General features: G+C 71.6%; 49 protein-coding genes and 1 rRNA gene (1 of these 50 running past the window's edge). 34 read left to right on the top strand and 16 right to left on the bottom strand.

Going from position 1 to position 57671, the window contains the following annotated elements; all coding sequences use genetic code 11:
• The 3 genes in view from E1295_RS03305 to E1295_RS03295 are tightly spaced (at most 55 nt apart) and all read right to left on the bottom strand, a layout consistent with a single transcriptional unit that may run on beyond the window.
• A protein-coding gene (locus E1295_RS03305; RefSeq protein ID WP_246079806.1) for a carbohydrate ABC transporter permease crosses the window boundary here: on the bottom strand, window positions 1-591 show its 5' portion. The gene continues 186 nt to the left of window position 1, outside the view; the window shows 591 of its 777 coding nt (coding positions 1-591); it begins with the start codon at window positions 589-591; its stop codon lies beyond the left edge, outside the window.
• A gap of 55 nt (window positions 592-646) precedes the next feature.
• The gene (locus E1295_RS03300) at window positions 647-1519 is read right to left on the bottom strand and encodes a carbohydrate ABC transporter permease (RefSeq protein WP_132628149.1); all 873 of its coding nucleotides are present in this window, start codon (window positions 1517-1519) and stop codon (window positions 647-649) included.
• Window positions 1519-2793: an ABC transporter substrate-binding protein gene (locus E1295_RS03295; RefSeq protein WP_132628148.1), complete on the bottom strand. Its 1275-nt coding sequence runs from the start codon at window positions 2791-2793 to the stop codon at window positions 1519-1521. Before E1295_RS03295 ends, E1295_RS03300 begins: the two co-directional genes overlap by 1 nt.
• 106 nt (window positions 2794-2899) lie before the next feature.
• Here E1295_RS03295 and E1295_RS03290 point away from each other — a divergent pair, with 106 nt between their 5' ends.
• The 4 genes from E1295_RS03290 to E1295_RS03275 all read left to right on the top strand — a co-directional run bounded on the left by E1295_RS03290 (window position 2900) and on the right by E1295_RS03275 (window position 11369).
• The gene (locus tag E1295_RS03290) at window positions 2900-3940 is read left to right on the top strand and encodes a LacI family DNA-binding transcriptional regulator (protein WP_132628147.1); all 1041 of its coding nucleotides are present in this window, start codon (window positions 2900-2902) and stop codon (window positions 3938-3940) included.
• A 90-nt stretch (window positions 3941-4030) separates the two neighbouring features.
• Complete coding sequence (locus E1295_RS03285; RefSeq protein WP_132628146.1) at window positions 4031-5260, top strand: glycoside hydrolase 5 family protein; 1230 nt, start codon at window positions 4031-4033, stop codon at window positions 5258-5260.
• A 169-nt stretch (window positions 5261-5429) separates the two neighbouring features.
• Window positions 5430-7400: an endo-beta-N-acetylglucosaminidase gene (locus tag E1295_RS03280; RefSeq protein WP_132628145.1), complete on the top strand. Its 1971-nt coding sequence runs from the start codon at window positions 5430-5432 to the stop codon at window positions 7398-7400.
• A gap of 189 nt (window positions 7401-7589) precedes the next feature.
• Entirely contained in the window at window positions 7590-11369 is a 3780-nt protein-coding gene (locus E1295_RS03275) for a S8 family peptidase (RefSeq protein WP_246079805.1), read from the top strand.
• A gap of 50 nt (window positions 11370-11419) precedes the next feature.
• Here E1295_RS03275 and E1295_RS03270 read toward each other — a convergent pair whose 3' ends face one another.
• Together E1295_RS03270 and E1295_RS03265 are read right to left on the bottom strand one after the other, a co-directional pair.
• Entirely contained in the window at window positions 11420-13069 is a 1650-nt protein-coding gene (locus tag E1295_RS03270; RefSeq protein ID WP_166427053.1) for an arylsulfatase, read from the bottom strand.
• Window positions 13070-13162: 93 nt separating this feature from the next.
• Window positions 13163-14050 (bottom strand): sulfotransferase family protein, encoded by an 888-nt coding sequence (locus E1295_RS03265; RefSeq protein WP_132628142.1) that lies wholly within the window; start codon window positions 14048-14050, stop codon window positions 13163-13165.
• Between the two features lie 158 nt (window positions 14051-14208).
• Between E1295_RS03265 and E1295_RS03260 the strand changes: the two genes are divergently transcribed.
• Window positions 14209-15063: a hypothetical protein gene (locus E1295_RS03260; protein ID WP_132628141.1), complete on the top strand. Its 855-nt coding sequence runs from the start codon at window positions 14209-14211 to the stop codon at window positions 15061-15063.
• Window positions 15064-15180: 117 nt separating this feature from the next.
• Here E1295_RS03260 and E1295_RS03255 read toward each other — a convergent pair whose 3' ends face one another.
• Genes E1295_RS03255 through E1295_RS03235 form a run of 5 tightly spaced genes read right to left on the bottom strand, consistent with a single transcriptional unit; the run spans window position 15181 to window position 20509 of the window.
• The gene (locus E1295_RS03255; protein WP_220448518.1) at window positions 15181-16140 is read right to left on the bottom strand and encodes an oligopeptide/dipeptide ABC transporter ATP-binding protein; all 960 of its coding nucleotides are present in this window, start codon (window positions 16138-16140) and stop codon (window positions 15181-15183) included.
• Window positions 16137-17147 (bottom strand): ABC transporter ATP-binding protein, encoded by a 1011-nt coding sequence (locus E1295_RS03250; protein ID WP_220448517.1) that lies wholly within the window; start codon window positions 17145-17147, stop codon window positions 16137-16139. Before E1295_RS03250 ends, E1295_RS03255 begins: the two co-directional genes overlap by 4 nt.
• Entirely contained in the window at window positions 17144-17983 is an 840-nt protein-coding gene (locus tag E1295_RS03245; RefSeq protein WP_132628140.1) for an ABC transporter permease, read from the bottom strand. The genes E1295_RS03250 and E1295_RS03245 overlap by 4 nt, the downstream gene beginning before the upstream one ends.
• Entirely contained in the window at window positions 17976-18968 is a 993-nt protein-coding gene (locus E1295_RS03240; protein ID WP_132628139.1) for an ABC transporter permease, read from the bottom strand. Before E1295_RS03240 ends, E1295_RS03245 begins: the two co-directional genes overlap by 8 nt.
• Complete coding sequence (locus tag E1295_RS03235) at window positions 18950-20509, bottom strand: ABC transporter substrate-binding protein (RefSeq protein ID WP_166427052.1); 1560 nt, start codon at window positions 20507-20509, stop codon at window positions 18950-18952. The genes E1295_RS03240 and E1295_RS03235 overlap by 19 nt, the downstream gene beginning before the upstream one ends.
• A gap of 139 nt (window positions 20510-20648) precedes the next feature.
• Here E1295_RS03235 and E1295_RS03230 point away from each other — a divergent pair, with 139 nt between their 5' ends.
• The 3 genes from E1295_RS03230 to E1295_RS03220 are packed head-to-tail and all read left to right on the top strand — an operon-like array spanning window position 20649 to window position 23165.
• Entirely contained in the window at window positions 20649-21347 is a 699-nt protein-coding gene (locus E1295_RS03230; protein WP_132628137.1) for a GntR family transcriptional regulator, read from the top strand.
• A 13-nt stretch (window positions 21348-21360) separates the two neighbouring features.
• The gene (locus tag E1295_RS03225; protein ID WP_166427051.1) at window positions 21361-22398 is read left to right on the top strand and encodes a dipeptidase; all 1038 of its coding nucleotides are present in this window, start codon (window positions 21361-21363) and stop codon (window positions 22396-22398) included.
• Window positions 22395-23165: a creatininase family protein gene (locus tag E1295_RS03220; RefSeq protein ID WP_220448516.1), complete on the top strand. Its 771-nt coding sequence runs from the start codon at window positions 22395-22397 to the stop codon at window positions 23163-23165. The genes E1295_RS03225 and E1295_RS03220 overlap by 4 nt, the downstream gene beginning before the upstream one ends.
• Here the strand turns inward: E1295_RS03220 and E1295_RS03215 are convergent.
• Window positions 23162-24046 carry a MurR/RpiR family transcriptional regulator gene (locus E1295_RS03215; protein ID WP_132628135.1) on the bottom strand — a complete coding sequence of 295 codons (885 nt, stop codon included), beginning with the start codon at window positions 24044-24046 and terminating at the stop codon, window positions 23162-23164. The genes E1295_RS03220 and E1295_RS03215 overlap by 4 nt on opposite strands.
• Window positions 24047-24128: 82 nt before the next feature.
• Between E1295_RS03215 and E1295_RS03210 the strand changes: the two genes are divergently transcribed.
• The 9 genes from E1295_RS03210 to E1295_RS03170 all read left to right on the top strand — a co-directional run bounded on the left by E1295_RS03210 (window position 24129) and on the right by E1295_RS03170 (window position 33668).
• Window positions 24129-25667 (top strand): ABC transporter substrate-binding protein, encoded by a 1539-nt coding sequence (locus tag E1295_RS03210; protein ID WP_132628134.1) that lies wholly within the window; start codon window positions 24129-24131, stop codon window positions 25665-25667.
• On the top strand, window positions 25667-26635 hold the full coding sequence (locus E1295_RS03205) for an ABC transporter permease (RefSeq protein ID WP_132628133.1): 969 nt from the start codon (window positions 25667-25669) through the stop codon (window positions 26633-26635). Before E1295_RS03210 ends, E1295_RS03205 begins: the two co-directional genes overlap by 1 nt.
• A complete protein-coding gene (locus tag E1295_RS03200; RefSeq protein ID WP_132628132.1) occupies window positions 26632-27462 on the top strand; it encodes an ABC transporter permease in 831 nt (276 codons plus the stop codon). Before E1295_RS03205 ends, E1295_RS03200 begins: the two co-directional genes overlap by 4 nt.
• On the top strand, window positions 27459-28358 hold the full coding sequence (gene murQ / locus E1295_RS03195; RefSeq protein ID WP_132628131.1) for an N-acetylmuramic acid 6-phosphate etherase: 900 nt from the start codon (window positions 27459-27461) through the stop codon (window positions 28356-28358). Before E1295_RS03200 ends, murQ begins: the two co-directional genes overlap by 4 nt.
• On the top strand, window positions 28355-29518 hold the full coding sequence (locus E1295_RS03190; RefSeq protein ID WP_132628130.1) for an anhydro-N-acetylmuramic acid kinase: 1164 nt from the start codon (window positions 28355-28357) through the stop codon (window positions 29516-29518). Before murQ ends, E1295_RS03190 begins: the two co-directional genes overlap by 4 nt.
• Window positions 29515-30549 carry a serine hydrolase domain-containing protein gene (locus tag E1295_RS03185; RefSeq protein ID WP_132628129.1) on the top strand — a complete coding sequence of 345 codons (1035 nt, stop codon included), beginning with the start codon at window positions 29515-29517 and terminating at the stop codon, window positions 30547-30549. The genes E1295_RS03190 and E1295_RS03185 overlap by 4 nt, the downstream gene beginning before the upstream one ends.
• On the top strand, window positions 30546-32174 hold the full coding sequence (locus E1295_RS03180; protein WP_132628128.1) for an ABC transporter ATP-binding protein: 1629 nt from the start codon (window positions 30546-30548) through the stop codon (window positions 32172-32174). The genes E1295_RS03185 and E1295_RS03180 overlap by 4 nt, the downstream gene beginning before the upstream one ends.
• Window positions 32175-32188: 14 nt before the next feature.
• Window positions 32189-32935: a carbon-nitrogen hydrolase family protein gene (locus E1295_RS03175; RefSeq protein WP_166427050.1), complete on the top strand. Its 747-nt coding sequence runs from the start codon at window positions 32189-32191 to the stop codon at window positions 32933-32935.
• 214 nt (window positions 32936-33149) lie between these two features.
• Window positions 33150-33668: a peptidoglycan recognition protein family protein gene (locus tag E1295_RS03170; RefSeq protein WP_132628126.1), complete on the top strand. Its 519-nt coding sequence runs from the start codon at window positions 33150-33152 to the stop codon at window positions 33666-33668.
• Between the two features lie 65 nt (window positions 33669-33733).
• On the opposite strand, the gene E1295_RS03165 is transcribed toward E1295_RS03170, so the two are convergent.
• From E1295_RS03165 to E1295_RS03155, 3 genes are all read right to left on the bottom strand, one after another.
• Window positions 33734-34270 (bottom strand): NUDIX hydrolase family protein, encoded by a 537-nt coding sequence (locus E1295_RS03165; protein ID WP_132628125.1) that lies wholly within the window; start codon window positions 34268-34270, stop codon window positions 33734-33736.
• Between the two features lie 297 nt (window positions 34271-34567).
• Window positions 34568-35980, bottom strand: a complete 1413-nt coding sequence (locus tag E1295_RS03160) for a rhamnulokinase (RefSeq protein WP_132628124.1) — start codon at window positions 35978-35980, stop codon at window positions 34568-34570.
• Window positions 35977-36978, bottom strand: coding sequence for a LacI family DNA-binding transcriptional regulator (locus tag E1295_RS03155; protein ID WP_132628123.1), 1002 nt, complete (start codon window positions 36976-36978; stop codon window positions 35977-35979). Before E1295_RS03155 ends, E1295_RS03160 begins: the two co-directional genes overlap by 4 nt.
• 293 nt (window positions 36979-37271) lie before the next feature.
• Between E1295_RS03155 and E1295_RS03150 the strand changes: the two genes are divergently transcribed.
• The 13 genes from E1295_RS03150 to E1295_RS03090 all read left to right on the top strand — a co-directional run bounded on the left by E1295_RS03150 (window position 37272) and on the right by E1295_RS03090 (window position 52599).
• Window positions 37272-39200 carry a beta-galactosidase gene (locus tag E1295_RS03150; protein WP_132628122.1) on the top strand — a complete coding sequence of 643 codons (1929 nt, stop codon included), beginning with the start codon at window positions 37272-37274 and terminating at the stop codon, window positions 39198-39200.
• A gap of 128 nt (window positions 39201-39328) precedes the next feature.
• Entirely contained in the window at window positions 39329-39646 is a 318-nt protein-coding gene (locus tag E1295_RS03145; RefSeq protein WP_132628121.1) for an L-rhamnose mutarotase, read from the top strand.
• 10 nt (window positions 39647-39656) lie between these two features.
• Window positions 39657-40814, top strand: coding sequence for an L-rhamnose isomerase (rhaI, locus tag E1295_RS03140; RefSeq protein WP_132628120.1), 1158 nt, complete (start codon window positions 39657-39659; stop codon window positions 40812-40814).
• Window positions 40815-40820: 6 nt separating this feature from the next.
• On the top strand, window positions 40821-42887 hold the full coding sequence (locus E1295_RS03135; RefSeq protein WP_246079804.1) for a bifunctional aldolase/short-chain dehydrogenase: 2067 nt from the start codon (window positions 40821-40823) through the stop codon (window positions 42885-42887).
• A gap of 447 nt (window positions 42888-43334) precedes the next feature.
• Window positions 43335-44357 (top strand): N-acetyl-gamma-glutamyl-phosphate reductase, encoded by a 1023-nt coding sequence (gene argC, locus E1295_RS03130; RefSeq protein ID WP_132628119.1) that lies wholly within the window; start codon window positions 43335-43337, stop codon window positions 44355-44357.
• A gap of 67 nt (window positions 44358-44424) precedes the next feature.
• Window positions 44425-45591, top strand: a complete 1167-nt coding sequence (argJ, locus tag E1295_RS03125; RefSeq protein WP_132628118.1) for a bifunctional glutamate N-acetyltransferase/amino-acid acetyltransferase ArgJ — start codon at window positions 44425-44427, stop codon at window positions 45589-45591.
• Window positions 45588-46460 (top strand): acetylglutamate kinase, encoded by an 873-nt coding sequence (gene argB / locus E1295_RS03120; protein WP_132628117.1) that lies wholly within the window; start codon window positions 45588-45590, stop codon window positions 46458-46460. Before argJ ends, argB begins: the two co-directional genes overlap by 4 nt.
• The gene (locus E1295_RS03115; protein WP_132628116.1) at window positions 46460-47626 is read left to right on the top strand and encodes an acetylornithine transaminase; all 1167 of its coding nucleotides are present in this window, start codon (window positions 46460-46462) and stop codon (window positions 47624-47626) included. The genes argB and E1295_RS03115 overlap by 1 nt, the downstream gene beginning before the upstream one ends.
• Complete coding sequence (argF, locus tag E1295_RS03110; RefSeq protein ID WP_132628115.1) at window positions 47623-48573, top strand: ornithine carbamoyltransferase; 951 nt, start codon at window positions 47623-47625, stop codon at window positions 48571-48573. The genes E1295_RS03115 and argF overlap by 4 nt, the downstream gene beginning before the upstream one ends.
• Before the next feature lie 8 nt (window positions 48574-48581).
• A complete protein-coding gene (locus tag E1295_RS03105; RefSeq protein ID WP_132628205.1) occupies window positions 48582-49091 on the top strand; it encodes an arginine repressor in 510 nt (169 codons plus the stop codon).
• Window positions 49092-49143: 52 nt separating this feature from the next.
• Window positions 49144-50343: an argininosuccinate synthase gene (locus E1295_RS03100; protein WP_132628114.1), complete on the top strand. Its 1200-nt coding sequence runs from the start codon at window positions 49144-49146 to the stop codon at window positions 50341-50343.
• 103 nt (window positions 50344-50446) lie between these two features.
• Complete coding sequence (gene argH / locus E1295_RS03095; protein ID WP_132628113.1) at window positions 50447-51868, top strand: argininosuccinate lyase; 1422 nt, start codon at window positions 50447-50449, stop codon at window positions 51866-51868.
• Window positions 51850-52599: a DNA-3-methyladenine glycosylase gene (locus tag E1295_RS03090; RefSeq protein WP_132628112.1), complete on the top strand. Its 750-nt coding sequence runs from the start codon at window positions 51850-51852 to the stop codon at window positions 52597-52599. The genes argH and E1295_RS03090 overlap by 19 nt, the downstream gene beginning before the upstream one ends.
• Here the strand turns inward: E1295_RS03090 and E1295_RS03085 are convergent.
• The gene (locus tag E1295_RS03085; protein ID WP_132628111.1) at window positions 52539-52940 is read right to left on the bottom strand and encodes a PH domain-containing protein; all 402 of its coding nucleotides are present in this window, start codon (window positions 52938-52940) and stop codon (window positions 52539-52541) included. The genes E1295_RS03090 and E1295_RS03085 overlap by 61 nt on opposite strands.
• A 94-nt stretch (window positions 52941-53034) precedes the next feature.
• Between E1295_RS03085 and tyrS the strand changes: the two genes are divergently transcribed.
• Window positions 53035-54300: a tyrosine--tRNA ligase gene (tyrS, locus tag E1295_RS03080; RefSeq protein ID WP_132628110.1), complete on the top strand. Its 1266-nt coding sequence runs from the start codon at window positions 53035-53037 to the stop codon at window positions 54298-54300.
• Between the two features lie 27 nt (window positions 54301-54327).
• Here tyrS and E1295_RS03075 read toward each other — a convergent pair whose 3' ends face one another.
• Window positions 54328-55824, bottom strand: a complete 1497-nt coding sequence (locus E1295_RS03075) for a glycosyltransferase family 39 protein (protein ID WP_246079803.1) — start codon at window positions 55822-55824, stop codon at window positions 54328-54330.
• Window positions 55825-55856: 32 nt separating this feature from the next.
• Here E1295_RS03075 and E1295_RS03070 point away from each other — a divergent pair, with 32 nt between their 5' ends.
• From E1295_RS03070 to E1295_RS03060, 3 genes are all read left to right on the top strand, one after another.
• Window positions 55857-56462 carry an HAD family hydrolase gene (locus E1295_RS03070; RefSeq protein WP_132628109.1) on the top strand — a complete coding sequence of 202 codons (606 nt, stop codon included), beginning with the start codon at window positions 55857-55859 and terminating at the stop codon, window positions 56460-56462.
• Window positions 56459-56695: a hypothetical protein gene (locus E1295_RS03065; RefSeq protein WP_132628108.1), complete on the top strand. Its 237-nt coding sequence runs from the start codon at window positions 56459-56461 to the stop codon at window positions 56693-56695. The genes E1295_RS03070 and E1295_RS03065 overlap by 4 nt, the downstream gene beginning before the upstream one ends.
• 899 nt (window positions 56696-57594) lie before the next feature.
• Window positions 57595-57671, top strand: a 16S ribosomal RNA gene (locus E1295_RS03060); the annotation flags it as partial.

Genomic DNA, 57671 nt, shown 5'->3' with positions numbered 1-57671 from the left:
GATGAGCGGCCACAGGAAGTCGTCCCAGGCCCCGATGAACGCGAAGATCGTGACCACGCTGAGCATGCCGCGCACGTTCGGCAGGCCGATGTGGCGCAGCCGCTGCCACGCCGTCGCCCCGTCGATGATCGCGGCTTCGTCCATCTCCCGGGGGATCGCCTGAAACGCAGTACGCATCAACAGCACGTTAAGCATCCCGATCGCGCCCGGCAACGCCACCCCCAGCAGGGTGTCGGCCAGGCCGAGCGAGCGGACGGTGACGTACTGCGAGACGATCGTCACCTCGCCGGGCAGCACCAGCGTCGCCAGGAACAGCCCGAGCAGCAGCTTCGCGCCCCTGAAACGGAGCTTGGCCAGGGCGAACCCGGCGATCGTCGCGCCCACGGCGTTGCCCGCGACCACGATGACGGCCACGACCAGGGAGTTGGCCGCGTACGACCACACGGGGACGGTCTCGGCCACCTCGGCGTAGTTGGCGAGCGTCGGGTGCTGGGGCAGGAAGCTCGGCGTCCGGGTGTAGATGTCCTCCTGGACGCTCTTCAGCGAGGTGGACAGCTGCCACAGGAACGGCGAGACGGTCAGGGCGAGCACGAGCAGGAGCAGCGCGTAACGCAGCGCCTTCTCGCGGGCGGAGACGGTGTTGATGTCAGGCCGCCTTCCTGTTGAGCCGCAGCAGCAGGAGCATCGGCCCGATGGTGACGACCAGCAGCACCAGGCTGAGCGCGGAGGCGTAGCCGAGGTGGCCGGTGAAGCCGCGGCTGTAGAGCTGGATGAGCATCACGAGCGACATGTCCCTGCCGCCGGGGCCGCCGGTGCCGTTCGACAGCACGTACAGCTCGGAGAAGACGCGCAGCGCCGAGACCGACACCAGCACGGAGATCAGCAGCATCGTGTTGCGCACGCCGGGCACCGTGACGTTCCAGAAGCGCCGCACCGGGCCCGCGCCGTCGACGGACGCGGCCTCGTGCAGCTCGCGCCGGACGTTGCCGAGCGCCGACAGATAAATGATCATGTAGTAGCCCAGCCCTTTCCAGACGGTCAGGCTGATCGCGCTGAGCAGCAGCAGCCACCGGTCGGTCAGGAACGGCACCGGCGCCGCGATCACGCCCAGCCACTGCGCGAAGCCGTTCACCAGGCCGCGGTCGTCCAGCAGCCAGCCCCAGATCAGCGCGACCACCACGGCCGAGGCGACCACGGGGGTGTAGAAGGCGGTGCGGAAGAACATGATGCCGGGCAGCTTCTTCTCCACCAGGATCGCGATCAGCAGCGGCAGCAGCGTGAGCAGCGGCAGGCACACCAGCATGTAGACGATGCTGTTGACCAGCGCGTCGGCGAGTTGGTCGTCGTTCAGCGCGCGGCCGAAGTTGGCCAGGCCGGTGAAGTGCCCGCCGCCCAGCGGCTTGGCGTTGGTGAACGCCAGGACCAGCGTGTTGATCGACGGCCAGACCGAGAAGACGAACAACCAGAGCGCGGCGGGCGCCACCAGCAGCCACGGCGTGAACCAGCGGTGGTGGGTCATCAGCTCTCGAGCAGTTCGTCGCACTTGGCCACGGCGGCGTCCAGCGCCTCCTTGGAGGTCACCTCACCGCTGATCGCCAGCGCGAACTGCTGCCGTACGAACTTCTTCATCGCGTCGTTGGCCTGCACCGGCTCCAGCACCTTGGCCTCGGCCAGCGACGTGAACGCGATCACCTTGGCGTCGCCCGAGGGAGTGCCGTCGCTCTTGCTGAAGAACGGGTCGTTCGCCGAGGCCTTGGTGCTGGGGAAGATGTTGACCAGGTGGGCGAAGGCGGCCTGGTTCTCGGCGTTGGTCACCCAGCGGGCCAGGGCGAGCGCGGCCGGCGCGTTCTTCGTGGCCTTGGAGACCGCCAGGCCCTGCACGTAGAGCGGCGGGGTGCCGATCGCGGGCGACGGCACGACCTTGGGCGCGAGCGTCGGGTTGTCGGTGGCCAGGCTCGTGATGAAGTTGCCGCCGGCGGTCGTCCAGGCGACCGTGCCCTCGGTGAAGAGCTTGGCGTTGCCGGCGTAGGTGTCGGTCAGCACGCCGCGCGGCAGCAGTCCCTCCTTGTACGCCTCGCGGTACTTGTCCAGCAGCGCGACCGCCTCCGGGGTGTTGAACGCGAACCGTGTCCCGTCGGGCGACATCATGGGGACGCCCGCGTTGACCAGGTCGCCCAGCTCGGGCTTGCGGCTCATCAGATAGACCTTGCCGTCCGACTTCTCCTTCAGCGTCCCGGCCTGGGAGATGAGCTCGTCCAGGCTCGCGGGCGGCTTGCCGGGGTCCAGGCCGTTCTCGGTGAGCAGCTCGGAGTTCCAGTAGTTGACGTCGGTGTTGAGGTACCACGGGTAGCCGTACGTGCCCTCGGTGCCGGGGTAGCGGTAGGCCTCCAGGCCGCCGGGGACGTAGACCTCGGCCAGTTGCCGGTCGGCCTGGCCGACGTCCAGCAGCATGCCCTGCTTGACCAGCGGGAAGGCGAAGTCGGGCGGCAGGTTGACGACGTCGGGCAGCGAGCCGCCGGCCGCCTGGGTGAGCACCTTCTCCGCGTAGCTCTCGGCGGGCTGGTCCAGCCACTCCACCTGGGTGCCCGGGTACTGCTTCTCGAAGCCGTCGATGACACCCTGCACGTAGTCGGTGAACTTCGGTTTGAGCGCCCATGTCTGCAGGCTGACCTTGCCCTTCACCTCGCCGGTGACGTTCGTGACCGGCGCGGCCGAGTCCGGTTCCGCGCCACCCAGGCCGCATCCCGCGATCGCGACGGCCAGCACGGCCAGTCCTGCCCAGTACCTTCGCATGGCGCTTCCCTTCCGGTACTAAACCGCTCTAGTTGCCGGACTATCCACCGGGCTAGACTCCGCTGTCAATAGGGTGTGGCCGGACTGTGAGGAAAGGAGCGGGTGCGTGGGCCGACCGACGATCGCCGACATCGCGCAGCGGGTCGGGGTGTCCAAGGGCGCGGTGTCGTTCGCGCTGAACGGGCGTCCCGGCGTCAGCGAGGCGACCAGGGCCCGCATCCTGGAGGTGGCCAAGGAGATGAACTGGCGCCCGCACAGCGCCGCCAGGGCGCTCGGCGGTGCCAGGGCCGAGGCGGTGGGGCTGGTGATCGCGAGGCCCGCGAGCACGCTGGGCGTCGAGCCGTTCTTCGCCCAGCTCCTGTCCGGCCTGCAGGCGAGGTTGTCACGCCAGCAGGTGGCGATGCACCTGCTGGTGGTCGAGGACTCCGAGGCCGAGATCGAGGTCTACAGGGAGTGGACCTCCGCGCACCGCGTGGACGGGTTCATCCTCGTCGACCCCAAGGTCCGCGACCCCCGCTTCGCCGCGCTGGAGGAGCTCGGCGTGCCCGCCGTGGTGCTCGGCGGGCCCGGCAGGCACGGGACGCTGGCCAGCGTGTGGGCCGACGACCGCGAGGCGATGGTGTCGGTGGTCGACTACCTGGCGGCGCTCGGGCACCGCCGCGTCGCCCACGTCGCCGGGCTGCCGGGGCTGCGCCACACCCAGCGGCGCATGCGCGCCCTGCGCGACTCGGTCAAGCGGCTCGGCCTGGTGGACGCGGTCTCGCTGCCGACCGACTTCAGCGACGCCGAGGGGGCGGCGGCGACCAGGACACTGCTGTCGCGCGGCAACCGCCCGACCGCCGTGGTCTACGACAGCGACGTGATGGCGCTGGCCGGCCTGGGCGTGGCGGGGGAGATGGGCGTCGCCGTGCCGGGCGAGCTGTCCATCGTGGCCTTCGACGACTCGGTGCTCACCAGGGTCACCCACCCGAGCATCACCTCGCTGTCGCGCGACACCGTCGCGCTCGGCGGCCAGGTGGCCGACGTGCTGCTCGAGGTCATCGCCGACCCGGGCGCCAGGCCCGTGGTCAAGACCGGCACCCCGCGGCTGGTCGTCCGGCAGAGCACCGCGCCCCCCGCTCTTGGCAAGGACACTAAAGCGGTTTAGGGTCTCGGTGATCGGCTCGACCCCGGGACGGGGATGCCCCTCCGCCGGGGGAGCACCCTCGCGGGGACGGTTCACCCATGGAGGACCCGCGTGCCCCTGCCGCACCACAACCCCGGCCCGCTGCGCTTCGGCGCGAACTACGTGCCCTCGTCCGGCTGGTTCTACGGCTGGCTCGACCAGCCGGCCGACGCCGCCCGCCGCGACTTCGAGGACCTCGCGGGCATCGGGCTCGACCACGTCCGGGTGTTCCCGGTCTGGCCGTGGATCCAGCCCAACCGCACGCTCATCAGGCGGCGCGGGATCGACGACCTGCTCGCCGTGATCGACGCCGCCGCGGAGTTCGGGCTGTCCGTGGCCGTGGACCTGCTGCAGGGTCATCTGTCCAGCTTCGACTTCCTGCCGTCGTGGGTGCTCACCTGGCACCGGCGCGGGCTGTTCACCGACCCCGACGTACGCGCCGGGCTGGTGACCTACGTCGACACGCTCACCAGGGAGATCGCCACCCGTGACAACGTCTTCGCGGTGACCCTCGGCAACGAGGTCAACAACCTCTACCCGGCCAACCCCACCACGATCGGCGACTCCAGGAGCTGGGCCGAAGAGCTGCTCGGCGCGGCCCGCGCCGCCGCCCCCGGCCTGCTGACCCTGCACTCCCTGTACGACGCCACCTGGTACGACCCGGACCACCCCTTCCACCCGGCCGACAACGTCGACCTCGGCGACCTGACGACCGTGCACTCGTGGGTGTTCAACGGCGTGTCCGCCATCGACGGCCCGCTCGGCCCGGCCACCGTCACCCACGCCGACTACCTGGTGGAGCTGGCCGCGGCCACCTCGCCCGATCCGTCCAGGCCGGTCTGGCTGCAGGAGGTCGGCGTGCCCAGGCCCGACGTGCCCGAGCCCGACGCGGCCGCGTTCGTGAGCCGGATGCTGGAGGCCGTCACCCCCAACCCCGCCCTGTGGGGCGTCACCTGGTGGTGCTCCCACGACCTCGACCGCTCGCTCGCCGACTTCCCCGAGCGCGAGTACGACCTCGGCCTGTTCACCGTGGACCACCGGCCCAAACCGGCGGCCAGGGAGCTGGCCGCCGCCGTCAAGGAACGGCGTGACAGGGCCACGCGCCGGCGGGCGCTCGTCTGCGACGTGGACCTCAGGGCCGAGCCGGAGCGCCGCGCGGAGATCGCGCCGGGCAGCCCCTTCCACGCGGCGTGGGTGCGGCTGCGCCAGGACGGGCCCCTGGCGATCGTCACCGCCGCCCGCGCCGCCGACCCCGCCCACCTGGCGGCCAGGGGCATCGACACCGTGCTCGACCGGCACTGATCCCGGCACTGCATCGGCACAGGACCCGGCACCGATCCCGGCACCGATCCCGGCACCGATCCCGGCACCGATCCCGGCACTGAGACCGGCACTGAGACCGGCACTGAGACCGGCACTTGAGGCCGGCACTTGAGGCCGGCACTTGAGGCCGGCAACGAGAGGAGATCTGATGCGACGCAGGCTGTTACCGGCGCTCTGCGCGGTCACGGTCGCGGCGGCCCTGCTCACCGCCCCCGCCCACCCCGCACTGGCGGCGACGGGTGACCAGCCCTACGCCTCCTACTGGTTCCCGAAGACGATCCTCGACTGGGACCCGGCCACCGACCCCGACGCGAGGTTCAACCGTTCCCGCGTGCCGCTGCGGCCGCGCGCCCAGAACCCGGCGCTGAAGGCCGGCCCTCACGCCCGCGCGGGCGAGGGCGGCATCGTCTCGCTCGTGTCGTTCGCCCCCACCTCGGACAATCCGTCGCAGGGCTCGCTGGACGCCGACTACTACGCCTTCGGCCACTGGCAGTACGTCGACACGCTCGTCTTCTGGGGCGGCTCGGCCGCCGAGGGACTGATCCTCGCGCCGAACCCCACCGTCATCGACGCGGCACACCGCAACGGCGTCAAGGTGTACGGCACCGTGTTCTTCCCGCCCGAGGTCTTCGGCGGGCAGCTCCAGTGGGTACGCGACTTCGTCGACAAGCGCGGCCGGACCTACCCGGTCGCCGACAAGCTGGTCCAGGTGGCCGAGCACTACGGGTTCGACGGCTGGTTCATCAACCAGGAGACGGAGGGCGGCGACGCCGCGCTGGCCGCCGAGCTGCGCTCGCTCATGAAGTACGCCCGCGCCAAGGGCCCGGTCGAGTTCATGTGGTACGACGCCATGACCGAGAGCGGCGCGGTCGACTGGCAGGAGGCGCTCACCACGGCCAACGACGCCTTCCTCAACGACCCCGGGCGGGTCGCGGACTCGATGTTCCTCGACTTCGGATGGGACGCCGCCAAGCTCCGTTCGTCACGCGCGCTGGCCAGAAGGCTCGGCAGGGACGAGCACGAGCTGTACGCCGGCATCGACACCGAGGCGAACGGCTACGACACGGACGTGCCGTGGGACGCGCTGTTCCCCGCGGGACGGCCGCACGCCGCTTCGCTCGGCATCTACCGCCCGGAGTGGACGTGGCGGTCGTCGTCGGGCCCCGCCGACTTCCGGGCCAGGGACTCCCGCTTCTGGGTCGGCGCCAACGGCGACCCGTCGGACACCTCCACTCCGTCGGCGTGGAAGGGCCTGGCCCGCTACGTCGCCGAGTCGACGCCGGTCACCGGCAAACCGTTCGTGACCGGGTTCAACCTCGGGCACGGCGAGTTCTATAACGTCGGCGGCGTCCGCGTGCGCGACGGCGGCTGGAACAACCTGTCGGTGCAGGACGTGCCGCCCACCTACCAGTGGCTCGTCAGCTCGCGCGGCACCGAGCTGACCCCGTCGATCGACTTCGGCGACGCCTACGAGGGCGGCTCGTCGCTGCGGCTCACCGGCCGCCTCGACGCCGTCAACACCGTACGGCTCTACCAGACGCGCCTGCCCGTGGCGGCGGACACGAAGCTGTCGGTCGTGGTCAAGACGCCCGCGGCGGGCCCCACCCATCTGCGGGCCGCGGTCTCCTTCACCGACGCGCCCACCAGGTTCGCCACCTTCGACCTGGGCTCGACCCGTGGAACCGGCTGGGAGCGCAGGACGATCGACCTGTCCGCCCACGCCGGCAGGACCATCGCCCAGATCGGGTTCCGGACGACGGGCGTCAAGAAGGACTACGACGTCCGCGTCGGGCAACTGGCCGTGTACGACGGGGCCGTGGACCGGCCGTCCGCGCCTTCCGGGCTCACCATGCTCGGCGTCACGGACGTGTCGGACTACCGCAAGTCGCTCCGGCTGGCCTGGAACGGCTCGCGCGGCGAGGTGCACCACTACGACGTCTACCGGCGCGATCCGGGCGGCGGGCGTACGTATCTGGGGGCCACGCCCAACGACGCCTACTTCGTGCCCCGGCTCGACCGGGCCGGCACGGAGACGAGCACGACGATCGAGGTGGAGGCGGTCTCCGCGGAGTACGGCCGCTCGCGCGCCGCCACGGTCACCGTCTCCTGGGCCGGGTGACCGGGGCCGTCCGGTGAGCCGTCCCACGAGTGGCGGATCCACGACAAGTCGGGATCTGGCCACACCAACCTCGTAGACAGCGCCAGCTCAGGGCGGTTAGGAAGTCGGGTATTCGTGCTTACCGACTTCTGGAGGTCGTTCATGCCGTATGGGTCAGGGCGCTGGAGACATCGGCGGCGGGGGACGGTCATGGCCGCCACGCTGGCCATGACCGCCTCGCTGTTGTCGGCCCCCGGCGCGTACGCGACCGCCGCGCCGCCCGTGGAGTTCACGAGTGACGCGGCGAGCGACGAGATCACGCTGGTCACGGGTGATCAGGTGCGGGTGCGTGCCGTGGACGGTGAGCACAGGACTGTGGCGGTCACCCCCGCGCCGCGGGCGGACGGCTCGGTGCCGACGTTCCAGGTGCTGGAGACCGGCGGGCAGCTGAGCGTCATCCCCGACGACGTCGCCGCCCTCGTGCCGGAGCGGCTCGACAGCGCGCTGTTCAACGTGACGGCGCTGGCCGAGCAGGGCTACGACGACGCCATTCCGCTGATCTTCACCTACGCGGGCAACGCCCCCAAGGCGGCGCCGCCGTCGGTGAAGCAGGTCCGCACGCTGGAGAGCATCGGCGGGACCGGGGTGTCGGTGGCCGAGCGGGACGCGGCGGCGTTCGGCGCCGAGCTGGCCAAGCTGGCCGGCCCGGATGCCCGCGCCGCCGGCCCGCTGGCGGGCGTGTCGAAGATCTGGCTCGATCGCAAGGTGAAGCCGGTCCTTGAGCGCAGCGTGCCGCAGATCGGCGCGCCCGAGGCGTGGGCCGCCGGGTACGACGGCTCCGGCACCACCGTCGCCGTGCTCGACACCGGCGTGGACGCCGCGCACCCCGACCTCGCGGGCAAGGTAGCCGCTCAGCGCGACTTCACCGGCGAGAACGTCACGGGCGACCCGCACGGCCACGGCACCCACGTCGCGAGCACCATCGCGGGCGCCGGCACGGATGGCGGCACGGACGGCGGCACGGACGGCGGCACGGACGGCGGCACAGATGGCGGCACAGATGGCGGCACGGACGGCGGCGCCAAGGGCGTGGCGCCCGGCGCCACCTTGCTCAACGGCCGGGTCCTGGGCGGCGACGGCTTCGGGCAGCTGTCGTGGATCATCGACGGCATGGAGTGGGCGGCCGGGGAGCAGCGTGCCGCGATCGTCAACATGAGCCTCGGCAGCTCCGAGGCGGGCGGCCCGCTGACCGCCGCGCTCTCCCGGCTGAGCGAGCAGTACGGGACGTTGTTCGTGGTGGCCGCGGGCAACGACGGTTGCGACTCGTGCGTGGGCGCCCCCGGCGACGCGCCCGAGGCGCTGACCGTCGGGGCCGTCGACCGCGAGGACCGGCTGGCGAGCTTCTCCAGCAAGGGCCCGATCGTCGCCGGCCAGGCCGTGAAGCCCGACGTGACCGCGCCGGGCGTGGACATCTCCGCCGCCAGGCCCGGCGGCGGCCACGTCGCGATGTCCGGCACCTCCATGGCCACCCCGCACGTCGCGGGCGCGGCGGCGCTGCTGCGCCAGGCCCGCCCCGGCGTCACCGGCGGCGAGCTGAAGTCGCTGCTCATGGCCACCGCCGAACCCGGGCGGGACATCCCGGTCGACGCGCAGGGCGCGGGCAGGATCGACGTGGCCGCGGCGCTGAAGAACCCGGTCGCCGCCTCGGCGGGCTCGCTCAACTTCGGCACGCTCACCCCCGGTGAGGAGAAGAGCCTCACCGTCACGTACCACAACCTGGGGCAGGAGCCCGCGGAGCTGGACCTGTCGAGCGGCGGCGCGTTCACCGTCGAGCCGGCCCGGCTCACCGTGCCCGCGTCAGGGACGGCCGCGGCCGAGGTCACGCTCAAGGCGGACGAGCCGGGCCTGGTCCGCCAGGAGCTGACGGCCGCGGTCGGGGGCGGCTCGCCGGTGCGCACGCTGCTGACCGCCGGCGTCGAGAAGAAGCGCGTCGAGCTGCGCGTACGCGGCATCGCCAGGGACGGACGGCCGGGCCGCGGCGGTTTCACCGTGCTCAACCTGGACGAGGGCACCCTGGTCGGCCGCGTGCTGCCCGGCGAGCCGGCCCAGCCGTGCACCGACCAGAAGTACGGCAAGGGCACCTGCCTGCTCGTCGAACCCGGCACGTACTCGGTGCTCGGCCACATCTTCACCATGCCGGCCGGCCAGGACAGCACCGCCAAGGGCACGCCGCTCAACGAGAGCCTGCTCGGCGACCCCGAGATGACGATCACCGAGGACACCGAGGTCGTACTGGACGCCCGCAAGGCCGTCGAGGTCAAGGTCGAGACGCCGGACCACAGGACGAAACTGAACACCGGCTCGGCCGCCGCCCTCATGTGGTATCGAGCGGGGGAGCAGGGCACCGCGCTGCGCGGCGGCACCACCATCTCACCCGGAGGCCAGATCGAGGAACGGCTGTTCGTCCAGCCCACGAAGAAGGTCACCAAGGGCACGTTCGTCGTCTCCACCCGGTGGCGGCTGACCGCCCCCGAGATCACCCTCACCACCCCCGGGCTCGAACTCGACCCCCAGTACGTGCACCCGGCCCAGTTCAGCGACTTCGCCACCGAGTACCCGCGCCTGGACGGCACCAGGCTGCTCATGGCGGTGGACGCGGGACGTGGCTCACCCGGCGAGATCAAGGCCCGTGACCTGCGCGGCAAGCTCGCCGTGATCCGCCGCACCTCCGGGGTGCCGGTCTCCACGCAGTCCAACGCGGCGGCGGCCGCCGGGGCGAAGATGGTGGCCGTCTACAGCGACCGGCCGGGCCACGACGTCACCACCGGCGGCAACGGCGTCAAACTCGCCGTCCCGACCGTGCGGCTGACGCACGAGCAGGGCCTGAAGCTGGTCGAGCGGCTGCGCAGGCTGCCCGTGCCGGTCGTGGCCAAGGGCGTCGTGGCCAGCCCGTACGCCTACCACCTCGTCCTCCAGGAGAAGGGCCGGGTGCGGGACAAGCTGCGGTACGTGGTCAGGTCGAGGTCGCTGGCCAGGATCGAGACGGACTTCCACACCCAGCTCGCCGACGACGTGATGGTCAACGAGGCCCGTTTCGTCTTCCAGCCCTGGGACACCTCGTCGATCAGCACGAACCACCCCATGGCCAAGGCGCCGCGCACCCGGACCGAGTACGTGACCCCCGGCCTCGACCTGCGCTGGGCCACGTCGGCCGGGGTTCCCGAGCGGCACTACAACACCATGTGGCCGCACCCGGACACGCCGCGCATCAGCCTGTCGTCGCCGGAGCTGCGGCCGTACGAGGCGGGCGAGCGGGTCGGCCGCTCGGTGTTCAAGCAGCCGCTGCTGCCGGGCGTCAACCCGCGCAACCCGGTGCGCAGGGACGGCGACAAGCTGCGCGTGTCCATGCAGGGCTTCGTGGACGCCGCCGGCAACTACGGCGACACCTATACCAGCAAGTTCGAGCACGGCATGAAGACCGACTTCCGGCTCTACGAGGGCGACACGCTCCTGTGGCAGACGAACCACCTGCCGTCGGGGTCGGGCACGCTCTCCCCCGAGAAGTCGGAGTACCGCATCGAGTACGACCTCGCCAACGAGGCCCGCTGGGCGAAGTTGTCCACCCGTACCAAGGGGGTGTGGACCTTCGGCTCCGAGCGGGCCGCGGAGACGACGGTGATCCCGCTGCTGCTGGCCACGTTCGACGCGCCGGTCGACCTGAAGAACCGGGCCAGGTCGCGGAAGCTGGAGCTGTCCCTCCACCACCAGGAGGGCGCGGAGCAGAGCGCGATCAAGGACGTGTCGCTGGAGGTGTCGTACGACGACGGCGGCACCTGGAAGCCCGTCCGGCTGCGGGGCAAGGGCGAGCGCAGGTACGAGACGACCGTCGGGCGGTCGCCGTCCGGGTTCGTCTCGCTGCGCCTGAACGCCTCCGACGTCAACGGCAACACCCTGGGGCAGGAGGTGATCCGCGCCTACGCCACGCGCTGACCGTCCCGCGCGGCCGGGAGAGGACCTCGCACGGCCCTCTCCCGGCCGCTTCAGTGCAGCGCCGCCGCGTCCGTGCGCTTGACGTGCCTGGCGCGGAAGACGTGCCTCCGGCCGCGGTGGGTGAAGGTGGCGCGCGCCACGATACGGCCGCGCTTGGCGGGCAGCGGGAAGCCGACCGTGATCGCCGCGCCCGGCTCCAGCCGCGGCACCCGGTGCGCCCGCCGCTTGCGCGGCCCGTCCAAGCCCAGCTCGACCCCGCGCCAGGCGCGGGACGAGCCGTTGTGCAGGGTCACGATGACCTGGTCGTCCGTGAGCTCCGTACGCAGTCCGTACGGGGTGCGCGGGTCCGGTCCGATCGACGCGTCGAGCGTGGCCAGCAGCTCGGCGGTCAGCTCGGGACGGTCCGCCGCCAGGTCGAGCTTCTCGCCGGGGTCGGCGGACAGGTCGTAGAGCTCGACCCGGCCCTCGGGCCCGGCCCCCGCGATGTTCGGGGCGAACCGGACCGCCTTCCACCGGCCGCGCCGGATGGCCTGGGCCTTGCGCGGCCGGTTCCACACCAGGTGGTGGTGCCTGGGCGCGCTCCCGCCGGTGAGCAGGCCGCGGAAGGAACGCCCGTCGAGGTGGGCGGGCACCGGCACCTCGGCCAGGTCCGCGAAGGTCGGCAGCACGTCCCAGAAGGCGACCGGCTGCCGCTCGACGCGGTGGCGTAACCCGGGCGCCCAGGCGATCAGCGGCACCCGGATGCCGCCCTCGTACACGTCGCGCTTGTCGGCGCGGTACGGGCCGTTGGAGTTGAACAGCCTGGGCGTCACGCCCTTCTCCCGGTGGGGGCCGTTGTCGCTGGTGAACAGCACGAGCGTGCGTTCGGCGACGCCCGCGTCCCGCAGCGCCCGCAGCAGGGCGGCGACGTCGGTGTCGAGCCGGGTCACCTGGGCGGCGTGGCGGCGGTTCGGATCGCTCCAAGGCTCCTTTTCGTAGACGCCCGCGTCGCCGGGGATTGCGCTGGGCGCGTGCGGCAGGTTGCTGGCGTAGTAGAGCAGGAACGGGTCGTCGCCGCCCTCGGCGATGAACTCGGTGGCCCTCTCCCGGAACAGGTGTGGCGCGTACGACCTGCCGGGGATGGACACCTTCTTGTCGTTGTGCCACAGGTACGACGGAAAGTAGTGGTGGGCGTGCCGGTGGGTGATGTAGCCGAAGAACTCGTCGAAACCGCGCATGTTCGGATGGGAGGCCTGGTGGGGCACCTCCGGGCCGAACCCCCACTTGCCGATGCAGGCCGTCCGGTAGCCGGACAGGCGCAGCAGTTCGGCGAAGGTCAGGTCGGCGTCGGTCAGCGAATGTTGCGGCCCGCCCTCGGGGTTGTCGCGTACGGTTCCGTGGCCCGCGTGCAACCCGGTCAGCAATGCGCAGCGTGACGGCGCGCACAGCGGCGCCCCCGAGTACGCGGTCGCGAAGCGCACGCCCTCGGCGGCCATCTGGTCGAGGTTCGGAGTGTGGATCTTGCGCTGCCCCTGGCTGCCGATCTCACCCCATCCGAGGTCGTCGGCCAGGATGAGCACGATGTTCGGCCGCGAGGGAAGGCGGCCGCGGACGGCGGTGGCGCCGGCCGCTGAGGGGGCCGCTAGGGAGGCCGCTGAAGGAGCGGCGAGGCCGCCGAGAGTTCCGGCGAACAAGGTGCGGCGGGAAAGCCCGTTGATCACGAAGGGCAACATATCGGAGGTTGCGGGGAACGGCGGGCAAATCCACGGCGAACTCTGTCACAGCATGGCAACCGCGACGGTGACAATAGTCACTCACCGGAGATAGTCCCACTGGCGGCAGATCTCGTGCAGGGCCTCCGGGATCTCCCCGGCCTCGGGCAGGGGCCGGGCGGCGACGACGGTGCCGGCCCGGATCTTGTCGCGCCAGTCGCCGATGCCCTTGACGAAGGTGCCGTGGTCCTGGTCGCCGTAGGAGAGCATGGCGGGCTCGTACGCGACGTCCAGGAACGCGCAGAGCCGGCGCAGCTCCGCCTCGGGGTCGGCGACCAGGTTCTCGTAGCGCAGCGTCAGCCCCTCCAGATGGGTACGGGCCTCCTGCAGGTAGGTCATGTAACTCAGCGTGCGCGGCACGGCCTCCTCCATGGGCCGCTTGGGCGGGTCCGCCTCGTGCCAGGACTGCACGATCGACATCGGGTGACGCAGCAGGAACACGAAACGCGCGTCCGGCCAGCAGGTCGAGATCCGCCGCCAGGCGAACACGTTGCTCGGCGTCTTCTCCGCCAGGACCTGCTTGCCGCTGCGGCTGAGCTCCCTGTGCAGCAGCCGGTCCCAGACGATGTGCTCGATGTCGCTGTGGGTGTGGCCGAGCAGTTCCATGGCCTGCCGTACGGGATCGGTGCCGAGGCCGACGGTCACCCGCCTGAAGTGCGTCTCGATCGGTGAGTGGATGCGCGAGTGGCTGTTCAGCATGACGCGGAGCAGCGTGGAGCCCGACCGTACGGACGACAGCAGGAAGACCGGCGCGCGCAGCAACCGGTCGTGGGGGCCGTCGACGGGCGGGCGTACGGCGTCGCCCGGCAGCCGCTGCGACTCCAGCGGCGGCTTGGGCGGCGGTTTCTGCGCCTCCTTGCGCATGCGGCGCGTCAACGTGTATCCCGTCAGGCCCTCGAGCGTGGCGTTGGCGCGGTACCTCCAGTTCATGGGGCCACAAGCTAGGGGCACGCAGTGAACCCCAGGTGAATGACGCCTGTGAACCTGTACCGAGGAGCACAGGCCATCCATGGACTTCTGCGCGGAGCAGAACAAGGTTCCGGCCGACGATGGGACCCGTCAAGCACACGACTCCCAAGGAGGGAACCATGCGTACGCTCAAGCACCGGGCGATGCACCTGTCACTACTGGCCGGCGTGGTCGCCGCAACGGTCGCCGCGCTCCCCGGCACGGGTCACGCGGCGGCGGGCACGTCCAGCGCCTCGGTGCAGGTGACCGGCGGCCGGTTACAACTGCAGTACACCGGCTCGGCCGACGCCAACAACATGTTCGTCACACTCGAGTCGCAGACCGGGGCGCTGCGGGTGAGCGACTCGGTCTCCATCACCCCGGGGGCGGGTTGCGTGCACGCCCCCGGCGACACCAGGACCGTGCGCTGCTCGGTCGGCATCACCAGGATCGCCGCCCGGCTGGGCGCGGGCGCCGACACCTTCACCACGCTCGTCCCGCTGGCAGGAACCGTGGAGGGCGACGCCGGCGCCGACACCTTCCGCCCCAGCCGCACCCAGGGGAACGTGGGCGCCGTCACCAGCGAGATCACGTACGTCGGCGGGTCCGGCGAGGACACCGCCGACTACAGTTCGGTGTCGCCCGGCGGCCCGACCGGCAACTCGGGCGTCCAGGTGAGCCTGGACCGCGCCGCCAACGACGGCAGGGACGCCGGCGGCGGCCGGCCCGCCGACAGGGACAACGTCCAGACCGAGAACATCGTCGGCAGCTCCTTCGGCGACCGGCTGTTCGGCGACGGCGGCAGGAACGAGATCACCGCCGGGCGCGGCCGGGACACCGTGTCGGCCGGGGACGGCGACGACGTGGTCGACGTGCGGGACAACGAGGCCGAGAACCGCGTCAACTGCGACGCGGGACCGGCGGATGTCGCGATCGCCGACCGCTTCGCGCTCGACCCGGTCAGCGTCGACTGCGAAACGATCCAGCGCACCTAACAGCCGCCGCGGTCCCGGTGCGCGTCGGGAGACGCGCACCGGTGTCCGGACCGGTGTCCGGACCGGTGTCCAGGCCGGTGTCCAGGCCGGTGTCCAGGCCGGCATCCAGGCCGGGGGTCAGGCCCGCAGATGGCAGCGGGCGAGGCCGGTCGCGATCGGCAGGAGCTCGGGTGCCGTCTCGTCGCAGATCGGGCCGATCCGGCGGTGACAGCGCGTGTGGAAGGCGCAGCCCGGCGGCGGCTGTTCGGGTCGCGGCGGTTCCCCGTTCAGGACGATGCGCCGCGGCCGGTCCGCCCCCGACACGTCCGAGACGTCCGGGACCGCCGAGGCCAGCGCCTCGGTGTACGGGTGCCGCGGGTCGGCGAAGACGCTCTCCGCGTCGCCGCGCTCGACGATCTGGCCCAGGTACAGCACGTTGACCTCGTCGCAGAAGAAGCGCACGACGCCGAGGTCATGGCTGATGAAGAGGAAGGACGTGCCGGACTCTTCCTGGATGTCCTTGAGCAGGTTGAGCACCTGGGCCTGCACGGAGACGTCGAGCGCCGAGACCGGTTCGTCGGCGACGATGAGCGCGGGCCGCGCCGCGACGGCCCGTGCGATGGCCACCCGCTGGCACTGCCCGCCGGACAACTCGTGCGCGTGCAGGTCCGCGACCCGGGCCGGCAGGCCCACCCGGTCGAGCAGACCGAGGACCTCCTGCCTGCCAGGGCGCCGGCCCTGGGCCAGGAGCGGTTCGGCGACGCATCGGTGCACGGGCAGCCGCGGGTTGAGGGAGGCCCGCGGATTCTGGAAGATCATCTGGATCGGGACGGCGAGCCTGCGCCTGCGCCGTTCCGGCAGGCCTGCGACGCCCGTGCCCATCAGCTCCAGCTCGCCGGAGCTCGGCTGCAGCAGGCCGGCGACGATCCTGGCGAACGTCGACTTGCCGCTGCCGCTCTCGCCGACCAGCCCGACGGCCGACCCCGCAGGAACCGTCAGGTCCACCCCGCGCAGGGCCCGCACCTCCTGTCCGGTGCCCCGCACCCGGAACGACCGGGACAGGTTCGCGGCACGCAGGACCGGTGACGTGGCGGTCACGACTCCTCCTTCCCGGCCCGCAGGCACGCGGCGCTGACGTTCCCGCCGACGGCGCGCAACTCCGGATCGGTGGTACGGCACTGATCGACGGCGATCGGGCACCGCGGCGCGAACCGGCACCCCGACGGCATGGACCCGATCGGCGGCACGGTGCCGGGGATGCTGGGCAGCCGCGCGAGCCGCCGGTCCGCGGTGGGACGGCAGCCGACGAGCGCCTTGGTGTAGGGATGCCGGGGCCGCCGCAGCACGTCCGCCACCGGGCCGCTCTCCACGACGCGGCCGGCGTACATCACGTACATGCGCCGGCAGGACCCGGCGACGAGGCCGAGGTCGTGGGAGATGAACAACATGGCCATCCCCCTGTCGCGCACGAGGGTCATCAGCAGGTCCATGATCTGCGCCTGGACGGTCGTGTCCAGGGCGGTGGTGGGCTCGTCGGCGATGAGCAGCCGGGGCTCGCACGACAGGGCCATGGCGATGAGCACCCGCTGGCGCATGCCGCCGGACAGCTCGAAGGGGTAGGCTCGTGCCACCCGGTCGGGCGCGGCGACACCGACCTCGGCCAGCAGGTCCACCACGCGGCGCCACCGCTCGCGGCGCGGCGGGCCGCCGTGCGGCCGCAGGACGTCCTCCAGTTGCCGTCCGACGGTCATGACCGGGTTCAACGAGGTGCCGGGGTCCTGGAAGATCATGCTGATCTCACCGCCGCGCAGCGGCCTGAGCGCTCCCGGGTCGCCGAGGTCGTAGGAGCCCGCGCCGAGCCGCAGCGTGCCGGACGCGCGCAGCGCGGGCCCCAGCAGGCCCAGGGCGGCGTAGGCGGTGACGGACTTGCCCGAGCCGCTCTCCCCGACCAGGGCGACGGCCTCGCCAGGAGCGACGTGCAGGTCGAGCCCGTCGACGGCGCGGACCTGCGGATCGGCGGCCAGGCCGATCTCGACGCGGTCGAGGGCCAGCAACGGCACGGCCGGCGTCGTCCCGGCCATCGGGATCATCGGGGTTTCGGTCATCGGCGTCTCCGGGGGTCGAGCGCGTCGCGGACGCCGTCGCCGGCGAAGAGCAGGGTGATGACCAGGACGGCGATCACCAGGCCGGGCGCCACGGTCAGGATCGGCAGGTCGAGGCTGTGGGCGGAGCCGTCGGCCAGCAGGTTGCCCAGTGACGCCGTGGGCGGTTGCACGCCCAGCCCGACGAAGCTCAGGCCCGCCTCCCCGATGACGGCGAAGGCGAAGATCAGCGTCAGCTGGACGGAGGTCACGCCGAGCGTGTTCGGGACGACGTGCCTGACGGCGATCCGCCACGGCGGCACGTTGCTGACGCGGGCGCTCTCGACGTACTCCTCCTGCCGGACCCGCAGCACGACGCCGCGTACGACCCGCGCGAGGTAGGGGGTGTAACCGACCGCGAGAGCGATGATGGTGCTGCGCATCCCGGCGCCGAGCGCGGCGATGAGGCCGAGGGCGAGCACCAGCGAGGGCAGCGCCAGCCCCACGTCGATGGCGCGGGCGATCACCACGTTGGCGAACCCCCTGGCGTACCCGGCGAGCAGCCCGAGCGGGATGCCCGCCGCCGCCACCGCCGTGGTCGTCGCCAGGCTGATGAGCAGCGACGAGCGCACCGCGTGGAACAGCCGGCTGAGCTGGTCGCGGCCGAACTCGTCGGTGCCCAGCAGGTGCCCGGGCCCTGGCGGCATCAGCGTGTTGCGCAGATCCTGGGCGGCCGGGTCGTACGGAGCGAGCAGGGGAGCGGCGGCGGCCACGAGCACGAACACCGCCAGCACGGACCAGGTGATCTTCTGGGTCAGCGGCCGCAGCAGGGCGGCCACCGGGGTCGTACGCTCAGCCACGCGATCGCCTCACTCTCGGATCGACCACGGCGTAGAGGAGATCCATCAGCAGGTTGACGGCGACGAAGACGACCACGATCACGAGGATGCACGCCTGCACCACGGGATAGTCCCGCGACAGCACCCCCTGCACGATGAGCCGGCCCATGCCGGGGAGCGCGAACGCGTTCTCCACCAGGAGCGCGCCGGCCATCAGGGCGCCGGCCTCCAGGCCGAAGATCGTGAGCGTGGGCAGGAAGGCGTTGCGCAGGGCGTACCGGCCGTAGATGCGGCGCTCCGGGATCTGGAACGCGCGGGCGGTGCGTACGTAGTCGGAGGACAGCGTGTCGATCAGTCCCGCTCTGGTCGTCTCGAAAACCAGGGTCGCGAACCCGGCCCCGAGGGCCAGCGCGGGCAGCAGCATGTGGCCGAGGTGCGTGCCGAGCCCTTCCGACAGCGGCGCGTAGCCGAATGTCGGCAGCACCCCCTGGGCGAGGATGATCAGCAGCAGCGCGAGCCAGAAGTTCGGCACCGCGATGCCGGTCGCGCCGGCCAGCCGGGAGAGCTTGTCGGCGATGGCGCCCTGCCGGCGGGCGGCGACCAGGCTCAGCGGGATCGCGAGCACGACCGCCAGCGTGAACGCGTACACCGACAGTTGCAGCGTGATGACCAGCCGGTCGGCGAGCAGTTCGGCGACGGTGTTGTTGAGGACCAGTGAGTTGCCGAAGTCGCCGCGCACGGCGTCCGTGATCCAGTTCCAGTACTGGAGCGCGATCGGGTCGTCGAGCCCGAGCTCCTGGCGGGTGCGTTCGACCTGTTCCGGGGTGACCGAGCCGCCCGGTCCCGCGAGGATCCTGGCCGGGTCGCCGGGGATCAGCCGCATCAGCAGGAACACCACGAAGGTGGCGGCGGCGGCCACCACCGCGGCCTGCAGGACGCTGCCCGCCAGCGGCAGCACCACGCGGGGACCGAGCCGGCGTGCGCGGCTCAAGCGGACAGCCAGCATTGCGCCGCTCCGTGGGTTCCGCCGGGCGAGAAGGTGTAGCCGCCCACCTTGGGGCTCATGGCGGTCAGCGTCGAGGGCCACACGGTGAAGGCGGCGTAGGCGTTGTCGGCGACCAGGCGGGCGACGTCGTGGTACATCTCCGCCCGCAGGCCGGGGTCGTCCTCGGCCCGTGCCTTCTCCAGCAGGGCGTCGAGCCCGGGATCGTCGACACCGGAGACGTTGAGGTCGCCCTTGCTGTGCACCAGCGGGTAGATCACCTCATCGGGGTCGACGGTGCGGGTCGTCTGGCCGCTGTTGGTCAACGCGAAGTCGCGGCTGGTGTAGATGCGATCGGCCCACGAGCCGAAGTCCTCCTTGTTGAGCCGCACCTGGACGCCGGCCTGCTCCAGCTGCGCCGCCATCGCGTCGGCCTCCTGCGCCCACGGCGACTGCGTGAAGGCGTTGAAGGCGACCTCCGCGCCGAAGTCGTACCCGGCCTTGGCGAGGAATCTTCTGGCCTCGTCGACCGAGTACGTCTGGGCGGCGCCGCCCGACAGGTCCTCGAAGGCGGCGCCGATGGCGGGGGAGAAAGGCCCGTGGGCGGCCTTGGCGTGCCCGCCGTAGATGCCCGCGGCGATCCCCTCCCTGTCGAGGGCGGCCGAGAAGCCGCGGCGCACGTCGGCGTTGTCGAACGGCTTCACCGCCTGGTTGAAGGTGAGGTAGTTGAAGGTGTTGCCGGTGTTCTCGCGCCACACGGCGTCCCTGCGCCGCTTGACCTGGCTCGCCTTGCCCGGCAGCACGTCGATCATGTCGAACTCGTCGTTGAGGAACGCCATGATCTGGGTGTTGGTGTCCGGGATGATGGTGAACGTGATGGCGTCCAGGTGGTTGTCGTCGCCCCAGTAGTCGTCGTTGCGTTCCAGGCGGACCACGTTGCCCGCCCGATATTCCTTGAACACGTACGGCCCGGTGCCGACGGAGGCGCGGAACGGATCGGACTTCGCGAACTTCGCCACGGCGGCCGGCGACATCATCATCACCCGTCCCCTCCGCAGTGAGGGCAGGAACGACGCGGCCGGACGGGACAGCCGCATCTCCACCTGGTGCCTGCCGAGGACCTTCACCGACTCCAGGAACGGCGGCAGATTGACCCCGTCTCCCTCGGGGTCGAGCAGCCGGTCGAAATTGGCCTTGACGGCCGCGGCGTCGAAGGGCGTGCCGTCGTGGAAGACGACGTCCCGCCGGAGGTCGAAGACGTAGCGCGTGGGGGAGGCCCGGTCCCACGACTCGGCGAGCTGCGGGACGACCTTGCCGTCGCTCACCTCGACCAGTCCGTTGTAGGCGAGGGTGGCGATGGCCGCGGTGCCGACCGAGCCCGCCGCGCTGGTGCCCATGTCGAACGCCGGCGCGATCGGCTCGGCCGTCAGCGGCAGCCGCAGGGTGCCGCCTCTGCGCGGTGGCCCGGTGGGCCCGGCGGTGTTCATGGGCGCCGGGGAGCGGCCGCCGCCGCACGCGCTCACCGCGAGCGTCGCTGCCCCGGCGAACAGCCCGCGTCTCGTCAAGGGGACTCGCGTTTCGGGGGGTGCTTTATCGCCCATTCACGTACTCCTTAACCCCCAGTTGCCTGTAAGGCTTAATGGGTAATACCTTACATACGACATGTCAATGGAAATCGAGGGCCGACTGCAGAAGGAGCGCCCTATGACGAGGCCGGAGCCCCGGTTCGAGTCGCTGCCCCGCCGCAACCTGCGCGACGAGGCCGCGGCGCAGCTGAGGGGCCAGATCATCGCCGGCTCCCTCACCCCCGGCGTGATCTACTCGATGTCCGCCATCGCGGCGCAGCTGGGCGTCTCCGCGACGCCCGTCCGGGAGGCCGTGCTCGAACTGGCCAAGGAAGAGCTCGTCGAGATGGTCCAGAACCGCGGGTTCCGGGTCCGCGTGGCCACCGGCAAGGAGCTCGACGACATCGTCGAGATCCGGCTGACCCTGGAGGTGCCCGCGATGGGCCGGCTGGCCGACCTGCGGCCGGTGCCCGAGCTGGGGAAGCTGCGGCCGCTGGCCGAGGAGCTCGTCGAGCACGCGGCGAACGGCGACATGGTGGCGTTCGTCGTGCGTGACAGCGAGTTCCACCTGTCGCTGACCGCGCTGCTGGGCAACCCGCGCTACGTCGAGCTCGTCCGGCTGCTGCGCAACCAGACCCGGCTGTCGGCGCTGCCGAAGCTGCGGGGCGCCGCCTCGCTCGTGGAGTCCGCGCGCGAGCACGTACGCCTGCTCGACCTGCTCGCCGCGGGCGACAGGCCGGGCGCGGAAGAACTGATGACCACGCACGTCAACCACGCCCGCGGCCTCTGGGCGGGGCGGCCGGAGGACGACGGGCGGACCACGCCCGGCGTCCGGTAAGGAGGAGATGCCCGTGTCGACGCAGAAGCCCGGGCCGGCCACGACCCTCACCCGACCCGCACGCGACCTCCACGACTCGGCGATCATCGTGGACGGCACCTGTCCGGGCTTCCACTGGAGGGAGCGGCTGCAGACCTGGATCGACGGCGGCGCCACCTGCTGCGTGGTCAGCTTCGTGGCGTTCGAGGACTGCCGCAGGGCGGTCTCCCTCCTCGCCGAGGCCTTCCGCTACCTGCGCGAACGCCCTGACCAGCTGGTGCTCGCGACCTCGGCCGAGCAGATCCGCCAGGCGAAGAGGGACGGGCGGCTCGCGGTGGTCCTGCACTTCCAGGGCACCCACGCGCTGGAGTACGAAGCCGACCTCGTCGAGCTGTTCTGGCGGCTCGGCGTACGGGTCGTGCAGCTCGCCTACAACCAGCGCAGCCCCGTCGGCGACGGCTGCGAGGAGCCGTCGGACGCGGGTCTCAGCTCGCTCGGCCGTACGGTCGTCGCCGAGCTCAACCGGCTGGGCATCGTCATCGACGTCTCGCACACCGGCGCCCGCACCAGCCACGAGGCCGTCGCGCTGTCCACGGCGCCGGTCGTCGCCTCCCACTCCAACCCCGCCGGGCTGCATCCCAGCTCGCGCAACATCTCGGACGCCCTGATCAGGGACCTCGCCGCGACCGGCGGGCTGGTCGGGATCAACGGCTTCCCCGGCTTCCTGTCCGCGCAGTCGCCGCCGACGCTCGACCGCTTCGTCGACGCCATCACCTACGTCGCCGACCTGGTGGGGGTCGCCCACGTCGGCATCGGGCTCGACTACACGATCCGCAACCCGCCGATGGAGCTCTACGAGCAGTACGTACGCGACGGCATCTGGTCGGCGGCCACCTACCCGCCACCTCCGTGGCACTTCCCGGACGGGCTGGACGACGCCTCGGGCCTGCCCACCCTGACGCAGCGGCTGCTGGAGCGCGGCTACACCGAGGACGAGAGCCGGGCCGTCCTCGGCGGCAACTGGCTGCGCGTCTTCGACCAGGTCTGGCACGGCACAGGGAGCACGACATGACCGGTCCACGTACTCCGGCCCCGCGCCTGGCCGAGATGACCTGGCGGCAGGTCGAGGAACGGATGGCCGCGGGCGCGCGGACCGTGCTGTTCGCGGCGGGCTCCACCGAGCAGCACGGCCCTCATCTGCCGCTGGTGACCGACACCATGCTCGGGGACGCCCTCGCGGCCCGGGTGGCGGATCTGCTGCCCGGAGTGATCCTCGCCCCGACCGTCCCGCTCGGGGTGTCCACCCACCACATGGCCTTCCCCGGCACCGTCACCCTCGACGAGGACACGTTCAAGGCCGTGATCCTGCGCTGCTGCGAGAGCCTGGCCGCCCACGGGTTCGAGACCGTGCTGGTCCTGCCCAGCCACGGCGGCAACTTCGCGCCGCTGGCCGCGCTGCGGGCGGAGACGGAGGGCCGGGTGGGCGGCGCGCGGTTCGTCCCCTACACCGACCTGCAGAAGTTCGTGGGGGCGCTGGCGGAGGCCGCGCAGGAGCGCGGGTTCCCGCCCGAGGTCAGCGGCTCGCACGCGGGGGAGGCCGAGACGTCGATCGTGCTCGCGCTCCGGCCCGACCTGGTCGACATGGACCGGGCCGAGGCCGGCTTCGGCGGCCGTTTCGACGAGCCGACCGCGCGCAGGTTGTTCGAGCACGGCACCAGGGCGCTGTCGGAGACCGGCGTGCTGGGCGACCCCCGGCCGGCGACCGCACAGGCGGGCGAGGAGTATCTCGACCGCCTGACCGGCCTGCTGACCCGCTTCTTCGAGCCGTACGTGTCCTAGCCGCGTTTGTGGGCGGCCCGGTCGTGCACCACCGCGTACGTGTTGCGCAGCGCCTCCATCGAGGTGTCGTAGGAGGCCTGCGCGACGCCCGTGAACAGGCAGTCGACCACCATGAGCTGGGCGATGCGGCTGCCCAGCGCGCCCGAGCGGAACCTGGTCTCCCGCGCGGCCGTCGTCAGCGTCACGTCGGCGGTGCCGGCCAGCGGCGACTCGCGGAAGTTCGTGATGGCCAGGGTGGAGGCGCCCGACGCGCGGGCGATCGCGAGGAACTCGACCGTGTCGGTGGTGGCGCCGGTGTGCGAGACGGCGACCGCCACGCAGGAGCCGTCGAGCGTCGCCGCCGAGGTCCAGGCCGAGTGGGCGTCGTGCCAGTTGATCGCCGTACGCCCGATGCGCGACAACTTCTGCTGCAGGTCGAGCCCCACGAGGGCGCTCGCGCCGACGCCGAAGGTGTCGATCCTGCGGGCTCCGAGCAGCAGCGCGACCGCGTCGCCGAGCGCCTCCATGTCCAGCGCGCGGGCCGTGTCGGCGATGGACAGCGTCTCGTTCATCGCCACCTTGGAGACGATGCCCTCCAGGCTGTCGTGCCGGTCGATGTCGCCGGACACCTCGGGCAGGCTGGACGTGGTCAGCTCCTCCCTGGCCACCGCCCTGGTCAGGTCGAACCTGAAATCCTTGTAGTGCGCGTACCCCATGCGCTGGTAGAAGCGCACCACCGAGGTCGTGGAGGTCTCGCAGCGGGCGGCCAGTTCGGCGATGGACAGGTTGGCGGCGGCGGCCGGGTCGCCGGTGAACTCCTCCGCGATGCGCCGCTCAGACGGCCGCAGCGTGGGCATGGCCGCACGGATGCGGATCAGTACGGTCTCGGCGTCCTCGCCCATCGTCGTCCCCCCGCAAAGGAAAATTAATACCCTGATGGTAGGGTCTGCGTAATTTTATGACCTACTCCTCCGAGGAGACCACATGCCCCGTGGCGCGCTCTCCGCGGTCGGCATCGCCGCGGCGCTGTCCATCGCCCTCACCAGCTGTTCGTCCTCCTCCGCCCCCACGGCGGGCGGCGACACGCCCGCCAAGGGCCTCGTGGTCGGCGTGACCTCCGACCCGGACACGCTCTTCCCCTGGAAGGCCACCCAGTTCCAGGCCGTCAACGTGCTGCAGAACCTGTACGGCACCCTCACGGAGTTCGACAAGGACCTCAACGTGGTGCCTGGCCTGGCCGAGTCCTGGAAGGCCTCGGAGAACGGCGAGAAGCTCACGCTCGAACTGCGCCAGGGCGTGACCTTCGCCGACGGCAGCACGTTCGACTCCGAGGATGTCAAGGCGTCCCTGGAGAAGATCATGGACGAGAAGACGGCGGCCGTGGCCAGGGCGTCGTTGTCGTCCGTGAAGTCCGTCGAGGCACCCGACGCCCACACGGTGGTGCTGGAGCTGAGCGGCCCCGACGCGGCGCTGCCCGCCAACCTCGCCACCGTCAACATGGCCATGCTCTCCTCCGAGGACACCGAGCAGGAGCTCACCACCACCCCCAACGGCACCGGACCGTTCACGCTGGGCAAGCGGGTGGCCAGCCAGTCGATCACGCTGGCCAGGAACGAGAAGTACTGGGGGCCCGAGAAGCCGAAGGTCCCGACGGTCGAGTTCCGGGTGATCCCCGACGAGTCGTCCATCGTGGCCGCGATGCAGTCGGGCAACGTGCAGCTCGCCGTCTTCGACGACCCGCTCGTCGCCCAGACCGCCGAGGGCGGCGGCACCATCGCGGTCGCCAAGACACCGCAGCTCAACTACCACGTCCTGCAGCTCAACGCCCGCCACGGCGACCTCAAGGACGTCAACGTGCGGCTGGCGATCCAGTGCGCGATCGACCGCAAGCAGGTGCTCGACACGGCCGCGCTCGGCGAGGGCGAGGTGACCGGCCCGATCACCGCGCCGGCCTACAGGTCGGACCCGGCCAAGCGCCCCTGCCCCACGCGCGACCTGGCCAAGGCGGCCGGTTACCTGGCCAAGGCGGGCAAGGCCGGCGGCGTGACCGTCAAGACCATCGTCTCCCAGGGCGAGTACGCCACCTCCGTCAACGAGGCCCAGAACCTCAAGGCGCAGCTCGCCGAGGCCAAGATCAACCTGGAGCTGGAGGTGCTGGAGTCGGGCGCGTTCGTGGACCGCTGGGTAGCGGCCGACTTCGACGCCGCCGTCGCGCTCAACGGCGGCCGCCCCGACCCCGACGGCTCCTACGGCCGCTACTTCACCAGCGACGGCAACCTCAACAAGGTCGCCGGCTACAGCTCGCCCGAACTGGACAAGCTGTTCGCCGAGGGCAAGGCCACCACCGACCAGGCCGCCCGCAAGCCGATCTACGACCGGATCGCCGCCCACCTGGAGGACAACGCCGCCTGGGTCTGGTTGTTCGCCGGCTACACCTACACCGCGACCACATCGAACGTGCAGGGCTTCGTCCCGATGGCCAGCGGCTCGCTGCAGTACCTGCGCACCACGTCCGTCAGCTGATGCGCAGGATCGCAGGCAACCGGGTCGTCCGGCGCGTGGCGAGCACCCTGGGCACCCTGTTCGGGGTGGCCGTGTTCGTGTTCGTCATGCTCCGGGCGATTCCCGGCAACCAGATCACGGCGGGGCTCGGCACCGAGGCCGCGGCCCTCACGCCGGCGCAGAAGCAGGCGCTCGAACAGTACTACGGCCTGGACCAGCCGCTGGTCACGCAGTTCTTCGCCTGGCTCGGCAACATGGTCACCGGGAACTTCGGCTACTCGGCCCGCTCCCAGCAGAGCGTGCTCGACCTGACCCTGCACGCGCTGCCGGTGACGTTCGAGCTGGCGGTGTTCTCGATCGTGCTGGCCCTGCTCATCGGGGTGCCGCTCGGCATGGTCTCGGCGTCGAAGGCCAACGCCCCCAGGGACGCCGCCGGCCAGCTCGTCAGCCTGGCCGGGCTGTCGATCCCGGCCTTCCTGCTGGGCACCACGCTGCTGTCGGTGTTCGCGGCGTCGTTCGGGTTCAACCCCAACGGGCAGGGCTTCGCCACGCTCGCCGACGACCCGCTGCTCAACCTGCAGCAGATGTTCCTGCCCTCGCTCGTCCTCGGCTTCGGCATCGCGGCGCCCATCCTGCGCACCACCCGCACGGCGGTGCTGGAGGTGCGCTCGCACGACTTCGTGCGCACCGCCCGCGCCAAGGGCGTGCCGGAACGGCGGCTGCAGGTCAGGCACGTGCTCGGCAACGCGCTGGTGCCCATCGTCACCATGACGGGCCTGCAGTTCGGCTACCTGCTCGGCGGCGCGGTGGTGGTCGAGCAGATCTTCTCCGTGCCGGGCATCGGCAGGCAAGTGCTGCTGGGCATCCAGCAGAAGGAGTACGCGGTCGTGCAGAGCACCGTGCTCGTGATCGCGCTGGCCTTCGTCGTCGTCAACCTGCTGACCGACGGCCTCTACCGGATCATCGACCCCCGGGTGAGGGCGTCATGACCGCGCTGCTGCGGCGCAGCCCCGCCGGGCTCGCGGGCGTCGTCATCCTCGTGCTGCTGGCCGCCGTGGCGGTGCTGTCGTACGCCGGGCTGCTGCCGTACGACCCGATCGCCCAGCATCCGCCCTCGCGTTTCCGCGCGCCGTCGGGCGAGCATCTGTTCGGCACCGACCAGTTCGGCAGGGACGTCTTCTCCCGCGTGGCGGCCGGCGTGGGCAACTCCGCGTTCGTCGCGGTCGTGGCGGTGGCGTTCGCGACCGTGGTGGGCACGCTGGGCGGGCTCGTGTCCGGCTTCTACCGGGGCGTCGCCGACGGCGCGATCGGCGGCGTCACCAACGTGTTGTTCGCGTTCCCGCCGCTGCTGCTGGCGCTGTCGCTCGCCTCGGTGCTGGACCGCAACCGTTTCACCATCGCCGTGGCCATCGCCATCGTGTACGTGCCCATCTTCATCCGCGTCACCCGCGGCCCCGTCTTGTCGCTGAGGGAGGTCGAGTACGTCAAGGCGGCCGTCTCGACCGGCCTGAGCCGCTGGCAGATCATGCTGCGCCACGTGCTGCCCAACATCACCTCGATCATCGTCGTGCAGGTGGCGCTCTCCCTGTCGTGGGCCGTGCTCACCGAGGCGTCGCTGAGCTTCCTCGGCCTGGGCACGCCGCCGCCGGCGCCGTCGCTCGGGTCCATGATCTACGAAGCGCGCAGCCTCGTGTTCATCGCCCCCTGGACCCTGATCGCGCCGGGCGCGGTCGTCGTCCTGCTCGTGGTGGGACTGAACCTGCTCGGCGACGGCCTGCGCGACACTCTCGACCCGCGAAACCGAGGCAAGCGGTGAACCTCTCAGACCTGACGACGGAAACGGCCGACCCCCGGTTCGCCGGCATCGACACGATGAGCGTGGGCGAGCTGGCCGCGACCATGAACGCGGCAGACGCCGCCGTCCCCGCGGCGGTCGCCGAGGCGCTGCCGCGGATCACGGAGGCGATCGAGGCCACCTCCAAACGGGTGCGGGCGGGCGGCCGGCTCATCTACGTCGGCGCGGGGACCCCCGGGCGGCTCGGTGTGCTGGACGCCTCCGAGTGCCCGCCCACGTTCGGCACGCCGCCCGAGCAGGTCTTCGCGATCATCGCCGGCGGTGAGAGCGCGATCGTGTCGCCCTGCGAAGGGGCCGAGGACGACGAGGAGGCCGGGGCGGCGGCCGTGGACGCGGCCGGCGTCGGGCCGCTCGACACCGTGGTGGGCATCGCGTCCAGCGGGCGTACCCCGTACGTGCTGGCCGCCGTGCGGCGGGCGCGCGAACTCGGCGCGCTGACCGTGGGACTGTCGTGCAACGCGGGCACGCCGCTGAGCGAGGCCGCCGACCACGCTGTCGAGGTGCTCGTCGGGCCCGAGGTGGTCAGCGGCTCGACCAGGCTCAAGGCGGGCACGGCGCAGAAGCTCGTGCTCAACATGTTCTCGACGATCGTCATGGTGCGGCTCGGCAAGACGTACGGCAACCTGATGGTCGACGTGAAGGCGACCAACGGCAAGCTCCGTGAGCGGGCCGTGCGCATCGTGTGCGCGATCACCGGCGCCGGGCGCGAGGAGGCGCTGGCCGTGCTGGACGCCAACGGCTTCAACGTGAAACAGGCGGTCGTCGCCGCCCGCTTCGGCCTGGCACCGCGCGACGCGGCGGCCCGGCTGGCCGGAGCCGGCGGCAGGCTGCGCGAGGCGCTGGAGGAGCGGGCATGAAGGTTCTCGGGATGATCTCCGGCACGTCGCACGACGGGATCGACGTGGCCGTGGTCGACTTCGCCCTGGCGGACGGCGTGCTCCGCGGCCGGGTCGGGCACACGGCGAGCACGCCGTACCCGGAGGAACTGCGCGCCCGGCTGATCGCGGCGCTGCCGCCCGCCCCCACCACCCTGGCCGAGGTGTGCGAGCTCGACACCCTCATCGGGCAGTGCTTCGCCGAGGCCGCCGCGGCGGCGATCGCCGAGGGCGGGCCCGCCGACCTGATCGTGTCGCACGGGCAGACCGTCTTCCACTGGGTCGAGGGGGCGCACGCGCGCGGCACGCTGCAGATCGGCCAGCCGGCCTGGATCGCCGAGCGTACGGGGACACCCGTGCTGTCCGACGTGCGCGTCAGGGACATCACCGCCGGCGGGCACGGCGCCCCGCTCGTGTCGGTGCTGGACGGGCTGCTGCTCGGCGCGTACGAGGGCGGCGCGGGTGCGCTCAACCTCGGCGGCATCGCCAACATGACCGTGGTACGCGGGAACGAGCTGTACGCCTACGACATCGGCCCCGCCAACGCGCTCATCGACGCCGTGGTGACGGGCCGGGCGCTGAACGCCCGCGGCTTCGACGAGGACGGCCGGATCGCGGCTTCCGGCCGGGTGTCGCCGCGGCTGTTGGAGGCGCTGCTCGACGAGCCCTACTACCACCTGGCCCCGCCCAAGAGCACCGGCAAGGAGCTGTTCCACCCCGGCTACGTCGACGAGGCGCTGGCCAGAGCGGGCGGCGAGGTGGGTGACGCCGACCTGGTGGCCACGCTCACCGAGCTGACCGTGCGCACGGTCGCCGACGACGTGCGGGCCGCCGGGGTGGGCACGCTGGTCGTCTCCGGCGGTGGCTGCCGCAACCCCGTCATCATGGACGGGCTGCGTTCGGCGCTGCCCGCCGTGGACGTACGCCTCTCCGACGACCTCGGCGCGCCCGCCGACGACAAGGAGGCCATCGCGTTCGCCCTCATCGGCTGGCTGAGCGCGCACGGCCTGCCCGGCACCGTGCCCGGAGGGACGGGCGCGCGGGCCGCCCGCGTGCTCGGCACGCTGACCCCCGGCGCCGGCCCGCTCGTGCTGCCCGCGCCTCTCGCCGCCCCGCCCACGTCACTGGTGCTGGCGCGATGAAGGCGCCACCCGGCAGGGTCATGGCCGCGCGCACGCCCTGGTTCGACCTCACCGAGTGCACCGGCCACCGCACTGTGCGCTGGATCGACGGCGAGCGCGAGGGCGTCGCGGCGATGACCCTGGACACCTACCACGACCTCGCCTCCGTGACCAAGGTCGTGGCGACGACGACGGCGCTCATCCGCCTGGTGTCCGACCGGCTCGTGGACCTCGACGCGCCGCTCAGCGCGTACCTGCCGCGGTCGTACGAGGCGATCACCGTACGCGACCTGCTGCTGCACCGGGGCGGCCTGTGGGAGTGGTGGCCGCTCTACATCCAGCCGCAGCTACCGCCCCCGCGCTACCGGCCCGGCCGCGCGCGGCACTACTCCGACCTCGGCTTCGTCCTGCTCGGCCGGATCATCTCCGCCGTCACGGGGCTGCGCCTGGAACGGGCCGTGGCCGAGCTGGTCACCAGGCCGCTCGGGCTCACCAAGACCACGTACGCCCGCCCGGCCGGCGTCGAGGCCGCCATGAGCGCCCTGGACGACCGGGTCGAGATGCGCATGCTGGACACGGGGGAGCCGTACCCCGTGCCGTACCGCAGCGGCGACTTCGCCCGCTGGCGCCGCGAGCCCGTGCTCGGGCAGGTCGCCGACGGCAACGCCTACCACGCCTTCGACGGGGTCTCCGGGCACGCCGGGCTCTTCTCGACCGTGCCCGACCTGCTGAGGTACGCCACTGCCATGTCCCGCTACGAGGAGCACGACCGGCTGTGGCGGCCCGAGGTCGCGCGGGAGTTCTTCGCCGCAGGGCCCGACCCCGCCCAGGCCCTCGGCTTCCGCAGGTACGACCTGCCGCTCGCCGGCGAGACGGTCACCGTGCTCGGCCATCCCGGCTACGTGGGCTGCGCCGTCGGCTTCGTACCGGGCCGCGACGTCGCCCTCGTGCTGGCGAGCAACCGCCTGCTGGTCGAGGGCACGCCGGTGCCGACCGAGGCGCTCTGGGCCGACCTGCTGCAGGCCACCACCGAACGATCGAGGACCGTATGAGCCCGCTCCTGGAGATCCGCGACCTCTCGGTCGCCTTCCGTACCCGGCGGCAGGACGTCACCGTCGTCAAGAACGTCTCGATGGACATCCTGCCCGGCCAGACCGTGGCGGTCGTCGGCGAGTCGGGCTCGGGCAAGTCCACGACGGCGGCCGCGGTCAACCGGCTGCTGCCCGGCAACGGCCGTATCACCGGCGGCCAGGTGGTCTTCGAGGGTCGCGACCTGGCCACGGCGAGCGAGCGCGAGATGACGGCGATCCGCGGCGCGGGCATCGGCCTGGTCCCGCAGGACCCGATGTCGAACCTCAACCCGCTCATGCGCATCGGCGACCAGATCGCCGAGGCCCTGGAGGTGCACGGCGTCGCCACGGGGAAGGCGGCCCGCGCCCGCGTGGTCGAGCTGCTGGACATGGCCGGCATCCCCGACCCGGAGCGGCGGATCGGGCAGTATCCGCACGAGTTCTCCGGCGGCATGCGGCAACGCGCCCTGATCGCCATGGGACTGGCCTGCCGGCCCAGGCTGCTCATCGCCGACGAGCCGACCTCCGCGCTCGACGTCACCGTACAGCGGCGCATCCTCGACCAGCTCGCGCGGCTGACCGACGACATGGGTACGGCGGTCTTCCTCATCACCCACGACCTGGCGCTGGCCGCCGAGCGGGCCGACGTGGTGGCCGTCATGTACCAGGGCGAGATCGTCGAGACCGGGCCCGCCGCTGCCATCCTCGCCGAGCCCGGCCACGAGTACACCAGGCGCCTGCTGAAGGCCGTGCCGAGCCTGTCGTCGGTGCGCCTGCTCGAACCGCCGCGCGCCTCAGACAACCCGGCCGGCGACCCGGCCGGCGACCTGGTCGGCGACCTGGTCGTCGTCGAGGACCTGAGCAAGGTCTACCCGCTCAGGGGCACCGGCGAGGAGATCACCGCGGTCGACGCGGTCTCCTTCACCATCCCGCGCGGCAGTACCGTCTCCATCGTGGGCGAGTCGGGCTCGGGCAAGTCGACCACCGCCAACCTGCTGCTCGGCCTCGACGACCTCACCTCGGGCCGCATCCGCTTCGACGGCACGGACGTGACCGCGCTGGGCAGGCGGGAGCTGTTCGCCTTCCGCAGGCGCGTCCAGCCGGTCTTCCAGAACCCGTACGCCTCGCTCGACCCCCGCTACACCGTCGGCAAGTCGATCGCCGAACCGCTGCGCGTGCACCGCGTCGGCACGGCCGCCGAACGCGTGAGAACGGCGGCCGAGCTGCTGGAGAAGGTGTCGCTGCCGGCGTCGACGGCCGAGCGGCTGCCCCACGAGCTGTCCGGGGGCCAGCGCCAGCGGGTGGCCATCGCCAGGGCCCTCGCCCTCTCGCCGGAGCTGGTCGTGCTCGACGAGGCCGTCTCCGCGCTCGACGTGCTGGTCCAGGCGCAGATCCTGGAACTGCTCGCCGACCTGCAGCGGGAGCTGGGGCTGAGCTACCTGTTCATCAGCCACGACCTGGCCGTCGTACGGATGATCTCGCACTCCGTGCACGTCATGCGCACGGGGCGGATCGTGGAGAGCGGCACCGCCGAGGAGATCTTCGACCATCCGTCGGACGACTACACCCGCGAACTGCTGGCCGCGATCCCGGGCACCCTCGCCTGAGCCACAGTGGAGAAGTGAAGATCCTCCTGGTTCAACCTCCCCGCTGGTCCCCTGACGGCCACGCCAACTTCGACGCGATCGAGGAACTCGCCGGCTCCCGGAGCGGCGACGTGATGGTGCTGCCCGAACTGGCCGGATCGAGCCTGCCCCGTGACGACTACCTCGACCGCGTCCGCTCGCTGGCCCTGCGGTCCGGCACGGCCGTGGTCGGCGGCTCCCACTACGACACCGCCGCCGACGGGAGCGCCGTCAACAGGGGAGCCGTGGCCGGCCCTGACGGCACGCTCCTCGCCGAGTACGACAAGGTGCACCCCTACGGGATCGAACGCCGCTCGGGAGTGCTGCCCGGCCGGCCCGGCACCGGCTTCGACCTGCACGGCCGGCGCCTGCGCGTGCTGCTCTGCGCCGACCTGTGGTATTCGGCGAGCCTGGCCGGTCACGACGGGCTCGACGCGGTCCTGGTGCCCGCCTTCTCCCTCACCCGCTGGGACGGGCCCGCCCCGGCGCGCGAGCTGTGGCGCCACATGAGCGTGGCGCGGGCGTACGAGTTCGTCACGTACGTGGCCGTCAGCGACTGGGACCACGAGGCCACCTACCTCGGGCAACCCTGCGCCGGGGTCACCGGCCTGGCCAACCCCTGCCCGCCGGCGCACACGGGCTTCTTCTCCGCCCCTCCCACCGCGCCCGTGTCGGTCCACACCCTCGACTTCGACCGCCTCGACGCCTTCCGCCACGACCGCACGGCCCGCGGCTTCCGCTAGGGAGGCGCCACGCCGGGAAGAAGCACGAAAATCCGGCGGCGACCGGGAGCCCATGGCCCGAGTCCGGCGATCGGTGTGTTTCTCTCGCGTTACCTGGGAAACGGCAGGCAACCGTCACCCTCGCGGGAGGCCACCACAGTCACCTTATGTGATGTGCTCATTACACATGGTTGGCGGGGTGATGGCTAGAGTATGCCGTTCAGGAGAGGAACCCATGAATTTGATCACCCGTGCCGAGTGGCACGCCAAGAAGCCGACGAGCGAGTACACCCGCCTGGAGTCCACCAAGGGGGTGAAGATCCACTACACCGGCGGCAAGGTGCCGGCCGACCTGGTCGAGTCCGCCAACCATGACAAGTGCGGAGACCTGGTGAGAGACATCCAGAAGATGCACATGTCGGGCGGCCGTGGCGAGACCTACATCGACGTCGGCTACAGCATGGTGTGCTGCCCCCACCGCTACACGTTCATGGGCCGCGGTCCCCACGCGCTGCCCGCCGCCAACGGCGCGGGCCTCAACTCCGGCCACTACGCGGTGCTCGCGCTGGTCGGCAGCTCGGGGCTGACCGAGCCCAACGACGACCTGCTGCACGCCCTCGTCGACGCCATCGAATACCTGCGCGAGCACGGCGACGCCGGCAACGAGGTCAAGGGGCACCGTGACGGCTTCGCCACCTCGTGCCCCGGCGACCCGCTCTACGACTGGGTACGCCGGGGCGCCGAACGGCCCTGACCCCGGCTCGGAGCACTCCGCTCAGGGCAGGCGACCTCCGCCCGCTGAAGGCCGGTGACCTGCGCTCAAGGCAGGCAGCCGACGTGGGCGAGCGCCTGCCGCAGCAGCACGCCCTGCCCGCCGGGCATCTCCTGCTGCACCATCGGCGACGCCGCCTCCTCCGGGGTGAACCACACCAGGTCGAGGGCGTCCTGCCGGGGCCGGCAGTCGCCCGCCACGGGCACGATGTAGGCCAGCGACACCGCGTGCTGGCGCGGGTCGTGGTAGGGCGTGATGCCGGGCGTGGGGAAATACTCGGCGACCGTGAACGGTTGGGGCGAGGCCGGGATCCTCGGCAACGCCACGGGGCCGAGGTCCTTCTCCAAGTGGCGCATGAGCGCGTCACGGATGCGCTCATGGAGCAGCACCCGCCCCGAAACCAGTGCCCTGCTGACGGTCCCGTCCGCGGCGATGCGCAGCAACAGGCCGACGTGAGTCACCACGCCGGTGTCGTCGACGCGCACCGGCACGGCGTCGACGTAGAGGACGGGCAGCTGGCCGCGCACCGACTCCAGTTCTTCGGGAGCGAGCCATCCAGGCGTGGTTTCGGTCTTTTCGGTCATCTGCTGATCGTACGTCGCTCCCCGGCCGCAGGCAGCCGGACCCCGGCCAAGACGTGCGGCCGGCACCCGTCTCAGGCGCGGCGGCGTACCGGCCTGGCCGGATATGACCTGCCCACCAGCCAGGACGCCGTGCACACCATCAGGACGACGCCCATGAACGGCAGGTATTCGACGACCTTCCGCTTCATCCGCAGCTCACGCTCCGCTCTCCTGGCCGCGGCCCGTACGGTCCACGAGACCCCCGATGTTCCCCGGACCCACTCGTGCCCTGACGGCCCGGAGCGGAAACCGGAAGGGTCAGAAGACGCGGGCGGCGGCCTCGTCCCAGAGCCGGGCGTCGCCGGACGGCTCGTAGCGGCGCAGCGGCTGGGAGGAGGCGACCAGCGAGCGCATCTCCTCCAGGCCGGAGACCAGCCCGGCCGCGCGCGCCTGCACCAGGACGTTGCCGAGCGTGGTCGCCTCGGCCGGGCCCGCCACCACCGGCAGCCCGCAGGCGTCGGCCGTGAGCCGGCACAACAACTCGTTGTACGACCCGCCGCCCACCAGGTGCACGACCTCGACGTCGCGCCCCGACAGCTCCATCGCCTGGCGTACGGCCCGCCGGTGCCCGAGCGCCAGGCTCTCCAGCACGCAGCGCGTGTAGGCGGCGGGCGAGGCGGGAGGCCGCTGGCCCGTGCGGCGGCACTCGGCCGCGATCCTGGCCGGCATGTCGCCCGGCGGCAGGAACACCGGCTTGTCGGGGTTGACCACGGCGGCGAACGGCCGCTCGGCCGCCGCGGCCTTGAGCAGCTCGCCCAGGTCGGAGCCGGGCCAGGCGCGCATGCACTCCTGCAGCAGCCACAGGCCCATGACGTTGCGCAGGTAGCGGACGGTTCCGTCGATGCCGGCCTCGTTGGTGAAGTTCGCGGCCCGGCTCTGCGGCGTCAGCACAGGGCCGGGCAGCTCCACGCCGGCCAGCGACCACGTGCCGCACGAGATGTAGGCGAAGGCCGGCCCCGACGCGGGCACGGCGGCCACCGCCGAGGCCGTGTCGTGCGAGCCCGCCGCCCTCACGGGGGCCGACCAGCCGATCTCCCCGGCCACGTCGCGCCGTAGCCCGCCGATCGGCTCGCCGGGCTGCCGTAGCGGCGGGAAGAGGCGGGCGGGCAGCCCGAGCCGCTCGATCAGGGGCCACGCCCACGACCTGGTGCGTACGTCGAGCAGCCCCGTCGTGGAGGCGTTGGTGACCTCCGCGCCCACCTCGCCGGTGAGCCAGTAGCCGATGAGGTCGGGGATCAGCAGCATCGTCGCGGCGCCGTCGAGCCGGTCGGTCAGCAACTGGTAGAGGGTGTTGAACGGCAGCACCTGCAGGCCCGACACGTCGTACAGCGTCTCGGCGCCCACCAGGGCGGCCACCCGCTCGGGCACGCCCCGCGTGCGGTCGTCGCGGTAGTGCACGGGGTTGCCGATCAGCCGGCCCGACTCGTCGAGCAGCCCGTAGTCGACGGCCCACGAGTCCACGCCGACGGAGGAGACGGGCCCGGCGGCGCGCAGTCCCGCCAGGATCTCCCGGTAGATGCCGAGGATGTCCCAGTGCAGCCGGTCCGCCACGCGCACCGGGCCGTTGGCGAACCGGTGCGCCTCGGTCAGGCTCGGCCCGCCGGACAGGTCGGCCAGCATCACCCGGCCGCTGGAGGCGCCCAGATCGACGGCGGCGAAACGGTGGCTCACTGCGTGGACTCCCTGGCGACGAGCTCGGGCTGGAACATGATGTGCTGGTGCGCGTGGGTCTCGGGGTTGTCGCACTCGTCGAGCAGCAGCTCGGTGGCGATGCGGCCGAGCTGGTAGGTCGGCTGGCGCATCGAGCTGAGCGAGACGGTCGAGGCGGCGGCGAAGTCGATGTCGTCGTAGCCGATGAGCGCGACGTCCTCGGGCACCCGCACCCCGGCCCGCAGCAGGGCTCGCAGCACGCCGAGGGCCAGCAGGTCGTTGGCGCAGAAGACGGACTCGGGCAGGCCGCCCGCGATCAGGTCGGCGGCCGCCTTCTCGCCCGCGCGGGCGGTCATCGTCATCGCCTCGATCACCCGCAGGCCGGCGGGGTCGAGCCCGGCGGCGCGCATCGCGGCCCTCGCGCCCTCCTGACGTTCCACGCACTGGCGGATGGTCAGCGGGCCGGTCACGTAGGCGATGCCGGTGGCGCCCCGGCCCAGCAGGTGGGCGACCGCGGCCCGGCCGCCGCCGACGTCGTCCACGGCGACCGCGCACTGGTCGGGCCGGTGCGCGGGATGGTCGACGAGCACCACGCTGATGCCGTGTTCACGCAGCCGTTCGAGCCGCGCGGGGTCCTCGCCCGACGGGGTGATCAGCACGCCGCGTACGCGGTGCTCGGCCAGCACCCGCAGGTTGCGGTCCTCCTTGTCCTGCGAGCCGGCCGAGTTGCCGAGGATCACGGCGTAGCCCAGCTGGCTGGCGACGTCCTCGACCCCGGCGGCGACCTCGGTGAAGAAGGGGTTGCCGATGTCGATGACGCTCAGGCCGATCGTCCTGCTGTGCCCGGCGCGCAGCGTCGAGGCGGAGCCGTGGCGGACGAAGCCGAGCTCGCTGATGGCCGCCTCCACCCGCTCCCTGGTGGCGGGCGCGACTTTTCCTGGCCGGTTCAGTACGTTGGAGACCGTGCCGGGGGAGACGCCGGCGTGCGCGGCGACGTCCTTGATGCTGACCATGGCCATGGGCCCTCATTAAAACGTACTAACGATTCTCGCGCCAGTCGCGGTGCCGGTCGCCACGGCGATCTGCGTTGACACTGCCGCGCAGGGAACCCTAACCTCCCGCGCAGGAAGTAAAACGTTCTATTCGAGGGTGGGTCTGCGACCGGGCAGGACGCCGCCGACACGCGGGCGGCGTCCTGCGGGTCCTGCCCGGTGACCGGGGCTTGTGCCGTACGCCGCGGAACGTTTTAATCCCTCCGTGAACCGGGCGTCACCGGTTGTGAGCGTTAACAGCAACTCGAAAGGCAGGCTTCATGCCGGATGTCATCGCTTACGGCGGGGACTGGAATCCCGAGCAGTGGCCCGAGGAGACGTGGGAGCAGGACGTCGCGCTGATGCGCGAGGCCGGCGTCAACCGGGTCAGCGTGGGCGTCTTCTCCTGGTCGCTGCTGGAGCCCGCCGAAGGCGTGTTCGACTTCGGCTGGTTCGACCAGGTCATGGACCTGCTGGCCGCCAACGGGATCGCGGCCAACCTGGCCACGCCGACGGCCGCCCCGCCGCCCTGGTTCGGCGACGCCTACCCCGAGGCGCTGCCGGTCGACTCCGCCGGCCGGCGGCTGCACCACGGCAGCAGGCAGGGCTTCTGCCCCAGCTCGCCGATCTACCGGGAGAAGGCACTGCGCATCACGGAGCAGGTGGCCGCCCGCTACCGCGACCATCCGGCCCTGGCCCTGTGGCACGTGCACAACGAGTACGGCTGCCACAACGCCCGCTGCTACTGCGACACCTCGGCCGCCGCGTTCCGTGCCTGGCTGCGCTCCCACTACGCCTCACTGGAGGCGCTCAACGACGCCTGGGGCACCGCGTTCTGGTCCCAGCACTACAGCGAGTGGGCGCAGATCCTGCCGCCGCGTGACACCCCGAGCTTCCCCAACCCCGGCCAGCAGCTCGACTTCCGCAGGTTCAGCTCCGACGCGCTCATCGAGCTCTACCTCGCCGAACGCGACCTGCTGCGGGAGCTGAGCCCGGGCGTGCCCGCGACCACCAACCTCATGGCGGGCGCCCACTGGGACATGGACTGCTGGGCCTTCGCCGCCGAGCTCGACGTCGTCTCCACCGACCACTACCTGATCGAGGCCCGCGCCGAACCCCACATCGACCTGGCCTTCGCCGCCGACTACGCGCGCTCGCTCAACGGCGGCCGCCCCTGGCTGCTGATGGAGCACTCGACCAGCGCGGTCAACTGGCAGCCGCGCAACCGCGCCAAGGCCCCCGGCGAGCTGCGCCGCAACTCGCTGGCCCACCTGGCCAGGGGCGCCGACGGGATCATGTTCTTCCAGTGGCGGGCCTCGCGCGCCGGCGCCGAGAAGTGGCACTCGGCGATGCTCCCGCACGCCGGCGTCGACACCAAGATCTGGCGCGAGGTGACCGCGCTCGGGGCCGAGCTGGCCGGGCTCGCCGAGGTGGCGGGCAGCAGGGTCAAGGCCGACGCCGCCATCCTGATCGACCACTCAAGCGTGTGGGCGCAGGACCATCCCGCCCAGCCCTCGTCCGAGCTCGACCCGGTGGAGGAGGCCAAGCGCTGGCACGCCGCGTTGTGGCGGGCCGGGCTCACCTGCGACCTGGCGCACCCCGAGGGCGACCTGACGGGCTACCGCCTGGTCCTGGTGCCCGCGCTCTACCTGGTGAGCGACTCGGGGGCGGCCAACCTGGAGCGGTTCGTACGGGCGGGCGGCGTGACGCTCGTCGGGCCGTACAGCGGGATCGTCGACGAGCACGACCGGGTGCGCCTCGGCGGCTACCCGGGGGCGTGGCGCGACCTGCTGGGCGTCACCGTCGAGGAGTTCTTCCCGCTGGACGGCCCGGTCTCGCTGGCCTCCGGCTGGTCGGCCGGCGTGTGGAGCGAGCTGGCGCACGCCACCAGCGCGAAGGTCCTCGACACGTACGCCACCGGGGAGCCCGCCTGGACCCGTAACGGGTGGGGCGAGGGCGCCGCCCACTACCTGACCACGAGGCTGCACGACGACGCGCTGGCCGAGGTGATCGCCGCGGTCTGCGCCGAGGCGGAGGTCGTGCCGCCCGCGACGTGCCCGCCGGGGGTCGAGGTCGTGCGGCGCTCCCACCCTGAGGGGCGCTCCCACCTGTTCGCGATCAACCACACGGCCGAGGACGCCGTCGTGACCACGGCGTCGGGCGAATCCGTCACCGTGGCGGCCGGCGACGTCCGCGTGATCACCGGCTGAATCCCGCCGTGCGGTCCCGGCGTCCTCACCTGCGCCGGGACCGGGGGAGGGCCGGGTGCGCATTGACAGGGGAGGGCTGGAATCATAGTTTCCTGGCGATACATTAAAACGTTTTGAGGGGAGTGCCGGTGCAACGCGTCTGCTTCCTGCTGAAAGTCCGTCCCGAGCGGCTGGCGGAATATCGCGAGCGCCACCGCGAGGTCTGGCCGGAGATGCGAGAGGCGCTGTCGCGCACCGGCTGGCACAACTACTCGCTCTTCCTCAGGGACGACGGCCTGCTCGTGGGCTATCTGGAGACCGAGGACTTCGAGGCCGCCCAGAAGGCCATGGCCGAGACCGAGGTCAACGCCCGCTGGCAGGCGGAGATGGCGCCGTTCTTCGAAAACCTCGACGGCCGGCCCGACGAGGGCATGAAACCGCTGACCGAAGTCTTCCACCTGGACTGATCGGGGAGTAATGACTGACATCAAGGCCGTGCTGCGGGCGCAGCACATCGAGACACCCTCCTGGGCGTACGGCAACAGCGGCACCCGGTTCAAGGTGTTCGCCCAGAAGGGGGTGCCGCGCGACCCGTACGAGAAGCTCGCCGACGCCGCCCAGGTGCACGCCCACACCGGCATCGCCCCCACGGTCGCCCTGCACATCCCGTGGGACAAGGTGGACGACTACGCCGACCTCGCCCGGCACGCCCGCGAGCTGGGTGTCGGCATCGGAGCCATCAACTCCAACGTCTTCCAGGACGACGACTACATGCTCGGCAGCGTCACCCACCCGTCCGCGCGGGTGCGCCGCAAGGCCACCGGCCACCTGCTCGAGTGCGTCGACATCATGGACGCCACCGGCTCCGACACCCTCAAGCTGTGGTTCTCCGACGGCATCAACTACCCGGGCCAGGACGACCTCAGGGCCCGCCAGGACCGCCTGGCCGAGGCGCTGGCCGAGGTCTACGAGCGGCTCGGCGACGGCCGGCGGTTCCTGCTGGAGTACAAACTGTTCGAGCCGGCCTTCTACGCCACCGACGTGCCCGACTGGGGCACCGCGTACGCCCACTGCGTCAAGCTGGGCCCCAAGGCACAGGTCGTGGTCGACACCGGCCACCACGCGCCGGGCGTCAACATCGAGTTCATCGTGGCGTTCCTGCTGCGCGAGGGGAAGCTCGGCGGTTTCGACTTCAACTCCCGCTTCTACGCCGACGATGACCTCATGGTGGGCGCCGCCGACCCGTTCCAGCTGTTCCGCATCATGTACGAGGTCGTCCGCGGCGGCGGGCTCGACCCCGAGGCCGGCGTGGCTTTCATGCTCGACCAGTGCCACAACATCGAGCCCAAGATCCCGGGCCAGATCCGCTCGGTCATGAACGTCCAGGAGGCCACCGCCAAGGCGCTGCTGGTGGACCGCGACGCGCTGTCGGCCTCGCAGGCCGAGGGTGACGTGCTGGGCGCCAACGCCGTTCTCATGGACGCCTACAACACCGACGTGCGCCCGCTGCTGGCCGAGCTGCGCGAGGAGATGGGCCTCGCGCGCGACCCGATGGCCGCGTACGCCGGGTCGGGATACTTCGAGAAGATCGCCGCCGAGCGCGTCGGCGGTCAGCAGGCCGGCTGGGGGGCCTGAACCACCATGTCCACCAACATGTCCACCAACATGTCCAACGTCATCAACGAGCTGCTGCAACGATCGCACCGCCTGGGCGCCGACCCGCGCAACACCAACTTCGCGGGCGGCAACACCTCGGCCAAGGGCGCCGCGCCCGACCCGGTCACGGGCGAGGACGTCGAGCTGCTCTGGGTCAAGGGCTCCGGCGGGGACCTGGGCACGCTCAAGGAGTCCGGCCTCGCCGTGCTCCGCCTCGACCGGCTGCGCGCGCTCAAGGACGTCTTCCCTGGCGTGGAGCGCGAGGACGAGATGGTGGCGGCCTTCGACTACTGCCTGCACGGCAGGGGCGGGGCGGCGCCGTCGATCGACACCGCCATGCACGGCCTCGTCGAGGCCGCCCACGTCGACCACCTCCACCCCGACGCGGGCATCGCGCTGGCCACCGCCGCCGACGGCGAGGAGCTGACCCGGCGCGTGTTCGGCGACCGGGTGGTGTGGGTGCCGTGGCGGCGGCCCGGCTTCCGGCTGGGCCTGGACATCGCCGCCATCAAGGAGGCGAACCCCCAGGCCATCGGGTGCATCCTCGGCGGCCACGGCATCACCGCGTGGGGCTCGACGTCCGAGGAGTGCGAGGCCCGCTCGCTGGAGATCATCAGGACCGCGGAGGCGTACCTCGCCGAGCACGGCCGCGAGGACCCGTTCGGCCCGGTGGTCCACCCGGCGCTGCCCGAGCCGGAGCGGCACGCCCGCGCCGCCGCGCTGTTCCCGGTGATCCGCGGCCTGGCCTCCACCGACATGCGCGTGGTCGGCCACTACACCGACACGCCCGAGGTGCTCGACTTCGTCGCCCGGGCCGAGCATCCGAGGCTGGCGGCGCTGGGCACGTCCTGCCCCGACCACTTCCTGCGCACCAAGGTCGCGCCGCTGGTGCTCGACCTGCCCGCGGACGCGCCGCTGGAGCAGGCCGCCGAGCGGCTGCGCGAGCTGCACGCCGCCTACCGCGACGACTACACCGCCTACTACCGGCGCCACGCCACCCCGGCCGCGCCGCCCATGCGCGGCGCGGACCCGGCGATCGTGCTGGTGCCGGGCGTCGGCATGTTCTCGTTCGGCAGGGACAAGCAGACCGCCCGCGTGGCCGGCGAGTTCTACGTCAACGCCATCAACGTCATGCGCGGCGCCGAGTCCGTCTCCACCTATGCCCCCATCCCCGAGTCGGAGAAGTTCCGTATCGAGTACTGGGAGCTCGAGGAGGCCAAGCTCCGCCGCATGCCCAGGCCGAAGCCGCTGGCCACCCGTGTCGCGCTGGTCACCGGCGGCGGCTCCGGCATCGGCGCGGCCACCGCGCGCAGACTCGCCGCCGAGGGCGCGTGCGTGATCGTCGCCGACCGCGAGGCGGCCGCCGCCGAGAAGGTGGCCGCCGAGCTCGGCGCGGGAGCCCACCGCGAGCCCGACGTCGCCGTGGCGGTCGCGGTCGACGTCACGTCGGAGGAGCAGGTCGCCGCGGCGGTGCGCGCCGGAGTGCTCGCCTTCGGCGGCGTGGACCTGGTGGTCAACAACGCCGGTCTGTCGTTGTCGCGCTCGTTGCTGGAGACCTCGCTGGCCGACTGGGACCTGCAGCACGACGTCATGGCGCGCGGCTCGTTCCTGGTCTCGCGCGAGACCGCCAAGGTCATGATCGGTCAGGCCATGGGCGGCGACATCGTCTACATCTCCTCCAAGAACGCCGTCTTCGCCGGCCCGAACAACGTCGCCTACGGCGCGGCCAAGGCCGACCAGGCGCACCAGGTGCGGCTGCTGGCGGCCGAGCTGGGCGGGCACGGCATCCGCGTCAACGGCATCAACCCCGACGGCGTGGTACGCGGTTCCGGCATCTTCGCCTCCGGCTGGGGCGCGAACCGCGCGGCCGTCTACGGGGTGGAGGAGGAGAAGCTGGGCGAGTTCTACGCCCAGCGCACCCTGCTCAAGCGGGAGGTGCTGCCCGAGCACGTGGCCGCCGCGGTCTTCGTGCTCACCGCCGGCGACCTCACCCACACGACGGGGCTGCACGTCCCGGTCGACGCGGGTGTGGCCGCCGCCTTCCTGCGCTGACACGGATCCGGGCGGGCCGTCGCGCCGGCCCGCCCGGTACGTCCTCTCCTGCGAATCTGCGACACCCAGGATTAACCTCGCCGCCGCCGGGTCATAGGTGAAGGCATGCAAGGAGCCGCCCGGCACCCCTCATGCCGGCAGCCGCGTGCCGGGTTCGCCCTGCCCGGGCCGGCCCGTGCCGTCGCCGCTCCCGAGGAGGCAGGACGGCACGCTCCCGCCCTGATCGCTCACCGTCCCCGCCTGCGCGGACGCGGCTTCCACGCGCCCTCACCCGGCCCCGTCACGGCCATCGCGAGGCGGTAGCGCTGAACGCGCCACCGGAGGCCCCGCCGGGCCCGCGATGCGGTCGCGGGGCTCTCGGCGGCTTGCATATTCATCCTCGCCAGTGCATCATTTTCACAAGCAAGGTCATGAGCTATGATGCATGAATATGCAGGAGGCGGCAGAATGAGAGCGGCGATCGCGGGGGCCAGCGGCTACGCGGGAGGGGAACTGCTCCGCCTCCTGCTCGGCCATCCGGAGTTCGAGATCGGGGCGCTCACCGCGGCGTCCAGCGCGGGCAGCCTCCTCGGCGCCCACCAGCCGCACCTGCCCCAGCTGGCCGACCGCGTCCTCGACGAGACCACCGCCGGCGCGCTCGCCGGGCACGACGTGGTCTTCCTCGCGCTGCCGCACGGCCACTCGGCCGCCGTCGCCGCCGCCCTCGGCGAGGAGACGCTGGTCGTCGACTGCGGCGCCGACCACCGGCTCGCCGACCCCGCCGTCTGGCAGGAGTTCTACGGCGGCCGGCACGCCGGCACCTGGCCCTACGGCCTGCCCGAGCTCCCCGGACAGCGCGAGGTGCTCAGGCAGGCGACCAGGATCGCCGTCCCCGGCTGCTACCCGACCTCCGTGCTGCTCGCCCTGTCACCCGCGTTCGCCGCCGGGCTGGCCGGGCCAGACGTGGTCGTCGTCGCCGCCTCGGGCACCAGCGGCGCGGGCCGATCGCTCAAGCCCCACCTGCTCGGCAGCGAGGTCATGGGCTCGGCGAGCGCGTACGCCGTGGGCGGTGCCCACCGGCACACACCCGAGATGGAGCAGGGGCTGTCGGCGGTCGCGGGCGCCCCCGTGCGCGTCTCGTTCACCCCGACGCTGGCCCCCATGAGCCGCGGCATCCTCGCCACCTGCTCCGCCCCGGCCGCTCCAGGCGTGACCAAGGAGTCGCTGCGCACGGCGTACGAGAGCGCGCTCAAGGGCGAGCCCTTCGTCAGGCTGCTGCCGGAGGGCCTCTGGCCCGCCACCGCGATGACCTACGGCGCCAACACCGCCGCCCTGCAGGTGACGCTCGACGAGCGTGCGGGCCGCGTGGTCGCCGTCATCGCCATCGACAACCTCACCAAGGGCACGGCAGGGGGCGCCGTCCAAAGCGTCAACCTCGCCCTCGGCCTGCCGGAAGAGCTCGGCCTTCCCCTGACAGGAGTCGCACCTTGAGCAAGCGCAGCGCATCGAACGACGAGCACGGGAGCTCACCGCTCCCCTCCCCGCAAGGGGCGGTGGCATGAGCGTCACGGCACCCCTGGGTTTCAGGGCCGCGGGAGTCTGCGCGGGGATCAAGCCCGGCCGCGCTCGCGATCTCGCTCTCGTCGTCAACGACGGGCCCAGCCGCGCCGCCGCGGGCGTCTTCACCGCCAACCGCGTCAAGGCCGCGCCCGTGCTCTGGTCGCAGCAGGTCCTGGCGGGCGGGCGGCTGCGCGCCGTCGTGCTCAACTCCGGCGGCGCCAACGCCTGCACCGGCCCCGAGGGTTTCCAGGACACGCACGCCACCGCCGAGAAGGTGGCCGAGCTCCTGGAGGACTCCGCGGGCGAGGTCGCGGTCTGCTCGACCGGCCTCATCGGCGAGCGCCTGCCGATGGACCAGCTGCTGGGGGGCGTCGAGAGCGCCGCCGCCCAGCTCGCCCGCGACGGCGGCCTGGCCGCGGCCGACGCCATCCGCACGACCGACACCGTCTCCAAGATCTCGTTCAAGCGTGGCGGCGCCGACGACGACGGCGCCTACATGGTGGGCGGGATGGCCAAAGGCGCCGGCATGCTCGCGCCCGCCCTGGCCACGATGCTCTGCGTGATCACCACCGACGCCGACCTGACCGGCGACGAGCTCGACGTCGTGCTGCGCAGGGCCACGGCCGTCACGTTCGACCGGCTCGACACCGACGGCTGCATGTCGACCAACGACACCGTGCTCCTGATGTCCAGCGGCGCCTCCGGGGTGCGGCCCGACCTCGACGAGTTCGAGCAGAAGGTCACCGAGGTCTGCGCCGACCTCGCCAGGCAGCTGCTCGTCGACGCCGAGGGCGCCTCCAAGGCCATCGCCATCGAGGTGGTCGGCGCGGCCGGCGAGGACGACGCGGTGAAAGTCGGCCGCGCGGTCGCCCGGTCCGCCCTGCTCAAGTGCGCCATCCACGGCGAGGACCCCAACTGGGGCCGCGTCCTGGCCGCCGTCGGCACCACCGACGCGGAGTTCGAGCCCGACCGCCTCAACGTCGCCATCAACGGCATCTGGATCTGCCGGGGCGGCGCCGTGGGCGACGACCGCGACAAGGTGGACATGCGCCCCAGGGACGTGACGATCACCATCGACCTGTCGGCGGGGCCGCACACCGCGACCGTGCACACCACCGACCTGACGGCCGCCTACGTCCACGAGAACTCGGCGTACTCCTCATGAGACTGACCACCGCGCACACCAAGGCCGAAGCGCTGATCGAAGCCCTGCCGTGGCTGACCCGCTTCCACGGCGCGACCGTCGTCATCAAGTACGGCGGCAACGCGATGACCGACGAGGCGCTCAAGTCCGGCTTCGCCGAGGACGTCGTCTTCCTGCGCCACGCCGGTCTGCGGCCGGTCGTCGTGCACGGCGGCGGCCCGCAGATCAGCAGCGCCCTCGACAAGCTGGGCATCGAGTCCACGTTCACCGCCGGGCTGCGGGTCACCACGCCCGAGGCCATGCAGGTCGTCAGGATGGTCCTGGTCGGGCAGGTCAACCGCGACATCGTGGGCCTGGTCAACCGGCACGGCCCGTTCGCCGTCGGCCTGTCGGGCGAGGACGCCCACCTGTTCACCGCGGTGCGCAAACACGCGGTCGTCGACGGCGAGCCGGTCGACATCGGCCAGGTCGGCGAGATCATCAAGGTCGAGCCCGGCGCGGTGGGCGCGCTGCTCGACGACGGCCGCATCCCGATCGTCTCCAGCGTGGCGCGCGGAGACGACGGAGAGATCTACAACGTCAACGCCGACACCGCGGCCGCCGCGCTCGCCGTGGCCCTGCAGGCCCGCAAGCTCATCGTGCTCACCGACGTGGAGGGCCTCTATGCCAACTGGCCCGACGACACCGACGTGATCGACGAGCTGAGCGCCGACGAGCTCGCGACCATGATGCCCACGCTGTCCAGCGGCATGGTACCCAAGATGGAGGCCTGCCTGACGGCCGTGCAGGGCGGTGTGCCCCGGGCCCACGTGCTCGACGGCCGCGTGCCCCACTCCATGCTGCTGGAGATCTTCACCAACGAAGGGATCGGAACCATGGTGATGCCCTGATGAACCTGTTCGAACGGTTCGAGAAAGCCTTCATGGGCAACTACGGCGTCCCCCCTGTGGCGCTGGCCCGGGGCGAGGGCACCCGCGTCTGGGACGTCGACGGCAGGGAATATCTCGACTTCATCGGCGGCATCGCGGTCAGCTCGCTCGGCCACGGCCACCCCGCACTGGTCGAGGCCGTCTCCCGGCAGGTCGCCACGCTCGCCCACACCAGCAACCTGTTCCTGCACGAGCCGGAGGTCCTGCTCGCCGAGAAGCTCCTCGGCATGCTCGACGCCCCGGCCAGGGTCTACTTCGCCAACTCCGGCACCGAGGCCAACGAGGCGGCCTACAAGCTGGCGCTGAAACACGGCCGGCGCGAGGGCCGCTCCTACTTCGTCGCCGCCGAGAACGGCTTCCACGGCCGGACGATCGGCGCGCTCTCCCTGACCGGCAAGAAGGCGATCCGCGACCAGTTCGGCCCGTTCCCCGTGGACGTGCGGTTCGTCCCCTACGGCGACGCCGACGCCCTCAAGGAGGCCGTGACCGGCGACTGCATCGCGGTGTTCCTGGAGCCCACCCAGGGCGAGGCCGGCGTGGTGCCGCCGCCCGACGGCTACTTCCAGGCGGCCCGCGAGATCTGCGACTCGACCGGCGCGCTGCTGGTCGCCGACGAGATCCAGTCCGCCATCGGCCGCACCGGCCACTGGTTCGCCCACCAGACCGAGGGCGTCACCCCCGACATCCTCACCCTGGCCAAGGGCCTGGGCGGCGGCCTGCCGATCGGTGCCTGCGTAGGCTTCGGCGACGTGGGAAGGTTGTTCGACAAGGGCGACCACGGCTCGACGTTCGGCGGCAACCCGGTTGCCTGCGCCGCGGCGCTGGCCGTCCTCGACAACCTCGACCTCGGCCACGTCAGGTCGATGGCCGCGCGGCTGCGGGAGGGGCTGGAGGCCGTCGACCACCCGCTGCTCGCAGGTGTGCGCGGGCGCGGCCTGTGGCTGGCCACGGTGCTGCGCGAGCCGCGCTCGGCCCAGGTGCAGCAGGCCGCCGCGGCGGCCGGCTTCCTGGTCAACGCGCTCCAGCCGGACGCGGTGCGCCTGGCGCCGCCGCTGGTCGTGACGGCGGACGAGGTCGACGCCCTGGTGGCGTCCTACCCGCGGATTCTCACGGAGGCGGCAGCATGACCATCCGTCACTTCCTCAGGGACGACGACCTGTCGCCTGGCGAGCAGGCGGAGGTGCTGGAGCTCGCCGCCGCGATGAAGAAGGACCGCTTCGGCTACCGTCCCTTCGAGGGGCCGCGCACTGTCGCGGTGCTGTTCGACAAGCCGTCCGCCAGGACCCGCATCTCGTTCCACACCGGCATCGGCGAGCTCGGCGGCCTGCCACTGGTCGTCGACAACGTCTCGGTGCTCATGGGCCGCGGCGAGCCCACCGCCGACCTGGCCAGGGTGCTCGACCGGCAGGTCGCCGCCATCGTCTGGCGCACCTCCGGGCAGGAGCTCATCGACGAGATGGCCGCCCACTCACGGGTGCCGGTCGTCAACGCGCTCACCGACGGGTTCCACCCCTGCCAGATCCTCGCCGACCTGCAGACCGTCCACGAGCGGATGGGCCGCACGGCCGGGCTCACGCTGACCTACCTGGGCGACGGCGCCAACAACATGGCCCACTCCTACCTGCTCGGCGGCGCCACGGCCGGCCTGCACGTACGGATCGCCGCCCCGGCCGGCTACCAGCCCGACGCGGTCGTCTTCGAGCAGGCCGCCGCCATCGCCGCCGAGACCGGCGGCTCCGTGGTCGCGCTGTCCGACCCGGTGGCCGCCGCGCGGGGCGCGCACGTGATCGCCACCGACACATGGGTGTCCATGGGCCAGGAGGGGAAGGAGGCCCGGGTCGCCGCCCTCATGCCGTACCAGGTGAACGACGAGCTGCTCGGTCACGCCGCGCCCGACGCGATCGTGCTGCACTGCCTGCCCGCCTACCGCGGCAACGAGATCACCGAAGAGGTCCTGGAAGGCCCGCGCAGCGTCGTGTGGGACCAGGCGGAGAACCGCCTGCACGCCCAGAAGGCACTGCTGCACTGGCTTGCCACGCACGCCGACCCGGACCGGGCGCCGGAGGCCGCGTGACCATCCCGATGACCAAGGCGGCGCGGCAGGCGAAGATCACCGACCTGCTGCAGCGGCAGGCTGTGCGCTCCCAGCCCGAGCTGGCCAAGCTGCTCGCCGAGAGCGGCGTCGAAGTCACACAGGCCACGCTCTCACGCGACCTCGACGAGCTCGGCGCGCTCAAGCTGCGCGCCGAGGACGGTTCGCTGGTGTACGCGCTCCCCGGCGAGGGCGGCGGCCGCATCCCGGTGGCCAGGCTCGGCACCGGCGAGTCCCCGGCGGCGCGGCTGCACCGCATCGCCGAGGAACTGCTGGTCGGGGCCGAGGCCTCGGCCAACCTGGTCATCGTACGCACCCCTCCGGGCGCGGCCCAGTTCCTCGCCTCCGCCATCGACCACGCCGACTGGGAGTCCATCCTCGGGACCGTGGCGGGTGACGACACGATCCTCGTCATCAGCCGCGACCCGGCGGGCGGTCAGGAGGTCGCCGACGCGCTGCTGAAAGTGGCCGACCGACGTAGTCCGCCCACTCCGCCGTGAGTGGGCTGCGCCGTACGGACTTCCCGAACATCAGCACTGGAGACGAAGCACAATGCCCGACAGAGTGGTTCTCGCATATTCCGGCGGTCTCGACACCTCGGTCGCCATCCCCTACCTCGCCGAGAAGATGAACGCCGAGGTCGTCTGCGTCGCCGTGGATCTCGGCCAGGGCGGCGAGGACATGGAGCTCATCCAGAAGCGGGCCATGGACTGCGGCGCGGCCGAGTCGGTCGTCGTGGACGCGCGGGAGGAGTTCGCCGCCGACTTCTGCGTCCCCGCCCTGCAGGCCAACGCCCTCTACATGGACCGCTACCCGCTGGTGTCGTCGCTGTCGCGCCCGCTCATCGTCAAGCACCTGGTGTCGGCGGCCGAACGCTTCGGCGGCACCATCGTCTCCCACGGCTGCACCGGCAAGGGCAACGACCAGGTCCGCTTCGAGGCCGGTCTGGCCGCGCTGGCCCCCGACCTCGAGATCATCGCGCCCGCCAGGGACTTCGCCTGGACCCGCGACAAGGCCATCGAGTACGCCGAGGCCAAGGGCCTGCCCATCGAGACGTCGAAGAAGAACCCGTTCTCCATCGACCAGAACCTCTGGGGCCGCGCCGTCGAGACCGGATTCCTCGAGGACATCTGGAACGGCCCCACCGAGGAGGTCTACTCCTACACCGCCGACCCCCGGCAGCCGCGCCCGGCCGACGAGGTCGTCATCACGTTCGAGCAGGGTGTCCCGGTCAAGATCGACGGCCGGTCCCTCACCCCCTTCCAGGTGATCGACGAGCTCAACCGGCGCGCGGGCGCGCAGGGCGTCGGCCGGATCGACATGGTCGAGGACCGCCTGGTCGGCATCAAGTCGCGCGAGGTGTACGAAGCGCCGGGCGCGATCGCGCTCATCGCCGCCCACAAGGAGCTGGAGAGCGTCACCGTCGAGCGCGACCTGGCCCGCTTCAAGCGGGGCGTCGACCAGCGCTGGAGCGAGCTCGTCTACGACGGCCTGTGGTTCTCGCCGCTGAAGAACGCGCTCGACGCCCTCATCGCCGACACGCAGAAGCACGTCAACGGAGAGGTCAGGATGAGCCTGCACGGAGGCAACGCCACCGTGACCGGCCGCCGCTCCCACGACTCCCTGTACGATTTCTCGCTCGCCACCTACGACACCGGTGACACGTTCGACCAGTCGCTGGCCAAGGGCTTCGTCCAGCTCTTCTCCCTTCCGGCCAAGATCGCGGCGGCGCGCGACGCGAGAAGGCGCTGAGTTGCACTAAGGTCACGCCGGGAGCGCAGGAGCTCGGGGGTGCGCGCGACGCGATGCCGGCGACCACGAAGCGGGCGCGATGATGAGACACGGCACTGAGGAGATGACGGTGAGTGATGGCAAGCCGATGCGGTTGTGGGGCGGACGTTTCGAAGGGGGACCGTCCGACGCGCTGACCCGGCTGTCGGTGAGCGTGCACTTCGACTGGCGGCTCGTGCCGTACGACCTGGCGGCGTCCAGGGCGCACGCCCGGGTGTTGCACAGGGCGGGGCTGCTCAGCGACGAGGAGCTCGAGCGCATGATCGGCGCGCTCGACGACCTCGAGGGGGCCTGCAAGGCGGGCGAGTTCCGGCCGACGGTCGCCGACGAGGACGTGCACACCGCGCTGGAGCGCGGCCTGCTGGAGCGGCTCGGCTCGCTCGGCGGCAAGTTGCGCGCCGGCCGCTCGCGCAACGACCAGATCGCCACCGACCTGCGCCTCTACCTTCGTGACCACGCCCGCACGATCGTCTCCCGCCTGGTCGAGCTGGAGACGGCGCTCATGGCGCAGGCCGAGCAGCACGCGGAGACGGCCGCGCCCGGCATGACGCACCTGCAGCACGCGCAGCCGGTCTCGTTCGGGCACCAGCTCCTGGCCCACGTGCACGCCTTCGCCCGCGACGTCGACCGGATCACCGACTGGGACAAGCGCGCCGCGGTCTCCCCGCTCGGCGCCGGCGCGCTGGCGGGTTCGTCGCTGCCGCTCGACCCGCAGGCCGTGGCCGAGGAGCTCGGCTTCTCCTCCGCCGCGCCCAACTCGATGGACGCCGTCGCCGACCGCGACTTCGCGGCGGAGTTCCTGTTCGACGCGGCCCTGATCGGCGTCCACCTGTCGCGGCTGGGCGAGGAGATCGTCCTGTGGGCCTCGCAGGAGTTCCGCTGGATCGAGATGGACGACGCCTACTCCACCGGCTCGTCGATCATGCCGCAGAAGAAGAACCCCGACGTGGCCGAGCTGGCCCGCGGCAAGTCGGGGCGGCTCATCGGCGACCTGACGGCGCTGCTGACCACGCTCAAGGGCCTGCCGCTGACCTACAACCGCGACCTTCAGGAGGACAAGGAGCCGGTGTTCGACGCGGTCGACACGCTGCTGCTCGTCCTGCCCGCGATGGCCGGCCTGGTGGCCACGATGCGGGTCAACACCGCCCGCATGGAGACCTCAGCCCCCGACGGGTTCGCGCTGGCCACCGACCTCGCCGAGCTGCTCGTACGCCGCGGGGTCGCCTTCCGCGAGGCGCACGAGGCGGTCGGCCACCTCGTCGTGTGGTGCCAGGTCAACGACAAGGACCTGGGCGAGCTGACCGACGACGAACTGGCCAAGGTGTCGCCGCACCTGACGCCGGACGTCCGCGACGTGCTCAGCGTGCCGGGCGCGCTGGCCGCCCGCAAGGCCCACGGCGGCACCGCACCCGACCGCGTACGCGACCAGCTCGTCGCGCTCCGCGAGTCCGTCGACGCGCAGGCGGCATGGGCGGCGGGCAGCTGAGCTCCGCCCCGCTGCCGCGGAGCTTCTTCGACCGGCCGTCGCCCGAGGTGGCGCCCGACCTGCTCGGGCGCGTCCTCGTGCACGGCCCCGTCGCCGTGCGCCTCACCGAGGTCGAGGCGTACGGCGGCCCGGGCGAGGACCCCGCGGCCCACACCTACCGCGGCAGGACCCCGCGCAACGCCGTCATGTTCGGCCCGCCCGGTCACGTCTACGTCTACTTCACCTACGGCATGCACTTCTGCGCCAACCTCGTGTGCCTGCCCGACGGCTCGGGCTCGGCGGTGCTGCTGCGCGCGGGCGAGGTGGTGGCGGGCCTCGACGTCGCCCGCGCCCGCCGTACGGGCGGTCAGACCCCGGCGGGAGGCGGCCGGCGGGTCGCGGACCGTGATCTCGCCCGCGGACCGGCCAGGCTCACGGTCGCCCTCGGCCTGCTCCGCGAGCACAACGGCATCGACGCGATCCGGCCCGGCGCGCAGGGCGACACGGAGGCGCTGTCAACGCAGGACCACCGGCTCACCGGTGTCCCGCACGGCTCGGTCATCATGCTGGAGGGACGCCCCGCGGAGCCGGCCGCCATCAGGTCGGGCCCCCGCACCGGCATCTCGACGGCCAAGGAGACGCCGTGGCGGTTCTGGATCGACGGCGACCCGACCGTCTCGCCGTACCGCGCTCACGTGCCGCGGCGCCGCAACGCCGCGGCCACCTCCGTGGGGGAGGCGCCCAGCTCGTGAGAGCTGAAGATGTGCAGGAAGTCGCCGGTGTCGATCTCCAGCATCTCGCTGCGCAGGCCCCACCTCCGGCGTACGTCGACCTTGACGTCCCAGATCGCCTCCCACGGCACGTGGCGCCTGCCCGCGAACCCGTGCACCACGGTGATCCCGCTCTCGTCGGCCGCCAGCCGTACGGGAACGATCAGGTCGCGCAGGCCCATCGCGCCGATCAGCACGGTCGCGGGAACGGCCAGGATCATGCCGCCCACGTCGGCCCCCGCCCACCAGTAAAGGCCGAGCCCGGCGCATGCCAGAGCCCCTAAGATCTTCAAAACGGCCAGCTCGCGACGGACCCTCCACATGGACACGAAGCGTATCCAAGTGGCGGCCTGCCCGAGCGATCAGGCACGCTTGTACCGAACCAGATGTCAACCCGTCTACTGGAAAGCCGGCACCGTGACCGACATTCTCGATGACCTCGCGTGGCGAGGCCTGATCGCGCAGTCCACCGACCTCGACGCCCTGCGCGCGTCCATGGCCAAGGGACCGATCACGGTCTATTCCGGTTTTGACCCCACCGCTCCTTCGCTGCACGTCGGCCACTTCGTGCCGCTGCTGACGCTGCGCCGCTTCCAGCTCGCGGGGCACCGCCCGATCGGCCTGGTCGGCGGGGCAACCGGCCTGATCGGCGACCCCAGCGGACGCAACACCGAGCGTTCGCTCAACTCCAGCGACGTCGTCGCGGAGTGGGTGGATCGCCTGCGCGGCCAGGTCGGCCGGTTCCTCGACTTCGACGCGGGGCAGAACGCGGCGCTCATGGTGAGCAACCTCGACTGGACCGGCGAGCTGACCGCGATCGACTTCCTGCGCGACATCGGCAAGCACTTCCCGGTCAACCGCATGCTGGCCAGGGAGGCCGTGTCCGCGCGCCTGTCGGGCGACGGCCTGAGCTACACCGAGTTCAGCTACCAGATCCTGCAGTCCTACGACTACCTGGAGCTCTACCGCCGCTACGGCTGCACGCTGCAGATCGGCGGCAGCGACCAGTGGGGCAACATCACGGCGGGCGCCGACCTGGTCCGCCGCGTTGAGGGCGCGCACGTGCACGCGCTGACCCTGCCGCTGATCACGAAGGCCGACGGCACGAAGTTCGGCAAGACGGCGGGCGGCGCCCTCTGGCTCGACCCCGAGATGACCTCGCCCTACGCCTTCTACCAGTACTTCCTCAACTCCGACGACCGCGATGTGATCCACTACCTCAAGGTGTTCACGTTCAAGAGCCGCGAGGAGATCGAGCAGCTGGAGAAGGCGGTCGCCGAACGCCCGTTCGCCCGCGAGGCCCAGCGCACGCTGGCCGAGGATCTCACCGAGCTCCTCCACGGCAGACGCGAGCTCGACGCGGTCGTGGCCGCCTCGAAGGCGCTGTTCGGGCAGGGCACGCTGGAGGAGCTTCCCGCCGCCACGCTCGGCGCCGCGCTCGCCGAGGTCCCGAAGGCCAAGGTCGACTCGCTCGGAACGCCCTTCGTCGACCTGCTGTCCGACAGTGGGCTGGTGGAGTCGAAGTCGGCCGCCCGGCGTGCGGTCAAGGAGGGCGGGGCCTACCTCAACAACGTGAAGATCACCGACGAGTCCTACGTGCCGACCTCCGATGACCTGCTGGCCGGGCGCTACCTGGTCCTGCGCCGCGGAAAGAAGTCGATCGGCGGCGTCGAGGTCGGCTGACCGGCCGCGCGAGGCGGGTTCCGCGGATCACGCGGGGCCCGCCTCTTGCTGTCGCGGCGTTGCCTGGCGGGTGAACAACGTCACCGTCAGCCCTGGCAGATCGCCCGAGTGCTTGGCGAGGTCGAGCTCGAAGCCCGCCTGACGCACCTCTTCCACGCGGTCGATGCCGTCGCCCTCCAGCCCCGACTTCTTGGTCCCGCGCCAGACGACCCACACCCGATCGTGTTGTCGCAGCGCCGCCGAGACATCGGAGCGCTCCGGATAGCCGAACCCCCCGGGATCGGGCGCGTCACCCGTCCTCAACACGTCGACCGGCATCAGGGAGTCGGCGTAGTAGTCGAAGCCCGAGCGCAGCTGGCTCTGCCCGTACACGATGGCGTCGTCGGGCTCGGCCTTGATCACGCGCAGCGCCCACGGGATGTTCTCGAAACGCCCGTTCTCTTCGCGTACGTCCACATGCTCCTGGACCGACAACCCGAACCCCAGCAGCACGACGACCACGGCGGCCACCACGGGGAACCGGGGGATGGCGGCCACGGCCAGCCCGGCCAGCAGCGCCAGCGCGGGAGCGGTGACGAACAGGTAGCGGTCGACGTAGACCGGCGTCACCAGGTGGGACACCGCGAGCAGCAGCCCCGGGGGCAGCAGGAGCCATCCCGCCAGCACGAACGGCCACGGACCGCCGGCCACGCCGGTGTCCCGTCTGCGCGCCGCCGCCCACAGCAGCGCCGCCCCTGCCACGGCCAGCACGAACAGCAGCACGCCGAGCCCGGTCGTCCCCGCCGCCATCTTCGGGAACTTCAGCCACACCTCCGGTCCCCGCTGCGGGATCCAGCTGATGGCGTGCCGCTCGCCGTACCCGATGAGCCCCAGCACCACGGCGGGAACACATCCGGCGGCCAGCGCCGCGGCCATGCGCGTCAGCACACCGCGCCGGGCCAGGAACAGATGAGCGGGCAGCACCAGAACCGCGAACAGGTGCGTCGAGCACACCAGCGCGACCGCCACCCCGTAGAGCATCCACCGCCGGCCGGCCGGCCGTTCGAGCGCCCGGTGCAATGCCCAGAACGACAGGACGACCGCGGCCGCGGCGAAGGCATAAGACCTGGCGAAGGCCCCGTAATAGGACACCGTGGGCAGGATCGCGAAGACGGCCGCACCGATGACGCCGGCCCGGACGCTGTGCAGGCGCCGGCCCAGATCGGCCAGGAACCAGGCCGCCACGGCGATCGCCACCGCCGACGGGAACCGCAACCACAACTCCGCCGTGCCCGCCTTCACCCAGAAATGCATGAACAGGTAGTACGGCAGGAAATGGCCGTCGATGTGCTGAGCCAGCTCCCACATCCCGGCCAGCGACCGTGAGGCGGCGCTGACGGTGGCCAGCTCGTCGCCGTTCAGGGTGGCCGAACCGGTGCCGGACAACGCCGCGATCCCGGCGAGGGACGCCATCCACCAGGGCGCTGACGTGCGGACACGCGCGGCGGGACGCGCGGGGGGAGCGAGCGTGGCAGCAGTGGTCACCGGGGAAGGATACGCGTCGTAGGGTCGGGCGCATGGCCAATGTGATGGTGTTCGACCTTTATGGCGTGATTGCCCGTACCCAGTCCCCGGAGAAGCGGCGGCGGCTCGTCGAACTGGCGGGCGTACCCAAGGAACCGTTCTGGGAGGCCTACTGGGCCTGCCGGCCGCCCTACGACGAGGGCCAGGACAGCACCGCGTACTGGGGCGCGGTGGCCGGCCGGCTGGGCACCCGCTTCGCCGACGTGCCCGCGCTCATCGAGGCCGACCTCGACAGCTGGTCCGACGTGGACGAGTCGATGGTGCGGGTCGTGCACGAACTGGCGGACCAGGGACACCGGCTGGGCCTGCTGTCCAACATCATCGAGGAACTGGTGCCCTACTGGGAATCGCGTCACGGTGACCTGCTGGGACGGTTCGCCTCGGTGACGTTCTCGTGCCGCATCGGGGCGGCCAAGCCGGAGCGGCGGACGTACGAGTTGTGTGCGGAACGGATCGGCGCGACGCCGCAGGACATCCTCTTCCTCGACGACAACCTGGTGAACGTCATGGGCGCGCGCGAGGCGGGGATGGCGGCGGAGCTGTTCGAGTCGCCGGGACAGGTGCGGGCTCTCGCCGAGACGGTCACGCTCCACCGTTGAGGCGCCTGTTGCCGGGTGGCGTGTGTCGGCTCCATAACGATCAGGACCCGCCGCCCGGCGAGCCGGCCGCCCGTACCGGCCACACGACCTTCTGTGCCGGCCATTCGCAGAATGAACGCCCTTCCCGGGCAGTCGCGCCTCCTGCCGATGAACAGCTCGGCCAGGACGATGAACAGCTCGGCCAGTACATCGAACACGCCGAGCAGGCACTGACCACCATGCGCAAGCACTGACCAGCATGCGCAGGCACTGATCACCGGCGCAGGCGCTGACCAGGGGGACCGGGCGCTGAACAGCATGCGCAGACAATGACCACCGGCAGCAGGCACTGATCACCGGCGCAGGCGCTGACTAGCGGGAACAGGCACTGACCAGCGCAGACAGGCAGCCGTCCTTCTGGCCGGTCGGCCAGGCGGACCTCGGCGTTTCTCCCGCTGTCCGGCAGCCCCCGGAACATCGGACGCCGCGTTGTCGCGCGCCGGCCATGAGCCCGGCGCCGCTCAAGAACCCCTGGGTACGCGGCCTGGCCGAATGCAGCACCGAGGAGTCGCCACGCCACTGTCGCGATGCGCCGAGGCCGTCACCGCGTGACCCCCTGTGCGTGACCGCTCGCCACGCCGGTGGGACGGGACGATTTGACGTGTCGCGGATCGCGACCTAATCTTTCACTTCGCCCCGGGTGTGAGCCGGACGCCGATCAGGTGGACGGGCCCCAGGGCAAGCCCTTTGACAGGACCAGTCGCTCGGCGGAGCCGCTTCGGCGCGCTCAGGCCTGAGCCGTCCGCGTACGCGTCGTGATCGCCGAAAAATCGGTTGTTTCGACACGCCTCGGATGACACGGTACGTTGTGAGGGCTGCCCCGGAAGCGGGGTGCGCCATCCTAAGAAGGTCGATCGGTCTTTTTCAAACCTTCGGGTTTGACGGAGAAATCGCTCGGCTGATAAAGTAAAGTAAGCGAAGAAAAAACGCCTCCGAGTCGGATTCGGAAGAATCTCGGTGAGGATGTACGCGTGCGTTTCTTGAGAACTCAACAGTGTGTTAAAAGCCAGTGCATGATGCACAACCCCGTCCATCGGCCTCGTTTTTGTGGTCGGTGTTGACGGATTCCTTTTTGATAGTTGGGTTCAGACCTTTTTTGGAGAGTTTGATCCTGGCTCAGGACGAACGCTGGCGGCGTGCTTAACACATGCAAGTCGAGCGGAAAGGCCC

The organism is Nonomuraea mesophila, from assembly GCF_004352805.1.
Taxonomy (GTDB): domain Bacteria; phylum Actinomycetota; class Actinomycetes; order Streptosporangiales; family Streptosporangiaceae; genus Nonomuraea; species Nonomuraea longispora.
Note: the sequence above shows the minus strand (reverse complement) of the source record. Positions and strands in the feature narration are given on the sequence as shown.

Coding starts and splice junctions, on each gene's coding strand:
- E1295_RS03280 (WP_132628145.1), top strand. CDS start 5,430: ATGCGACGCAGGCTGTTACCGGCGCTCTGCGCGGTCACGGTCGCGGCG.
- E1295_RS03190 (WP_132628130.1), top strand. CDS start 28,355: ATGAAGGTTCTCGGGATGATCTCCGGCACGTCGCACGACGGGATCGAC.
- argC (WP_132628119.1), top strand. CDS start 43,335: ATGAGAGCGGCGATCGCGGGGGCCAGCGGCTACGCGGGAGGGGAACTG.
- E1295_RS03115 (WP_132628116.1), top strand. CDS start 46,460: ATGAACCTGTTCGAACGGTTCGAGAAAGCCTTCATGGGCAACTACGGC.
- E1295_RS03200 (WP_132628132.1), top strand. CDS start 26,632: ATGACCGCGCTGCTGCGGCGCAGCCCCGCCGGGCTCGCGGGCGTCGTC.
- E1295_RS03090 (WP_132628112.1), top strand. CDS start 51,850: ATGGGCGGCGGGCAGCTGAGCTCCGCCCCGCTGCCGCGGAGCTTCTTC.
- E1295_RS03210 (WP_132628134.1), top strand. CDS start 24,129: ATGCCCCGTGGCGCGCTCTCCGCGGTCGGCATCGCCGCGGCGCTGTCC.
- E1295_RS03265 (WP_132628142.1), bottom strand. CDS start 14,050: ATGAACTGGAGGTACCGCGCCAACGCCACGCTCGAGGGCCTGACGGGA.
- E1295_RS03300 (WP_132628149.1), bottom strand. CDS start 1,519: ATGACCCACCACCGCTGGTTCACGCCGTGGCTGCTGGTGGCGCCCGCC.
- argB (WP_132628117.1), top strand. CDS start 45,588: ATGAGACTGACCACCGCGCACACCAAGGCCGAAGCGCTGATCGAAGCC.
- E1295_RS03185 (WP_132628129.1), top strand. CDS start 29,515: ATGAAGGCGCCACCCGGCAGGGTCATGGCCGCGCGCACGCCCTGGTTC.
- argJ (WP_132628118.1), top strand. CDS start 44,425: ATGAGCGTCACGGCACCCCTGGGTTTCAGGGCCGCGGGAGTCTGCGCG.
- E1295_RS03250 (WP_220448517.1), bottom strand. CDS start 17,147: ATGACCGAAACCCCGATGATCCCGATGGCCGGGACGACGCCGGCCGTG.
- E1295_RS03150 (WP_132628122.1), top strand. CDS start 37,272: ATGCCGGATGTCATCGCTTACGGCGGGGACTGGAATCCCGAGCAGTGG.
- E1295_RS03295 (WP_132628148.1), bottom strand. CDS start 2,793: ATGCGAAGGTACTGGGCAGGACTGGCCGTGCTGGCCGTCGCGATCGCG.
- E1295_RS03215 (WP_132628135.1), bottom strand. CDS start 24,046: ATGGGCGAGGACGCCGAGACCGTACTGATCCGCATCCGTGCGGCCATG.
- E1295_RS03170 (WP_132628126.1), top strand. CDS start 33,150: ATGAATTTGATCACCCGTGCCGAGTGGCACGCCAAGAAGCCGACGAGC.
- E1295_RS03085 (WP_132628111.1), bottom strand. CDS start 52,940: ATGTGGAGGGTCCGTCGCGAGCTGGCCGTTTTGAAGATCTTAGGGGCT.
- E1295_RS03100 (WP_132628114.1), top strand. CDS start 49,144: ATGCCCGACAGAGTGGTTCTCGCATATTCCGGCGGTCTCGACACCTCG.
- E1295_RS03205 (WP_132628133.1), top strand. CDS start 25,667: ATGCGCAGGATCGCAGGCAACCGGGTCGTCCGGCGCGTGGCGAGCACC.
- E1295_RS03275 (WP_246079805.1), top strand. CDS start 7,590: ATGGCCGCCACGCTGGCCATGACCGCCTCGCTGTTGTCGGCCCCCGGC.
- E1295_RS03135 (WP_246079804.1), top strand. CDS start 40,821: ATGTCCACCAACATGTCCACCAACATGTCCAACGTCATCAACGAGCTG.
- E1295_RS03180 (WP_132628128.1), top strand. CDS start 30,546: ATGAGCCCGCTCCTGGAGATCCGCGACCTCTCGGTCGCCTTCCGTACC.
- E1295_RS03230 (WP_132628137.1), top strand. CDS start 20,649: ATGACGAGGCCGGAGCCCCGGTTCGAGTCGCTGCCCCGCCGCAACCTG.
- E1295_RS03165 (WP_132628125.1), bottom strand. CDS start 34,270: ATGACCGAAAAGACCGAAACCACGCCTGGATGGCTCGCTCCCGAAGAA.
- E1295_RS03070 (WP_132628109.1), top strand. CDS start 55,857: ATGGCCAATGTGATGGTGTTCGACCTTTATGGCGTGATTGCCCGTACC.
- argF (WP_132628115.1), top strand. CDS start 47,623: ATGACCATCCGTCACTTCCTCAGGGACGACGACCTGTCGCCTGGCGAG.
- rhaI (WP_132628120.1), top strand. CDS start 39,657: ATGACTGACATCAAGGCCGTGCTGCGGGCGCAGCACATCGAGACACCC.
- E1295_RS03220 (WP_220448516.1), top strand. CDS start 22,395: ATGACCGGTCCACGTACTCCGGCCCCGCGCCTGGCCGAGATGACCTGG.
- E1295_RS03240 (WP_132628139.1), bottom strand. CDS start 18,968: ATGCTGGCTGTCCGCTTGAGCCGCGCACGCCGGCTCGGTCCCCGCGTG.
- E1295_RS03260 (WP_132628141.1), top strand. CDS start 14,209: ATGCGTACGCTCAAGCACCGGGCGATGCACCTGTCACTACTGGCCGGC.
- argH (WP_132628113.1), top strand. CDS start 50,447: ATGACGGTGAGTGATGGCAAGCCGATGCGGTTGTGGGGCGGACGTTTC.
- E1295_RS03155 (WP_132628123.1), bottom strand. CDS start 36,978: ATGGCCATGGTCAGCATCAAGGACGTCGCCGCGCACGCCGGCGTCTCC.
- E1295_RS03105 (WP_132628205.1), top strand. CDS start 48,582: ATGACCAAGGCGGCGCGGCAGGCGAAGATCACCGACCTGCTGCAGCGG.